The organism is Bacillus sp. BS98 (genome assembly GCF_008432245.1).
Lineage (GTDB): Bacteria > Bacillota > Bacilli > Bacillales > Bacillaceae_G > Bacillus_A > Bacillus_A toyonensis.
Genome location: NZ_CP043830.1, coordinates 597672 through 655342, shown reverse-complemented (window position 1 = coordinate 655342; position 57671 = coordinate 597672). Strand labels below are relative to the sequence as shown.

Here is a 57671-nt window from a genome sequence, read left to right as displayed (position 1 = left end):
TTCAAATATGGTGTTCAATTGCTAGGAACCCAAATTCTAAAAAAGGGTATACTACCCTATTTAGATGTCAGCTTTCGGGACCCAACAAACCCAACTGCTTTAGTAAAACTTATTGCAGTAGAGGGTGAAACATCCGAGATACTAGAAAAAAAGAAAGTAGGAAATTTACTAATTGGAGATTTTCTAAAGAAAAAAGTGAAAAGCTTAGAAGATATGAGTGTATTTCCAAAAGAAACTTTAGAAACAGCTGCTACAAAAATGTTAGATCCCGGTAAAGACTTTACCCTCCCTTCTATAAAAATAAAAGGAAAAGAAGTAATTACAAACGGGTTAGCTTTATTTAACAATGATAAACTAACTGGGCATTTACCTTTGAAACAATCTGTTTTATTCGTATTATTAACCAGAAAAATGGGAACAAGTGCCCGTATAACCCAAAAACTTACTAGCGATGAATCAGAGAAAACATCTGATTATTTAACAATGGAAATTAGCAATCGAAAGTTAAAACGAGACTTAAAAATAACAACAGATAAAAAAGGAAATGTTTATGCTCACATTAAGCTCCAACTAAAAGTAATAGCACTTGAAGCCCCAAGAGATAATATTTATAAAATGGGAGAACGAAAAAAACTAAATAAAGACTTATCGAAACAACTTACGAAAGAAGCGAAAAAAATAACAAACAAACTACAAAAAGCAAATTGTGATGCTTTCGGTATTGGAAGACATCTTATCGCATATCATCCTGACTTATGGAAGAAAAAAAATTGGAATAAAGATTATGCAAAAGTAAAATTCAAACCAGAAGTAGACGTAAATATTTTGTATAGTGGTGTCTTAAAATAAAAAGGTTGTATGCCGCATGGGCATACAACCTTTTATTTCGTATATCGATATATAATTGATTCATATGGTCTTAAGTTAAGTTTTGTAATATCCTTGCTGGAATCTTTATAATTCGACAGTAGTACTTCTTGTTTCATTCCATCTAATTGAACATGGGCTGGTACAGAATACGTTATTTCTTCTCCATAGAAGTTATTAATAATAAGTAATACTTCATTATTTACAGTACGTGTATATGCCCAAATCTTAGGGTGATTTTCATCTAAAATAGCATATTCTCCTTCTGTAATAACATCGTAAGTTTTTCTAAGTTCAATTAACTTTTTATAATGATAAAATACAGACTCCTTATCTTGTAATGCTTTCTCTACGTTTATTTCTTTAAAGGTTTCAGCTACTGAAATCCAAGGGGCACTTGTTGTAAAACCACTATTCACCTCTTCATTCCACTGCATCGGAGTACGAGAATTGTCACGCGATTTTTGTTTTAAAATCCCTATAATCTCTTCTTTTAATAAGCCTTCTTCCTGCTTTATATCATATATATTTAACGATTCCACATCACGATACTGCTCGATGGATTCGAATTTAGGATTCGTCATACCTATTTCTTCCCCTTGATAAATGTAAGGCGTTCCTTGCAGCATGTGCATAGCTGTCGCTAACATTTTCGCAGATTCATTTCGGTACTTCCCATCATCACCGAAGCGTGACACGATGCGAGGCTGGTCATGGTTACACCAGAATAATGCATTCCATCCCCCGCCCTTTTGCATTTCAATTTGCCAGTTAGACATAATTTCTTTTAATTTAATAAAATCAAAATCAGCTTTCGTCCACTTATCACCATTCGGATAATCTACTTTCAAATGATGGAAACTAAACGTCATACTCAGTTCATTGCGCTCAGGGTTTGAGTATTTAATGCAATTATCAATTGTCGTCGATGACATTTCTCCAACTGTAATTACCTCTTTCCCTTCAAATACATTTCGATTCATCTCTTGTAAATATTCATGAACACGCGGACCATCCGTATAATATTTACGTCCATCACTTGTCGCAGTACTTCCGTCATCGCTTAAGAAACGTTGGTCTTTTGAAATTAAGTTAATAACATCAAGGCGGAATCCAGTTACCCCTTTATCAAGCCAAAAGTGCATCATATCATAAACTTCTTCACGAAGCTTTTCATTTTCCCAATTTAAATCTGCTTGTGTCTCATCAAATAGATGTAAAAAATATTGCTTAGTCTTTTCATCGTACTTCCAAGCCGATCCACCAAACTTAGACTGCCAATTATTTTTTTCATCACGCCAAATGTAATAATTGCGATATGGACTATTTGTATCTTCTTTCGCTTCTTTAAACCACTTATGCTCCGTCGAACTATGGTTTACAACGATATCAAGCATAATTTCAATGTTACGTTCTTTTGCTTTTTCTAGAAGCTCTTCAAACTCTTCCATCGTTCCGTAAGATGGATCAATGCTATAATAATCACTTACATCGTACCCATTATCATTTTGTGGTGATTGGTATATCGGTGTTAACCAAATATAATCCACTCCGAGTTCTTTTAAATAATCTAGTTTCTCTGTAACTCCTTTTATATCACCGGTTTCTTTATTGTAATAACTATTAAAGCTCTTCGGATAAATTTGATAGACTACACTTTTATGCCAATCCTTCATGTTTAACTTCCTCCTACTTCTGTTTAACTCTTTTCGCAAATAACCATGTTAACGTAAATGGGATTACAACTGCGATAATCATTCCTACAATAAACATTGGAATCGATTTCGGAATGATCGAAATAAATGCTGGCAATCCGCCAATTCCGATAGCCGGTGCTAATACACCATTTAATGTAATGAATATTGCTGCCACAGCAGATCCTATAATTGCTGCATAAAACGGGAATTTATTTCGTAAGTTAACACCAAACATCGCTGGCTCTGTAATCCCAAAGTACGCGGAAATTGCTGATGTCGATGCCATACTTTTATCATTTTGATTTTTAGAAATCCAGAACATTGCAAGTGCCGCACTACCTTGCGCAATGTTAGAAAGAGCAATCATCGGCCAAATAAATGTACCGCCGTGCTGTGCAATTAATTGTAGATCAATTGCAATAAACATATGGTGCATACCTGTAATTACAAGCGGTGCATATAATGCTCCAAATAATACTGCTCCAACTACTGGTACTGTTTCATATACGCCTACTAATCCAGCTGTTAATAAATCTCCAATATGACGTGTAACTGGACCGATAATTCCTAATGCTAACACACCTGTTACAACGATTGTTGTAATTGGTACAACTAATAATTGAATTGCATTTGGTACATGTTTCTTTAAGAAAATCTCTACTTTACTCAATACAAATGCTGCTACTAACACCGGTAAAATTTGACCTTGATATCCTACCTTTTCAATTTGGAACAATCCTAAAATATTGAAGTACTCAATCTTTTGACCTTCTAAACCAGTCGCTGCTTTGCCATAATCCCAGGCGTTTAATAAGGCCGGATGCACAAGCATTAAGCCCATAACAATACCTAGTATTGGACTACCACCAAAACGCTTCGTTGCTGACCAACCGACAAGTGCTGGTAAGAATACGAATGCTGTATTGGCCATCATATTAATTAAATCCCAAAGCCCACCTAAATTCGGATAAACATCTAATAAATTTTTACCATCAAAAAATAAGTCCTTTGCCCCTAATAAATTGTTAATCCCCATTAGTAAACCAGCTGTGACGATTGCTGGTAATATCGGCATAAATACATCTGAAAATACTTTTACAAACTTTTGAGCTGGATTTAACTTTTGATTTCCAGAATCTTTCACGTCAGCCACTGTCGCTTCCTTCATACCTGCAAGCGTTATCAATTCAGCGTAAACACGATCTACATCCCCTGGACCAATTACAATTTGAAATATCCCAGCATTATGAAACGCTCCCTTTACTAATGAAACAGACTGTAATTTATCATTATCTATTTTACTTTCATCTTTTAAAGCGATACGGAGCCTCGTTACACAGTGCGCAGCTTGTTCAATATTGTCTTTCCCACCAATATACTGCAACACTTCCTCTGCTGTTTTACGATAGTCTTTCCCCATATTCCCGTCCCTCTTTTCTTTTTTTGATACCGTTTACACTTACATATTAACTCGTATATATAAGTTAGTCAACACTCGTATATACGAGTTGGTGGTTTTTTTTATAAAAAAAAGATGAAACGTTATTTCGTTTCACCTCTTTACTTTCTTCGCGCCACATCCGAAAAGTGAAAAATATCTAAGCGGTGACGTGATTCCGTATATTCGAACTGACTCCCATCATATAAATGAGTAAAGTTTTTCACAACGACAACATAATCTGTGCCATTTAAATCTAAATACTTTCGGTCATCATCTGTACACGGCTGCACTTCAATTACCCTCTGCGAATAACTAATATGTAGCCCTAATTCTTTCTCAATGTATTTATAAATTGATGCCGTTGCAATTTCTCTCGTTAATCCTGGAATAAACTCAGATACAAAATGATTTATATCTAAAATTACTTTTTCTCCATCAATATTTCGTACACGTTTAATATGATCTATTTCTGTTTTTTCTTTCACGTTTAATAATTTTGCAACCTCTTTTGTCGCTTCTTCTTTCTTCATTTCCACGACTTCTGTAATACAATGACGTCCTAGACGCTCATTTTCTTCTTGAAAACTTACAATGCCACCGAAGTTAAACTCAATATTTTTTCGCTTTAATACAAAAACACCTTTTCCATGAATTTTTTGCACATATCCACGCTCTTGCAATAAATCTACTGCTTTTCTTACAGTACCTCGGCTTGCCTCATACTGCTTCATTAATTCTGTTTCTGATGGGATTTTGCATCCCTCTTTTAAGTGCTTATTATCAATAGACTTACTGATTTCTATATAAATTTGCTCATACTTACTCGTCATCTACAATAGCCCCTTGTCACCTTCTAATTCTATATGTATTATACCATGCTACACTCTTCTGCCAATCTCTCACTTATTTTCCAGTACAAGAAAAATATAGGTAAATATTTAATCTCTAAAACGTATTTTTATAAAAGTTTTTATATTTTTCTTTTCATTCAAAAAAACATGTAGTATACTAACTTCAAAATCAGAGGAGAAAGGGAGCAAAGAACTATGCTTACTTATACAACAATTGTAGTTACATTTGCACAAAAACATCATCATCATACGTAACCCTTGAAACCTAGCGGAAAATTTACGCGTAGGTACAAGGGTTATTCCCGTTGTACCTACGCTTTGGCGAAGAGCCATGTAGGTATTTTTTATCTACATGGCTCTTTTTTTATTGCCAAAAAGCTAGTAAAAAATGATGTTTAAGCAAATCTTACTACAAAGGAGTTAACAAAAATGGAAACGAAAAAATGGGGATTATGGGTTTTAACAGCTTTTGTTATCGGGAATATGGTTGGCGGTGGCGTATTTATGCTCCCAGCAAATTTAGCACAAGTATCAGGTCCAATGGGTTCTACACTCGCATGGAGTATTACAGGACTTGGCGTATTTATGATTGCACTCGTATTTGGAAATTTAGCAATTCGAAAACCAGAATTAAAAGCAGGACCACAAAGTTACGCTCAAGCGATGTTTCCTTCAAAAAAAGCAGGTAAAGTTGCAGGGTATAGTATGGCGTGGGGATATTGGGCTGCGAACTGGGCTGCAACAGCATCTGTTATTATTTCCTTTGCTGGATATTTATCAACATTTTTTCCAGTTTTACAAAGTAAGCAAATTCTCTTTTCAATAAATGGATTTTCACTAGAACTAGGAAAAGGGTTAACTTTTCTAGTATGTAGCCTTATGTTATGGGGAATTCAATATATTCTTTCTCAAAATATTGATCGAGCTGGAAATATGAATCTTCTTGCTACCATTGCAAAAATTATCGGATTTACAATGTTTATTGTGATTACATTATTCATTTTCAACGCCTCTAATTTCGGAGACGGTCAAACATTTATGAATGAAGCTGGACAATCCATCTCGTTAGGTGGACAAATCAATTCAGCTGCTATTGCAACACTTTGGGCGTTTATCGGCATCGAATCAGCGGTTATGCTTTCTAACCGCGCAAAATCACAGCGTGATGTAAAAAAAGCTACAATTTTCGGCCTAATTATTGCTCTTATTATTTACATGTCAATTACTTTACTTACAATGGGAGCTCTCTCGCAAGAAGCTTTAAAAGAGTCTCAAAAACCATTAGTAGACGCATTAAATTTAGCAATCGGCAATAAAGGCGCATATATAATGGCGTTACTAGCACTTGTATCTTTATTTGGATCTACTGTTGGCTGGATTGTTGTTAGTTCAGAAGTACCTTACCAGGCTGCCAAAAATGGACTTTTCCCTAAGTTTTTCAGTAAAACAAATAAAAAGGGTAGTCCTTCAAAATCATTATTTATTACAAATGTGATGACACAAATCTTCTTATTCTCAACGATTTCTGGCACTGTTTCAGAAGCATATAATTTCGCTATCGTTGTAGCAACATTAGCTTATTTAATTCCATACCTTGTTTCTACTCTGTACCAATTTAAATTGGTTATTACAGGAGAAACATATGATATAATGCCAGGATCTCGAATAAAAGACGGGGTTATTACTACATTAGCATTTGTATACTCTATTTGGGTTATCAAAACGGGAACTGCTGATTTAAAAACGTTCTTCTTAGGAATTGGATTGTTTATATTAGGTCTTATTCTTTATCCCGTATTAATGAAAAACTCACAAAAAACGAATTAAAAAAAGAGAAGCTTTTAGCTTCTCTTTTCTATTAAAAATCCGTAATTAACTTTTCTTTTAACTCTCCTACGGATAAAGGTTTTGCATAATAAAATCCTTGTACATAGTCACAGCCCATGGATTGTAATAAACTTTCTTGTTCTACCGTTTCTACCCCTTCAGCAACTACTGCTAAATTTAAACTATGGGCAATTTCAATAACAGATTTTACAATCGTTCTTTCTGGCTGTGCATGATCATAATGAAATTCACGAATAAAATTACGATCAATTTTTACGATATCAAGTGGCAATTGTTTTAAATAATACAATGAGGAATAGCCAGTTCCAAAATCGTCTAAAGCAATTAATACGCCCATACTTCTTAATTCTTGTAATGTAGCGATAATATAATCAAAATGGCGAACAGCAATACTTTCCGTTATTTCTAAAATTAAACGATTCGGAGGAAAACCAGTTCTCCTTAAGATGCTACGTACAGACAAAATAAAACGCTTCTGCATTAATTGTTGTATGGATAAATTCACAGATAACCTTAATCCTTCTTGGTAATCCGGTAATGTTTTAAACAGGCGACACGATTTTTCTAATACCCAATCTCCTAATTTTATAATAAGTCCAGATTCTTCAGCTACTGGAATAAATTCGCTTGGTGAAATAGGCCCTTCTTCTGTCATACAGCGCACTAAAGCCTCAATGCCAGTATATTTCTTCGTTTTCAAATCAATGATAGGTTGTAATACTACATCTAATTCTTCATCACGAATTGCCTTTTGCAAAGCAAACTCGATTTTCATTCTACGATTTATTTTTGCACGTAACTCATCTGTAAAGAAACACGCCGCATTTCTTCCCTGTTCTTTCGCACTATACATAGCTAAATCCGAATTTTTCAATAGTGTTTCCACGTCTTGTCCATCTTGTGGATATGAACAAAGTCCTAGACTAGCTGAAATGTATACTTCATGACCTTCAAGCATAAATGGTGCCTGAAAACATGACAATACCGATGTCGCTAACTGCCGCATCTCATCTTGTGTATGTTCATTTGTTAACAGCACAAATTCGTCGCCACCTAGCCTAGCCAGAACATCTTTCTCTCCTAACACATAATGCAACCGTGAAGCAACTTCGCTTAAAAGTAAATCTCCTATCATATGACCTAACGTATCATTTACTAATTTAAAACGATCTAAGTCAAAGTATATTATGCCAAATTCCTTTTTCCCTGCAATCAGTTCATTAACAGTCGTTATTAGCTGTAATCGGTTCGGTAAACTCGTTAAAGCATCATGATATGCAAGTTCCCTATAACGGCTTTCACTCAATCGTAATCTCTGTTCTGCTTCTTTTCTACTACTAATGTCATTTCGGATCGCGATAAATTGATACGGCTCTCCTTTCTCGTTTAAAAATGGAACAATTGTGGTTTTAACCCAATAATATGTACCATCTTTTGCTTGATTTTGGATTTCACCTCTCCATACTTTCCCATTCAAAATACGCTTCCATAAGTTTTGAAAAAAAGTTTTCGGATGATATCCTGAATTTAAAATACGATGATCTTTTCCTATTAACTCTTCTCTTTTATATTTGGAGATTTCACAAAACTTATCATTTACATATGTAATAAGACCTTTTCGGTCTGTAATTGCAACAATTGAAGACTCATCTAATGCTAACTTTAAATCTCGCAATGAAGAGTCATATAATGCATGACCTCTTTGTTCTAGCATGCGCATCTCTCCTTGCTTCCTATCTAACTAAAACACAACTTGTTTCTTTTCATAGAAATAGAGATATTTCATTTTCTAATAATAACCCTTTACATACATCACATTTTGAATTATGCCGATTAAAATAACATAATATTATTTGTAAAAAAAAGCAATATAATACCGTTCCAATTATAATTAGTAGCTTCTCATCTCCCTAATTAGCTTGCCTTATTATACCGCATTCCTTTAACTTGCTCTATGCAACCCTTGTTCCTACTCATTCCACTCGCGTCTAACCTCTATGCTTTTTAATAGCAAAATAGACATTAGAACATACTATATAACTATTCACGAATAATAATATAAAAGTTTAAATTGGTATATATGTTTTTGAATTACAATAATAAAATATTAACATATTTTTACCTTTATTTTGGAAGTATTTCATAAATAAATATAGTATTAAACAAAAAAGAGGATAACCTCTTTTTTGTTTAATACTGATATGGTATTTGCTGATAACCTGGGTATGGAACTGGATATGGTGCTGGATATGTTACTGGGTACGGTGCTGGATAATAACCTCCACTTGCTGCACCCGTTAATGCACCTGCTGTAAGCCCACCTAACATACCTCCCGCAAAACTTCCTGGGAAAACTCCGCCTCCCCATGAGCCGCCTCCACCCCAGCCCCATCCACCACCGTGATGATGATGGTGATGATCATAATGGTTGTGTCCTCCATGATGATTATGTCCTCCATTATGATGGTGTCCTCCATGATGATTGCGATAATACACTCCGTTATTTTCTATATAATTCATTATTCACCTCTCCCTTTCAATTTCCTCACTTTAATATTGTATGAATAATACGGATCTTGTTGGTAATCTGGATAATAAGCATAATTCGAGTAATATGGATAACCAAATCCTCCAATTGGACGACCATACATTTTATTCATCCCTTTTGCTATATAAAGTGAAATTTTAATCGGCGCGGGCTTTGTCCCTCCCCCACTGATTATTAGCCCAAATCAATCGGGCATTTATGGACAATCATTTCCCGCCTAACTTCCTTGCACTCATCGAATTTTGAGATGGGATTTTTACTACCCAGCAAATAACGGGATAACAACGTAACAATATACTGTATGTAGGACAAATGCGGAAAGTATAGGACAAATGTCTATATTTTGTAAAAAAAACAAAACACTTTATAATAAGGATGTCAGATTATATCTTCTATTTAAGAAGTCTATATTTAAGAAAGATTAGAGGAATTATATAGAAATGAAGAAACCTATCGTTCAATTATTATTAATATTTACAATCGTATCTATCGTTCTTTTCCTATTAAATACATCGGTTATTTCGTTATATACGTTTGTCGGTGCTCTATGGTCCATCACAATCGTAGGAATTTCATTCGTTATTTTTATAGAAAATAGATCTCCCCAAAGTACTTTAGCTTGGTTTTTAGTATTAGCACTTCTTCCCGTTGTAGGTGTACTTTTATACTCTATTTTCGGGCGTAGCCGTTGGAGAAGAAAAAAACATCTCCATCGTTCAGAAGAACAAAGAAAATTATTCCGCGAAATATTAGAAGGAAGACGACTAGAATTATCACTCACAGTCCCATTACATGAACGTTCCATACATTTAACAGAAGTCGTACAAAAATTTGGAGGCGGGCCTGCCGCAGATAGAACAACGACAAAACTTTTAACAAACGGCGATCAAACCTTTTCAGAAATTTTGCAAGCAATCGAGAATGCAAAACATCACATACATATTCAATACTATATTTATAAATCTGATGAGATTGGTACAAAAGTACGAGATGCTTTAATACAAAAGGCAAACGAGGGTGTTATTGTACGCTTCCTTTATGATGGACTCGGAAGTAATACGTTAAGACGACGATTTTTACAACCTATGAAAAAAGCTGGAATTGAAATTGTCGAATTTGACCCTATTTTTTCAGCTTGGTTACTGGAGACAGTTAATTATCGTAATCATCGTAAAATCGTCATTGTAGATGGAGAAATTGGTTTTACCGGAGGGCTTAACGTAGGTGATGAATATCTTGGTCGCTCAAAAAAATTCCCTGTTTGGCGTGATAGTCATTTAAAAATAGAAGGAAAAGCATTGTATAAATTACAAGCCATCTTTCTAGAAGATTGGCTTTATGCGTCTAGTGGATTGAATACTTATTCTTGGGATCAATTTATGAATAGACAATACTTCCCAGGAAAAGAAATTCTGGATGCAACAGGTGCGGTGCAAATCGTAGCAAGTGGACCAAGCTCAGATGATAAAAGTATTCGTAATACATTACTAGCTGTTATGGGCTCAGCCAAAAAATCTATTTGGATCGCTACACCATACTTTATTCCGGATCAAGAAACTTTAACATTATTACGCTTAAGTGCAATATCTGGCATAGATGTACGCATTTTATATCCTGGTAAGAGTGATAGTATTATTAGCGATCAAGCATCTCAATCCTATTTCACTCCACTTTTAAAAGCCGGTGCTTCTATTTACAGTTATAAAGATGGATTTATGCACGCAAAGATTGTACTCGTTGACGATAAAATTGCAACAATCGGAACAGCAAATATGGATGTACGTAGCTTTGAATTAAATTATGAAATTATTAGCGTACTCTATGAATCAGAAACCGTTCATGATATTAAACGCGATTTTGAAGAAGACTTTAAACACTCTACTGAAATTAAATGGAACTCATTCCAAAAAAGAAGTATCAAAAAAAGAATATTAGAGTCCTTTATGCGACTGATTTCTCCTTTACTATAAGCAATCAATGTGATATTGATTGCTTTTTCTTTTATATTTCCCCCTTCTCCTTTTCTTTGCATACCATATTAAAACAAGTTATCATAAGATGTATTACTTTATGAAAATAATGTTAGGTGGGAAATACATGTTAGAACAATTTCATATACATTCTGATTTAAAACAGCAGCTTTCTACAATTCATGAAAAGAATAAACAAGAAGCTGGTGAAAATGCTCATTTAATCGGTACTAAAATATATAAAGCATCTGATAACAGCATTATCGAAGATGCTATTACGGCACTTCTTCTTGGCAAAAATATTCTATTAAAAGGACCAACTGGTAGTGGTAAAACGGTACTAGCGGAAACTCTTTCTTCTTTATTCCAAAAACCAATGCATAGCATTAACTGTTCTGTCGATTTAGATGTGGAAGGTATTTTAGGATACAACACATTACAAACGAAAGACGGAGCATCTGAAGTTACGTTCGTTAACGGTCCTCTTATGAAAGCAATGAAGAACGGTCACTTCCTATATATTGATGAAATCAATATGGCAAAACCTGAAACGTTACCACTTCTTCACGGTGCACTAGATTACCGTAAAATGATTACAAACCCATTTACACAAGAAGTTGTATACGGTGATGACGAATATCGCGTAATTGCTGCGATTAACGAAGGTTATGTTGGGACAAGTGAACTAAACGAAGCATTAAAAAACCGTTTTGTTATTATTGAAGTTCCTTATATTCAAGGTGACACATTAAAAGAACTATTACTATCTGAATCAAAATTAAATGATGTTGCAACAATTGAAAAGTTCGTTGCATTTGCAAGCGACCTTATGCCTTTAGCTCGTGATGGGCGTGTAAGTGAAGAAGCAGCAAGTATTCGTGGTATTATCGACGCATGCGATTTAGGTGTATATATTCCTGTTATGCGCGCTATTGAGCGAAGCATTATTGCGAAATTAAATGATGAAACAGAACAAATGACTGTCCGTGAATTAGCAGAAAGTTATTTCTTTGAGGGATAATTCATGAGACAAATTTTTAGTGACAAAAAAATTGATGCGTCGCTGTTTCTACAAATGGAAAACTTAATGTATGCCCTTCTAAAAGAAGACGATGCCTATCTTGAATATGGCTATAAAGCATACTACGACGAAATTGAAAAAAAGGTTGTCATTAGTCACTTTTGGGATGATCGAAAAGAAGAAGATACAGTAATCGGATTAAAAAGCGAAGTGTTCTTAAAAGCACTTGGTAATAAACATTACTCGGACATGGCTTTAATTCGTTCTTACGCGATTGAATTACAAGAATCGCCCCTAAAGAAGTTCTTAACACAATTATTTGTTCTATTAGAAGATTTACGTGTCGAGGAAATCGTAAAAAACTTACGACCTGGCACGAAACATATTTTTAAACGCCGAAAAGAAATGTACCGCAATTACTTCGGCTCACAAAATGAAATAAACCGCGTTCGTAACTATCACGGTGATCGTCTATTTTGTCTATGTTACCTTTCATTAACGAGCGATAAATATGAAATGTTTACTAATGAATATTTCGAGCAAATTGAAGTAATTTTGCATGAGACATTCCAAGCCCATAATACCGAAGATATTATGTATATCGTTGAGAAAATTCGCTACCGCTTAGAGGAGCTTCTTGAAAATGATATGCTTAACAATTATTTCGGACATGCTCCGCTTTATTTATCTGTCATTGCAGATGAAAAGAACTGCCGCGTTGAAGATTTAGCAAATGATGATACGCAGCTCATAGATGACGATGACAATAAAAACAAAATGGATGAAAGCTTCTCCACATGGCATCGTGAAAATAAAAATAACGAAAACGAGAACTTTTTACGCTTTGAATTAGAAAGCGGAACAAAAACAAACATGATGGGTGATACTGCTCGTGAATCAGAAGATGGCGATCAAGCACTTGGTTCTGTACAAGGTACTTCTCAAAAAAGTACACAATCCAACTTTGATGGTGCTGATACAGAAGAAGCAAGAGCTTCACACGCTTCTAGCCAAAGCGAGGGTGCATATGGTAAGTATAATGTAGGTGCCTCTCATACATTTAAAGAAGCTCGCAAATCAAATCCTGACGAGAAAAAAGATTACCAAGCTATCAAATCAGTCGTTAATAAAGATGTAAAAGAATTAAAGAAAATTATCGAAAAAACGATTGAAAATAAAACGAATGCAAATAGTGATAAATACTACGGAAGACTTCGGAAGAAATTCCTTCGTATTTATACTGAAAAGCAGCCGCGCATGTTTTATAAAAAAGGACAAGAATCGCAAGAGCTCGACGTTGCATTCCAACTATTAGTGGATTGTTCTGGTTCTATGTATAACAAAATGGAAGAAACGAAGAAGAGTGTTGTCTTATTCCATGAAGCGTTGAAATCTTTAAAGATCCCGCACGCTATTAGCGGATTTTGGGAAGATGCTTCTAGTGCTAAACCTGAAGATAAACCGAACGTTATCCATGAGGTTGTAAATTACAAAAACTCAACGTTACCAAACGTTGGTCCAGAAATTATGCAACTTCGTGAAGAAGAAGATAACCGCGACGGATATATTATTCGTATCGTTTCTGAAAAGCTTGCGAAAAGACCAGAAAAACATAAATTTCTATTAGTCTTCACAGACGGTGAACCTTCTGCCCTAGACTATCAACAAGACGGAATTTTAGATACGCATGAAGCTGTGAAACTCGCTCGTAAAAGTGGTATGGAAGTAATCGGTATCTTCATCGAAGAAGGCGAAGCGAAAGAAGCGACTTATCAATTAATGAAAAACATTTATAATCATCACTTCTTAGTTGCAAATCATGCTGAAGATTTAAGATTGAAGATTAAACCACTACTGAAAAAGCTATTACTGAAGACGATTGAATAGAAAAAAGGAGCCTTTTGGCTCCTTTTTTTCGTTCAATTACTTTGTTTCTGGTTGAAACTTGTATGGAATGGCTACTTCTAACAATGACTCGAATCCTCCATCGTAGAATGGGAATCGTTCATTTGCGATTGTTCGCTCCACCCACTCTATCGCAGAAATTTCTCCCTCATCTTCTGCATGTAGCTCGCCCGTTAGTACTTTCGCTCGAAATGTAAAAAGTAGTGCATGATTCCCGGATTCTTCAAAGAATTTTTCATTGATTGCAACAAGTCCACCTGCCATAGCAGTTAAACCTGTCTCTTCTTTTACTTCCTTTACTAGAGCTTCCTCTAACGTTTCACCCTTTTCAACAGCCCCGCCTGGCAATGACCAAACGTTTTGTTCTACATTATGTACCATTAATATTTTATCTGTTTCTTCGTCATGTATTAGTGCATATACGACATCAACTCTTTGCATGTTATTTTCCCCCTCTCAAAAAGAATGAAGAGCCGATTCCTAAGAATCGACCCTTCCTATTAATTCATCACTAACTCAGCTGTGAGCTTTTTTTTTAACTTAGCCAACATGTCCGTTGTCATTTTGTCTAAATCGTATTCTGCTTTAAAGCCCCACTCTTTCATTGCTGCTGTTGCATCAATAGAGTTTGGCCAGCTATCAGCGATTGTTTGACGAGCTGGATCTACTGCGTAATCCATTGTAAACGTCGGAATGTGTTTACGAATTGATGCTGCAATTTGCTCTGGCTCGAAGCTCATTGCTGTAATGTTGAACGCATTTCTATGCACTAGCTTACTTGAATCAGCTTCCATTAATGAAATGATCGCTTGTAAAGCATCTGGCATATACATCATATCCATGTACGTTCCTTCAGCAATGTATGAGGTGTATGCACCTTTTTTAATCGCCTCATAATAAATTTCAACTGCATAGTCAGTTGTTCCGCCTCCTGGAGGAGCTACGTAAGAAATTAAGCCTGGGAAACGTACACCGCGCGTATCAACGCCAAACTTTTGATGATAATAATCACATAGTAGTTCTCCTGCTACTTTGTTTACCCCATACATCGTAGTAGGACGCTGAATTGTATCTTGTGGCGTATTATCTTTCGGCGTTGATGGACCGAATGCACCGATAGAACTTGGCGTGAAAAACTTACAGTTTAATTCACGAGCTGCTTCTAATGCATTTACAAGTCCACCCATATTTAAATTCCAAGCAAATAACGGATTTTTTTCTGCTGTTGCTGAAAGTAAAGCTGCTAAATGAATAATTGTATCTACTTCATTACGCTTTGCAATATCATGTAGTTTTTGCCCATCTGTTACATCTAACGTTTCAAATGGACCAGACGTTACTACTTCACTATCTGTTTCACGAATATCTGTTGCAATAACGTTTGATGCGCCGTATACATCACGAAGTTTCATTACTAGTTCAGAACCAATTTGCCCTAAAGAACCGGTTACTAGAATTTTTTTCATTTTCCCCACTCCTCATTTGCAAGCTATTCAAAAGATGTCGTTACTTAAATGATGCCCATTTCTTTCCCTACTTTTTCATATTTAAGAATTGCTTCATCTAGCATTTCCTTCGTATGAGCTGCTGTAGGCATATTACGAACGCGTCCTGTTCCTTTAGCTACAGTTGGGAACACGATAGATTTTGCGTATACGCCTTCTTCATTTAGACGTCTACTAAATTCTTGTGTTAATACTTCATCACCAATAATACAAGGTGTAATTGGCGTTTCACTTTCTCCGATGTTAAAGCCAAGTTCTTTTAACCCTTGTTTTAAATAGCGACCATTTTCCCATAAACGATCGTGTAACTCTGTGCTTTCCATTAAGATTTCAATTGATCTCATGCAAGCTGCTGCATCAGCTGGTGTTAATGCTGTAGAGAATAAGAATGGACGTGAACGAACTTTTAACCAATCAATTAAGTTTTGTTTCCCTGCTACATATCCACCAATTACCCCAATTGCTTTTGATAATGTACCAATTTGGAAATCAACTCTATCAGAAAGACCGAAGTGCTTCACAGTACCTGCACCTTTTCCAAGTACCCCTGAACCATGTGCATCATCTACATATGTCATTAAATCTAGCTCTTCTGCAATCTCAACAATTTCTGGTAATTTTGCAATATCTCCATCCATTGAGAAAACACCGTCTGTAATAACCATTAATTTATTGTAAAGACCTGATTCTTTCGCCGCGATTGCTTTTTGGCGTAAATCTTCCATATCAGAATGTTTATAAACGATGATTTTCGCTCTTGATAGACGACTACCATCAATAATAGATGCATGATTTAATTCATCTGAAAGAATTGCATCATTTTTATCCATAACAGCTGAAATCGCTGCCATATTACAATTAAATCCTGATTGATAAGCAATTGCTGCTTCTGTATGTTTAAACTTTGCAATTGTTTCTTCTAATTTAATATGCAAATCTAAAGTACCGTTAATTGTACGAACAGCTCCTGCTCCAACACCGTACTTATGAATTGCACCAATCGCTGCTTCTTGTAAGCGATTATCAGTCGCTAATCCAAGATAGTTGTTTGAAGATAAGTTAATATATTCTTTGCCGCCAATTGTAATAATCGGTCCATTTGGACTTTCAAGCGGATCAATTACGTTATAAAGCCCCTTTGATTTTAAATCCTCTAAATTTTCTTCTAAAAATTTCGCAAGTGTTTTACTAGACATCGTGAAGCCTCCCATCGTTCATGTAAGCGGATTATTGTCTTAATAGTTCTAATAATCCCTCTACTAGCTTAACACGTTTTCAGAATTTATTATAGAAAAATAGTTTAAAGAAACCGCTTACAAATTTTAATTATATATGATTCATTACAAGAAATCTATCATTTACATTCCATATTTGATAGAATTAAAAAAATATTTAGGGAGGCTTCAAACATGGCATTTACAGAATCTGATGTATATAATAACGAAGCGTTTTTTGAGCAATATATGAAACGAAGATACCGCGAAAATAGCCCCAATGAATCCATTGAAAAGCCAGCATTCTTTCAACTCATTGGTGATGTAAAAGGAAAACAAATTCTCGATTTAGGTTGTGGCGATGCTAAGTTTGGCGAGGAATTATTAGAAAACGGATGCCACTCTTACACTGGCATTGAAGGCTCTCAGCTTATGTATGAAAAAGCTAAAAAACAACTAGAAAATAAAAATGGATCTGTTCATTTGATAAACCTCAAAGATTATACATACTCCCCATCCACTTTTGATTTAGTCACATCTAGACTCGCTTTACATTATATTGAACATCTTCATATCATTTTTCAAAATGTGTACAAAACTTTAAAAACAAATGGAACCTTCATCTTTAGCGTTCAACATCCTGTTATTACCTCTTCATTTGAAAGCTTGCAAACGAGTGGTAAAAGAACGAGCTGGTTCGTCGATGATTATTTTAAACTAGGCAAACGGGTTGAACCATGGATTGACCAAGAAGTTATTAAATATCATCGTACAACGGAAGAGTATTTCACATTATTACAGCAAGCCGGATTTACCATTATAAATCTAAAAGAAGCTACACCAAATCAAACCTATTTTCAAAGTGAAGAGGAATATGAACGACGTTTACGAATTCCCCTCTTTCTATTATTTTCTTGCAAAAAATAAAAAGACGATGAATCCCCATCGTCTTTTTTCGTTATCTCATTGCTTGAGCAACTTCTTTAACTAATCGTCTTCCTCTTCCGTGCGGGATACATAGTGGTGTTCCAAACAACGGATCCGTACTGATTTGACACTCCATACGGAATACATCCCGAACTAACTTCTGGTCAATAACTTCTTCTGGTTTACCTTGTGCATATATTCGTTTATCTTGAATAGCTACAATGTTGTCTGCATAACGGCATGCCAAATTCAAATCGTGTAATACCATAACAATTGTTCGTTGCTCTGTTTCATTTAATTCGAATAATAAATCTAGCACTTCAATTTGGTGAGTCATATCTAAATATGTAGTTGGCTCATCCAGTAAAATAATGTCTGTATCTTGTGCAAGCGTCATTGCAATCCAAGCACGTTGACGTTGCCCACCTGAAAGAGCATGCACATCCCGCTCAGCAAATTCTGTCATACCTGTTGCTGCAAGTGCCTTCTGTACCATTTCCTCGTCTTTTTCTGACCATTGCTTTAACCAAGTTTGATATGGATAACGTCCTTGCTTTACAAGTTGCAATACTGTAAGCCCTTCTGGTGCTTGGGGTCCTTGCGGTAAGATTGCCATTTGACGAGCAATTTGCTTCGTTTGCATACTTTGTAACGCTTGATTATCTAACAAAATATCACCATTTGTTGGCTTTAATAATCTAGCTAGTGAACGTAATAAAGTTGATTTTCCACAACCGTTAGAACCGATGAAGATTGTAATTTCACCTTTTGGAATTTCTAAATCCAACTCATCGATAATAATTGTTTCACCATAGGACAGCGTCAAACGTTTTGTCTCCAATGCTTTTTGCATATTCATCTCCCTTTATGAATTCCGACTTTTATAAAGTAAATAAATAAAATAAGGTGCACCAATTGCTGATGTAAATACCCCTGCTGGAATTTCAAGTGGTGTGAAAATTGTGCGCCCAATTAAATCCGCAGCGAGTACTAAAATTGCACCGACAATAGCTGCAACTGGGAGTAATGCACCGTATAAAGAACCAACTAATCTTCGCGAAATATGAGGTGCCATTAAACCAACAAACCCAATCCCTCCGGCAAAGGCAACCGCCCCACCAATTAAAGCTGTACTAAGTAATAACATAAATACACGCGACTTCGTTAAAGGAACACCAAGTCCTACCGCTATATCATCCCCTAGCTCTTGTGCATTTAAATGTCTAGCAGCGATAAAGGATATTACCGTTAAAATGAGAACCCAAGGCGCAAGTACCATCACATTTTGCCATGAAGAGCCGTAAACAGTACCTGTAATCCATACATTTGCTTGGCTCGCTTGATAAATTGGTGCTAATAACATAAATAACGTTGTTGCCGCTTTCGTTAACGCCCAAAATCCAACACCAATTAAAACAAGACTAATCGGTGATAAGCCATCATTTTTCCATGCAAATAAATATACAAAAAGCGCTACAATCGTCGCTCCAGCAAAAGCTGCGAGCGGCATATAATGAATGCTTACTGTTAGCGCATTGTTTTTATCACTAAATATAGCTAAAAAGAGTACAACTGCTACGCTTGCACCACCTGTAATTCCAATGATATCAGGGGAAGCAAGCGGATTTCTAACGAGCCCTTGTAAAATACAACCTGCTACAGCAAGTGCAATTCCTACAAGGATCGCAATTAAAATACGCGGCATACGAAACTTATTTACAACCATATTTGACATCGCATCGCCATTTCCAGTAATCGCTTGCCATACGTCATAAGGAGCAACCTTCATATCTCCCATACCTGCACTTGCAAAAAATAATCCTATTAAAATTACTAATAAACTCACCAAGACGAGACTAGCTCGTTTATACATTAAAAACGAGAATCCATCTTTTCCTATACGAAACGGGATATACTTCTTCATTTGCTAAGCCCTCTCTTACGTGCAATATAAATAAAGAATGGGGCCCCGATAAATGCTGTCATAACCCCTACTGGTACTTCTTGTGGCATAATGACATATCTTGCGGCTATATCCGCTAAGATTAATAGTATTGCACCTAACAATCCGCTATATGGCACTCTCCATCTGTGGTCAACTCCAACAAGAAATCTGGCAAAATGCGGAGTTACAATTCCTATAAATCCTATTGGGCCAGCAACCGCAACTGAACCACCCGACAACAATACAATAATGAGTAGTACGAATGATTTCATTAAAATTGTTCGTTGTCCGAGACCTTTTGCAACATCTTCTCCCATCATCAATGTATTTACTTTTCCTGCCATCATAAGAGATGCAATCCATCCTACTAATAAATACGGGAATACAGATAGTAAAATTTCTATTTTTCTTCCTTGTACAGATCCGGCAAGCCAAAACAATACTTCTTCCATTGCCTTTTCATTTAAAACAAGCAACCCTTGTGTTAATGATGAAAATAAAGCACTTATCGCGACACCTGCTAATGTTAACTTAAGAGGAGTCGTCCCTTCTTTTCCTAAAGAACTAGAAGCAAATACAAGTACAGCTGCAATTGCCGCTCCTAAAAAGGCAATCCACGTGAAAGCCGATAATGACGTCACAGAAAAGATAACAATTGCTACAACTATGAAGAACGCAGCGCCTGAATTTAATCCAATAAAATCTGGTGAAGCAAGTGGATTCTTAGTTAAAGTTTGCATAAGACAGCCTGCAATGGCTAAACTAGCACCAACACTAGCTGCAATTAACGCCCTAGGCAGACGTACATTTTGAATAATAATATGTTCATTGGAACCATTAAAATGGAAAAAAGCATCCAATGCTAGTTTCCAACTCGTATTTGTATATCCAAAAATAATACTTCCCCAAATACAAATAACGACTGCAATGATTCCAACAAATAATCCAATCCATTTTGCTCGATTTGTTTTTAATAACATGCAGCGTTTCCCCTTCAATGTATAATGATACGTTGTTAGTGTATTTCAACTTAATTCTCATTGTCAACGGAAATGAGAATTATTTTCATCCATATGTATTGACAATCAAAAGATAAAGGCTTAATATCATGCTTGCTATTGAAAAATATTCTCAACATGTAGGGGGTACATAATGAATTTCATGCGGAAGAAATCGTTTACATTATTTGTATTTTTACTAGCATTTTCAATGCTTTTAAGTGCTTGTGGAAAATCAAATAACAAAGAAGAATCTACAAAAGAAGATAATAAAAAAGAAGTGGTTACTGTAGAACATGCAATGGGTAAAACAGAAGTTCCCGCTAATCCAAAACGTGTAGTTATCTTAACAAATGAAGGAACTGAAGCTTTACTTGAATTAGGTGTGAAACCAGTTGGTGCTGTAAAGTCTTGGACTGGTGACCCATGGTATCCACATATTAAGGATAAAATGAAAGATGTAAAAGTTGTTGGTGATGAAGGACAAGTTAACGTTGAAACAATTGCTTCTTTAAAACCAGACTTAATTATTGGTAACAAAATGCGCCACGAAAAAGTGTACGAACAACTAAAAGCAATTGCACCTACTGTGTTCTCAGAAACATTACGTGGTGAATGGAAAGATAACTTCAAATTTTATGCAAAAGCATTAAATAAAGAAAAAGAAGGCCAAAAGGTTTTAGCTGATTACGAAACACGTATGAAAGATTTAAAAGGCAAACTTGGTGATAAAGTAAATCAAGAAATTTCTATGGTACGCTTTATGCCTGGTGATGTTCGTATTTATCACGGTGATACATTCTCTGGTGTTATTTTAAAAGAACTTGGATTTAAACGTCCTGGTGATCAAAATAAAGATGATTTTGCAGAGCGTAACGTATCTAAAGAACGTATTTCGGCAATGGATGGCGATGTATTATTCTACTTCACATTCGATAAAGGCAATGAGAAAAAAGGTTCTGAACTAGAAAAAGAATATATAAACGATCCTCTATTTAAAAACTTAAATGCAGTAAAGAACGGAAAAGCATACAAAGTTGACGATGTTATTTGGAATACAGCTGGCGGTGTAATGGCTGCTAACTTGCTACTAGACGACATTGAAAAACGCTTCGTTAAATAAATTTATTCTAACCAGCTCCCCTCTTTTATGGAGCTGGTTTTTTCATTTCACTGAAGTGTCACATTATTTCATTTTGTATTTTTATTCCCAATATGTTATATTATAAAAGTAAATAGAATATATTTTCTCTATATCAGAATAAATATTTTAATCTAAATTTTCTGATTAATCACTATTTTAAATTCGTTTAGAATTCAATTACTACATTTGAAAACGCTTATTATCGAGTTTTCAGGGCAAAATACAATAACGGTTGAAGAAAATAGAACTTTTTCAGAAATTTTCTTTCTATTTCCATATAATTCTATTGACTTCTAAATATTTTGTAAATTAAAATGATTACATAAATATCCGTTATACAGGATTAGGGGGAAACAAAAATGGATGCAGCTTTAAAATTAGACAAAGCTGGAGAGCAACAATCACCAAAAAAACATCCACCAGGGTTATACTTGTTGTTCTTTACAGAAGCATGGGAAAGATTTAGTTATTACGGAATGCGTGGCTTATTAGTTCTTTATTTAACAACGAGCTTAGTAAGCGGCGGTTTAGGCTTTGATAAAGCAGTTGCAGTTCAAATTTACGGTATTTTCACAATGCTTGTATATTTCACACCTATTATTGGTGGCTGGTTAACTGACCATTTCATTACGAAACGACACGCCATTACTATTGGCGGTATCATTATGGCGATTGGTAACTTCGTACTATTTTCAATGAATACGAAAACTGGACTATTTTTAGGATTAGGATTATTAGTTATCGGTAACGGATTCTTCAAACCAAATATTTCGACTTTATTAGGTCAATTATATAGCGACAACGATTCTCGTCGTGATAGTGCCTTCACTATCTTCTACATGGGAATCAACTTAGGAGCTCTTATCGCTCCATTCATTTGCGGTTACTTCGCAGATTACAGATACGGTTTCTTAACAGCTTGTATCGGTATGATTATTGGGCAGATTGCATTTAACTTATTAGCACCTCGTTACTTAGGATCAGCTGGAACAACAGTTGTGGGGAAAAAATCTAAAGAACACAATGCAAAAGCTGTTGAGAAAAAACCTTTAACACCACAAGAGAAAAAACGTACTGTTGCAATTTTAATTTTAACTTGTTTCGTTGTATTCTTCTGGGCAGGATTTGAACAAGCTGGTAGTTCTTTAACACTTTACACAGATAAGTTCGTAGATCGTACAATTGGTGGATTTACAATTCCAACACCTTGGTTCCAATCTGTAAACCCATTATTCATTATCTTATTAGCATTACCAGTTTCTGCATTATGGATTAAACTTTCAAAAACAAAAAATGGTGATTTAAAAATCCCTACAAAAATGGCTTTTGGTATGATTTTACTAGGAGTCGGGTACTTAGTTTTAACTTTAGCTGTTCTAAAAACTGGTAGCGATGAAGGTAACATTACAATGAAAGCAAACTTACTATTCATTGTATTCACTTACATGTTCCACACAATCGGTGAACTATTCTTATCACCAATTGGATTATCTATGGTAAGTGCAATCGCTCCTGTTAAATTAGCATCATTATTAATGGGTGTATGGTTAGCTGGTACTGGCTTTGCAAACTTATTAGCAGGACAATTAGCTGCTTTCACTCAATCTTTAGGATATTTAGAAGTATTTGCAAGCATCGGTGTTATCGTAATCGTACTAGGATTAGTACTTCTTATGTTCTCTAAGAAAATTGCACATATGATGGAATAACAAAAAGACGCTTCTAAAATTAGAAGCGTCTTTTTTATTATTTCTCCTCTAAAGCCGTCACGTCCACATGAACGCTCTCACCAGGATTAGATACGTCATACACTTGGGCACTCCCCTTCTGCTCATCACAGCTCTCAATCCATACTGGTACGCCCTCATATGTAACGTCAATTTTACTTGAAGAAGATAAGATTTGTTTCACACGTTGCACATCCATACTACTATCCCTCCTTTTGCTTACTACACTCCTTTCTATTTTTTCTTTTCCTTTTAGAATATATTCCGTAAGGCAGCATGTTGATTGATAGTCATTTCTTCCTCACTTGTTAATATTTACTCTCTCGCTACCTTTCTGACAAATAAAAAAAGACGTATATTCCACACGTCTTTTTCCATAATATTCAAATTTTAAGAAAATAATGTTTTTACTACTGCACTTACTTTATCATTATGGATTTGATAATACACTTCTAATCCTCGTCTCTCAAAGCGCACTACCTTATTTTGCTTTAACTTCGTTAAATGTTGTGAAACCGTTGATTGCGGAATTTCTAATACTTCCTGTAGTTGTGTTACATTACACGTTCCACGTTGCATTAGTTCCATTACTAGGCGTAGACGCAACGGATGCGCTAACGCTCTTAACATTTGTACATCTTCTTCTGAAATACGACATTCGAATTGATTTTGGCTCATAAAGTTCCCCTCATTTTCGTTTTTATTTTCTTTTTATTTATTTATATATCTGTTCTTATATTTCCTGTTACGACATAACTTTATCAACCTATAACGCTGAAAATTTTTTCCACCTTTATCAGCATAGAATTCAGGAAAAAATCCTTACTGATTTTGAATATTATACTATATGATATAACGAAAAAGCAAAACAAAGGGCTACAAATACTTTGCTTGCAAACGTTGTTTTATCAGGCTTTTTGTTATATTTTCACCTCATTGAAACGCAAAGTAATGATATTGTAAAATACCGTCTATAATTGATAAACTTCCGTAAAGTAGTTGGAGTATACTTAACCTCTTTGTTACACTAAAAGGAATTTTCAGTAAAAAGAGATGCTCTAGTATTAAGAATTTGCTTCTTATTTTTTATTCATATTACATTTGGCTGGAATGTTATTCAAAACCTCATAATGAAATAAACCACTCCTTCCCCAACTAGATCAAACAGGACAGATAAGTGCAATATATCAAACTTTATATTCGATACAAAAGACGGCATCTACTATACACCTATTGGGACAATGACATATGAACAAAATACTCACTGAATAAAGTTTCACTTTAAAAAGCGCACTCAAATACATTTAAGTGCGCTTTTTGTCTACTTTATGAACAAAGCTTTCTTTTAACACTATTATGGAATAATTATACTTTTTTACGTTGACAATAGTGTTGAAGGAGAATATACTAAGCATGTAAGTTGATTGTGAATTGTTTCACAAATAATGTGAATTTCTTCACATATAATAGATAGGAGTTGTCATTATTATGAGTACTTGGACACAAATTTATGACCCATTAAACAACATTTGGTTATCTGCACTAATCGCAGCACTTCCAATTTTTTGCTTCATTATTTGTTTAGTGGGATTCAAAATGAAAGGTTACATGGCTGGGCTTTACAGTGTAATTGTTGCTATTATTCTTGCTATATTTGTTTATAAAATGCCTACAACTGCAGCAGTAGCATCTGCCGGATTTGGTGTTTTATCTGGATTTTATCCAATTTGTACTATCGTTATCGCAGCTATCTTCCTTTACAAATTAACTGTTAAAACAGAACAATTCAATGTCATTCGTGATAGCATTTCAAGTATTACAAATGATCAACGTTTACAAGTATTATTAATCGCTTATTCTTTCGGCGCTTTCTTAGAAGGCGCAGCTGGTTTCGGTGTTCCGGTTGCTATTACAGCTGCATTACTTGTAGGTATGGGCTTTAATCCATTAAAAGCAGCGGGCATTTGCTTAGTAGCTAATATCGCTGGTGGTGCTATGGGGGCTATGGGTATTCCAGTTACAGTACCTGCACAATTAACTGGAATAGATGCATTAACTGTCGGTCGTCAAGCAGTTTACATTTTGCCATTCATTAGCATTGTTTTACCGTTCTTACTTGTTTCAATGGTAGATGGATTTAAAGGCATTAAAGAAACTTGGCAAGGTATTCTTGTAAGTGGTGTTTCTTTCGCAATTACTCAGTTCGTTGTAACTTACTTCTTAGGCGCTGAACTTACTAATATTTTCGCAGCAGTCATAAGTATGGTCGCTCTTGCATTATTCTTACGTGTTTGGCAACCAAAATCTTCTGCTAAAGAAGAAAAACAAGAAGAAAAAGAATCTCATACATTCAATCAAATTTTATATGCTTGGTCTCCATTCGTATTCTTAACTGCATTTGTAACAATCTTTAATTTAAAACCAATTAAAGCTTTATTTGCTCCGGATGGTCCATTAGCAAACTTAGTATTTAACATTCAATTCCCTGGTCTTCATAATCAAGTTATAAAAACTGCACCAATCACAAAAGCTGATATACCTTTCGCAGCGATTTTCAAACTAGATGTATTCTCTTCTACAACTACTGCGATTGTATTAGCAATTATCGTTTCACTTATCGTTTACCGTGTAAACGGCAAAATGATTAAAGAATTAATGATTGAAACAATAAAAGAATTAAAGGTTCCAGTATATACAATTTGTAGCGTTATCGCTTTAGCTTACGTAGAGAACTACTCTGGTATGTCATCTACACTTGGACTTGCATTCTCTTCTACTGGAAATGTATTCCCTATTCTTTCTCCAATCTTAGGATGGATTGGCGTATTCATTACTGGTTCAGTAGTATCTAGTGGTTCACTATTCGCACCACTTCAAGCAGTAACTGCCGATCAATTAAACATCGTCCCATCTACTCTCGTTTCATTAAACGTAGTTGGTGGCACAATAGCAAAAATGGTTTCACCACAATCCATAGCAGTTGCTTGTGCGGCAGTTGGACTAGTTGGTAAAGAATCTGCTCTATTTAAAACAGTGATGAAATATAGTTTAATCTTCTTAGCTATTATTAGCTTACTTCAATTAAATGCTGTATTTAATATCTTTTAAAAATAAAACACCGATCCAAATAGATCGGTGTTTTTTCACATTACATCTTCTTATTCTTTAATAAAGAAGCACCAGCAATTTCAGGATGCGTCATTTCGAATGGATCTAAAATAATATCCAATTCTTCTTCTGTCAGTACACCATGTTCTAAGCATAACTCCCTAACAGATTTCCCTGTTTCAATCGCTTCGCGAGCAATGCGAGATGCTGCTTCATAACCAATGTGCGGGTTAACTGCTGTAATAATTCCAACACTTTTCTCAACATATTGCTTCAGCAATTCTTCATTTGCTGTAATTCCTTTAATACAGTATTCTCGGAATACACGGAATCCGTTATTCATAATACTAATAGATTGAATTAAATTAAATACAAGCACAGGCTCCATTACGTTTAATTCTAATTGTCCTGCTTCTGAAGCCAAGCAAATTGTATGATCATTACCAATTACTTGGAAAGCAACTTGATTAATTACTTCTGCCATAACTGGATTTACTTTACCTGGCATAATAGATGAACCTGGTTGGCGTGCAGGCAATTGAATCTCTGCTAATCCGACACGTGGCCCAGACGCCATAATACGAAGATCGTTTGCAATTTTAGACATATTCATCATACATACTTTTAATGCTGCAGATACTTCTGTGTATGCGTCTGTGTTTTGCGTTGCATCAACTAAATGCTCTGCGCCGACAAGTGGGAATCCGCTAAATGTTCGTAAATGTTTTACCACATGTTCAATGTACGTAGGATTTGCATTTAATCCCGTACCAACAGCTGTCGCCCCCATATTCACTTCATATAAATGTTGACGAGACTGTTTAATTCTTTTTATATCACGCGCAAGCACGCGGCTATACGCTTCAAATTCTTGTCCAAGGCGAATTGGCACTGCATCTTGTAAATGTGTACGTCCCATTTTAATGACGTGATCGAACTCTTTTGCCTTTGTACGGAAAGCAGCATGAAGTTCTTCCATTGTAATAAGAAGCTCTTCTAACATCATAAGAGTTGCAATATGAATTCCCGTTGGAAACGCATCATTTGTTGACTGAGCCATGTTCACATGCGTGTTTGGGCTAATTTTCGCATACTCACCTTTTTCGTATCCCATACGTTCTAATGCTCTATTCGCAATTACTTCATTTGTATTCATATTAATGGAAGTTCCAGCACCGCCTTGAATTGGATCCACAATAAATTGATCATGGAACTTTCCATCAACAATTTCTTGTGCTGCTTCCGCAATTTCTTGCCCAATATCTTTAGCTAAATAACCGGTATCCATATTCGCAAGTGCCGCCGCCTTTTTCACAATTGCCATTGCCGTAATGAGTGACGGATGAATGCGATATCCTGTAATTGGAAAGTTTTCTACGGCACGTAATGTTTGTACACCATAATAAGCTACACTTGGTACTTCCTTTTCACCTAAAAAATCTTTTTCTATACGTATATCCTTCGTTGCTATCATTTGCATCACCTATACTTTTTTCATTCTAAATCCTTATCTGAAAAATCCGCCATCTCAAAATACGAGTATTATTCAGAAGAATTTTTCAGTATCCACCTTCACTATATAGCACCTCTTTTGAAAGCGCAAACATTTAATTTTCTATATATCCTTTTTATTAAAGTTTATAGAAAATCATTCTTCTACTTTCTTTATCTCCACTCGTTTAATTTGATGCATATCCTTTTCAAGGACTTTAAAATAAAAGCCATGTTTCTCAATAACATCCCCTTCAGCAACGACTTGTTTTTGTACCATGATCCAACCACCAATTGTATCTACATCATCAGCAACCAAATGTATGCCAAATAAATCATTTACTTCACTAATAAGCACTTTTCCCTCTACAATTTTACATCCTTCGCTTATGTGTTCAATAGGCGGGTGTTCATCTTCATCGTATTCATCTCGAATTTCTCCAACAATTTCTTCTAAAATATCTTCTAGCGTGACAATGCCTGCTGTACCACCATATTCATCATATAATACAGCTAACGGAATTCGTCTTCTTTGCATTTGTAATAGCAAATCATGAATTGGGATATTTTCTAATACTTCAATAACTGGCCTTGTATATGGTGTAATCGAGCACTCTTCCTCTCGATTACCATCCATATAACGAATAAATAAATCTTTTACATTAACCATTCCGATAATCTCATCTTTATCTTCACCAAATACAGGATATCTCGTATATTTTTCTTGCGCAATTACTGTAATATGTGTTTCAAACGGCTCGTCCTCATATAATCCTACAACTTCCGTACGAGGTACCATAATTTCCTTTGCTACTCTATTATCGAATTCAAAAATATTATTTACGTATTTAAATTCCCTTTGATTAATCTCTCCGCTCTCATAACTCTCCGATAAGATTAACCTTAATTCTTCTTCTGAATGAGCTACTTCATGTTCAGAAGCTGGATGTAACCCAAATAAACCTGTTACAAGCCTTGCTGAACCATTTAAAGCCCAAATAAACGGATACATAACTCGGTAAAAATAAATTAGTGGCTTTGATAATAATAAGCTAACTTGCTCTGACCTTTGTATAGCTAATGTTTTTGGGGCAAGTTCCCCAATAACAACATGTAAAAATGTAATCACTGCAAAGGCAATAATAAATGAAATTGTACTAGCAATGGCAGGAGATAATTGTAATTTTAAGAACAATGGCTCGAGTAAATGTTTTATAGTTGGCTCTCCTAACCACCCGAGCCCTAACGCAGTAATCGTAATACCTAACTGACATGCTGATAAATACTCATCTAAATTTGCAGTTACTTTTTTAGCAGCCAATGCACCTCGTCGTTTTTCAGTAACGAGTTGATCAATGCGACTGCTACGCACCTTAATAATTGCAAACTCAACAGCCACAAAAAAAGCTGTTAATGCAATAAGAATGGCTACCATCAATAATTTTAAAATATCCACATATGTCCTTTAGCTTTCTTAGCTAAAGTTACACCTCCTTTTAAAAAGAAGTTTCACTTTAGTTTCTTCAATTATTAGAAAGCAACCCTATATAAAATTCACCAATTTTCAAACCTCATACAATTCTAAAGGTAAACCGTCAGGATCTTGGAAAAAGACGAATTTCTTCCCCGTTATTTCATCAATACGTATCGATTCCGTCTCAACACCACATTGATTTAAATGCGTCACAGCTTCTTCTATATTTATAACTGCAAATGCTAAATGTCTAAGTCCAGCTGCTTCTGGAAAACTTGGGCGCTCAGGCGGACTTGGAAATGAAAATAATTCTATTTGATACTCTTCTCCTACACATAAATCCAACTTATAAGAATCGCGTTCCTTTCTATATACTTCATTTATCACTTTAAAACCTAATATTCTAGTATAAAAATTTTTTGACACTTCATAATTCGAACAAATAATTGCAACGTGATGCACTTTACATATATTCATGATTTCTCTATTCCTTTCTTTACCAAAGATGCATATTCTCCCTTGAAATGAAAAACATATATAGCAGAACATCTCTTTTAGGGGGCTTACTATGAAATTTATCACTTTTTTTGTCGGACTTATCGTCGTTTTCTTCCTTGCTTATATTGCTAGCAATAATAAGAAACACATTAAATTCAAACCTATTTTCATCATGCTTATTATACAGTTAATTTTAACCTATTTATTATTAAATACAGAAATTGGTCTCATACTTATTCGGTTCATTTCCAGCCTTTTCACAAAGCTACTCGAGTATGCTGCTGATGGTATAAACTTTGTGTTTGGCGGTCTTGCAAATAAAGGTGAGATGTCATTTTTCCTTACTGTATTATTACCGATTGTCTTTATTTCCGTCTTAATTGGTATATTACAACATTTCAAAATACTACCATTTTTTATTCATTGGATTGGTTTCTTTCTTAGCAAGATAAATGGTCTTGGGAAATTAGAATCTTACAATGCCATCGCTTCCGCTATTGTCGGCCAATCAGAAGTGTTTATTACGGTAAAAAAGCAATTAGCACAAATTCCAAAACACCGTCTTTATACACTTTGTGCATCAGCCATGTCAACAGTATCTATGTCTATCGTAGGTGCCTATATGACGATGATTGAACCTAAATATGTAGTAACCGCACTCGTTCTCAATTTATTTAGCGGTTTTATTATCATACTCATCATTAACCCTTACGACGTTAAAGATGAAGAAGATATTTTGGAAATAAAAGGTGAAAAGCAAAGTTTCTTTGAAATGCTTGGCGAATATATTCTTGATGGTTTCCGAGTAGCCATTGTCGTTGGCGCCATGCTCATCGGATTCGTAGCATTGATTAGCTGCATTAATGACCTATTCCTCATTATATTCGGCATCACTTTTCAGCAATTAATCGGCTACGTATTTGCACCTATTGCATTTCTTATCGGTGTACCAAGTTCTGAAATTGTCGCAGCTGGTAGCATTATGGCAACGAAGCTTGTAACGAATGAATTTGTAGCAATGATGGATCTTAGTAAAATTTCCAATAGCCTTTCTCCCCGTACAGTTGGTATCATTTCTGTTTTCCTCGTTTCTTTTGCCAACTTTTCTTCTATTGGAATTATTTCCGGTGCAGTAAAAGGGTTAAACGAAGACCAAGGAAATGTTGTGGCAAGGTTTGGGCTTAAATTACTATATGGAGCTACTCTCGTTAGTATTTTATCTGCAATTATCGTAAGTATTATGTTGTAATTAGGTAAAATTTTATCATTTTCTTATCCCTATCTTTTGTATACAATAACGAATAGGTGTCTTATAAAGTGAAACTTTACTCAGAGGGGACTATCCCCCTCTGAGTATTAGCCTTCACCAATCGGGCTTTTACGGGCAGTTAACTCCCACCTAACTTCCTTGCATTCGCTGGACTTTGAGGTGGGAGTTTTACTGCCCGTTAATGCGGGATAAATAATCAAGACATCTATTTTTTATACATGTACAATCGCTTTTATTTAGCGTAAAATATTTTTTATGTGTTTTAATACACCTAGATGTATACACTTTGATAGTTTTAAAGGAGAAAAAATGATGAAATCCGACACAAACAACAATATGCGAGCCAAAAAAGGACGCTCAAAGAAAAAACGCCTACTTTGGTTCCTTCTTATTCCATTACTAATTGTAGCACTTGGAGCAGGAGGTTACTCCTTCCATATATACAGTAAAGCAAAATCCATTTTAAATAACGCTTATTCTGAACTAGGTCGAGGAGATAAATCCAACAAACGTGAAAAAGCAGTTAAACCTATGACTGATAACATTTCCGTACTTATTATGGGTGTTGATGAAAGTGATATTAGAGAAAAAAATTATGGAAAAGCAACTCGTACGGATGCGCTATTACTTGCAACAATTAATAAAAACGATAAATCCGTTAAACTTGTAAGCATTCCACGTGACTCACGCGTCTACATTAAGTCACGTGATAAATACGATAAAATTACACATGCACACGTATTCGGCGGTGTAGACAGCACGATTGATACAGTAGAGAACTTTTTAGACGTTCCTGTTGACTACTACGTAAAATTTAACTTTAAATCCTTTATCAAAATCGTTGATTCCCTTGGCGGTATTACTGTCGATGTTCCTGTTGAGTTTACAGAACAAAATAGTAAAGACGAAGCAAATGCAATTCATCTTAAAAAAGGACGTCAACATTTAAACGGAGAAGAGGCACTTGCACTAGCTAGAACTCGTCACATCGATAGCGATTATATGCGTGGTCAACGACAACAACTTGTTTTAGAAGCTATTGCCGAAAAAGCACTATCTCTTAATTCCATTAATAAAATCGGTGGCCTACTAGATGCTGTCGATAATGATTTAAAAACAAATTTAACTTTTGATGATATGATGACAATTGCAAAAAATTCAATGGATTCAAGTTTAAAAATGGACAAATTTCAAGTGGAAGGTACAGATAAATATATAGATGGTATTTATTATTACGTTCCAAACGAAAAAAGCGTCAATAATATATCGACAACACTTCAAGAACATCTCGGTGTTACGAATAAAAATGAGCATAAAAAATTATAATAAAAAGGCTGCTAGATTTTTCTAGACAGCCTTTTTATTATAATTTTCAACAAATTTTTCATGCATATTGTGACAAAAAGAGACAATTATTACAACAGTGTAACATTTTTTATAAAAACATTACACACGCAGTGGAAATAATAGTATACTAGAACTTACATACTGTTATTTTCATCATTTTTATACAAAAAATGTAATACATATATTTATACACAAATTTCTGGGGGGAAATAAATGAAGCTAAGTAAAATACTGATCGGTTCTGCAATTGCAGGGGGCATATTACTTTGTGTAGGCGGTATTGGTGGATATCAATATGTATCCAAATTAAATAATCAATTAAATAACACCGCATTACCAAATACTAAGTTTGAAGGTATTTCTCTTGCTGGAAAAAATAAAGCAGATATTCAAGCAATTATTAATCAAAAAATAAATGAATTAGATCAAAAATCTCTTACCTACATATTCCAAGATGATAAACAAACTTACATATGGAAAGATTTAGGTGTAAATTATAAAGAGAAAGATATTGTAAACAAAATCTTTAAAGAACAAGAAGGAAACGTAATGAGTCGTTACAAAATGCGGAAGCAAGCTGAAAACGATGAATTAAAACGTGACTATAAATTAACACCACAATTAAATACAACAGCTTATGAAACCTTTATAAAAGATAAATATAATGAAACATTAAAAAATCCTGTTAATGCAGAATTAAGTATTGAAGGCTCTACTGTAAATGTTAGCCAAAGTCAAAACGGAGAAAAAATTGATAAAGGCAAACTACGCGATTTAACAAACGAAGCTATTACTACTGGTAAATCAGATGTTACATTACCGGTTACATTAATAAAACCAGAACGTTCTACAGAAGATATACAGAAAATGGGAATTAAAGAAGTCATTGCTGAGTACTCTACTCCAATGGCTGGCCGTAATGGTAATCAATCCTTTAACGTAAATAAATCAGCTAATACTTTAAGTGGAGTTATTGTAGCACCTGATGAAACGTTTAGTTTTAATGGCCGTGTTGGTGTAACTGATGCTGCACATGGTTATAAATCTGCCGCAGTATATTCACAAGGTAAAGTTATACAAAGTGCAGGCGGAGGCGTTTGCCAAGTCAGTAGTACTTTATATAGCGCAGCTTTAAGGGCAGATTTAGGAATTGTTTCTCGAAGTAATCATTCTATGCCCGTAAATTATTTACCACTTGGGCAAGATGCAGCAGTGGCAGACTATGGTCCGGATTTAAAATTTAAAAACAATACAGGTAATCATATTTATATTCAAGCATTTTCAAATGGAGGGAGTATTACTACACGCATTTTCGGTACAAATACTGGTAAAAATGTTGAAGTTTCTTCTCAAGTAATTAGTAGAACTAATGATAAAATAACAGCGGTTACGTATAAAAAAGTAACACAAAACGGCGAAGTACTATCAAATGGACAAATTTCAAAAAGCGTATATAAAAGTGCCCCAAAACAATGAGATACTATCAAACGGACAAATTTCAAAAAACATAAAGAAAAAGGCGTGATCTACTCACGCCTTTTTCTTTTGCAGTAATAGTAAAAAAGTTTCAAGATGATCCTTCGTTTCTTCTAAAGACCATATACGATTCCCTTGCTTCGCAGCCAGTACGCACGCTTCTTCCCACGCGTTCTTGTTCTTCATATATACTAATTCATCGCGTAATTTCAAAACAATTTCTTCATCTTCTTGCTCTATAAACTCTGCCATCACGCTTACTATTTCATCCTCATGAATACTTAACGTACAGTATGATTTAAGAAAGTATTGTAATGTCGTATACATATGTACTCCCCCTTCTTATTTGTCAGATGGATAAGAAGTAATAATCTTATATCCTAAATCTCCTGACTTATCTCTCGCTAAAACAGTAACAGTTTTTACTAACTTATCTTTTATATTCATATTTTTCTTTATTACCGTTTTCCCGACCGGGAATGAATGAGTTGTATTTAATACGAGACGAGCCTCTTTAGAATTTTTTAACCAATCTTGAATTTCTTTATCATGTTGCTTCAAACTATCTTTTACAGCTTTCGTCGCTGTTTCTTTATCATAATATGTACTTGCCGCTGATACTTTATCTGTCTTCAAACGATTCTTCAAATCCTCTTCTGATTTACCTACATGCCTTTCAATCGTATGACCATTTTTAGGCGGCCCTTCCATTTCATCTAAAATATTATCACTAATTTTTTCTACTGACGTACCTTGATTCCCTGTTTGTTTCTCAGTTTTTTGTTCTTTTCCTGCACATCCACTTAAGATCAGCATCAATGCCAGTAAACTACTGAAGAAAAGACTACTTATTCGTTTCATCATATCACCTCTTCCATGATTATTATCGTAACTTCACTAAAAGTCAATTTCACAACGAAAAAACACATACATTTTTTAAACCCTTCAGCTATTTTGCTATGTTTACCACTCTATCTTCATCAAACCACTATTTTTCACCTACTTTAAAATATACCCCTGTGATTTTCTAATTATTTCCCGAATTAAAATACCATTTAAAACACTACATAAACCCTTTAAAAACAAGGTTTATGTAGTGTTTTTCAACAAATTAAAATATACCCCCTTTTTTGTATACCCAATACCTATATACCGTATACAAATGCCGTTCTGTCAACGTTTTCTACATTATGTAAATTTCTCCTTGCCTATCCATTCGAAATATGGTGTAATGCAAAAAAAGATAAAGGATTTTATAATATGGCAGAAACGATTCAAAATTTCCTAACAGAATACTATTCAATCGCAATTCCACTTAGTATCTTAATCAATATCATCATCAGTCTTTTAGGTTTTATCCCTAGCATCTTTTTAACCGCCATTAATATACAGCTATTTGGCGTTACAAATGGCACACTCATTTCGATCGCAGGCGAAGCATTAGGCTCTATTATCTCGTTTTATATTTATCGCATAGGCCTTCAAAAGTTCACTCACGATAAAGTAAATAAGTATCCAAAGGTAGAGCGTCTTCTTTATGTAGAAGGTAGAGAGGCCTTTCTACTCGTTCTATCGTTTCGATTGATACCTTTCATCCCATCAAGTATCGTGACTTTATTTGCAGCTCTAGGGAAAATGTCATTACTCTCCTTCAGTATTGCCAGTACAATAGGTAAAATACCGGCCTTATTGATTGAAGTATATTCGGCATATCATGTTATGAACGGAACAAATGAAGCGAAGTGGATTGTAACAATCGCAGGTTGCATTGGATTGTTCTATTTGTGGAAAAAATGGAGAAAAAAATAAAGAAGGAGCCTATGCTCCTTCTTTATTTTTGAAGTATTTTATTAATATCTATCCCTTAAATCCTTAGTTTACACCAACAGCACTAAATGATTGCTTCACTGCATTTACTTCTGCAGAGCTAGCACCATATAAATCCGCTGCAGCTTGTACTGCACCAGCACGAGCTTGACTAAATGTAGTAGATTGCGTGAAATACTGTGTATTTGCACGGTAGTAAATCGCACCTAATTTATCTTTACCAATACCAGTTACAGTTACACCAGAATGCGTACCGCCATTTGCTAATAAATAAGCTTGCTTGTTAATAATACCACTGTTCGTATGAACCCCACCGTTATCACTAGTACCAGTGTAACGCTTAGAATAATGGTCTGGGTCACCATATTTCGCTGGATCACTCATAGAGCGAAGTGCATCTCCTGCTTTACCAGGCGTGTAAATATCTTCACCAATTTCCCAATCTGGATTACGATTATCATAGTATTCTACTAAAGTACCAAAGATATCAGAAATTGCTTCATTTAGCGCTCCTGATTCATTTTGATAAATTAAATCCGAGCTATTTTCCGTAACAGCATGCGTTAATTCGTGACCAATTACATCAATTCCACCAGATAATGAAGTGAATGTTACACCATCACCATCTCCGTATACCATTTGTGAACCGTTCCAGAATGCATTATTATACTTACTTCCGTAATGAACTGTTGATTTTAATGGTGCTCCTGCATCATTAATAGAGTTTCTATTAAATGTAGCTTTATAATAATCATATGTTCTACCAGCATAGAAATGAGCATCTACTGCTGCTGCATCATACGCTGCATTGAAAACATTATCTGTATCTGCCCATAATGTTCCCGGTAATGTTGAACGGTTTTTCGCATCATATGTGAAAATTGTTGCCCCGCGCGTATTATCTTGCAAGTAGTAAGATGACCCAGATAACGTTGTATTAAGCGATTTCGTATCTCCTAATACACCTTTACCAGTTCCCACTTTATTCGTTCCTGTTACTGGCTTTGCAGCAGCTTTTGCTTCCTGTTTAGGAGCATCTTGCTTAACTGGTGACTTATCTTCATTTGTTACATGATCAAGTTTATTATATTTATTTAACACTTTACCGCTGTCTGCTTCAATGAAATAGTAGTAGTTTCCTGGGCTTGGATCTAAGAAGTTTAGATTTACAACGTATGCATATGTTGTTTCTTCACCGTTTTGATATACATATAAGTCCGCTTTTGGTTCTACCTCATATTTCGGTGTTACACCTAAATCTTGCTGCGCGATTGCAATCGCTTTTGCGCCTTCAATCTTATTTTTATTTTTCAACTTTTCTTTCTTGTCTAAATCAGGTGCAACTGTTCCAGACAATACTTTTAAAGAACCATCTTTACTTACGTGAGCTACTTGAGTAGAACCCCATACAGGTACTCCTTCGTAAACTTGTTGCATACGTACTACTGTTGAATCAGTTACAGCATCTTTTTTCACTTGTTTCACTTTGAAAGAATCTTGCGCACTCTTTTCCCCTAGCTTATAATCACCTTTTGCTGCATTTAAATAATCAAACACAACAGATTCCGCTTTCTTGCCAGTTGCTCCAGTTAGATCACCAGAAATAAACTCAGGCGACTTCACTGTCTCATTGTACTTCTTCGTAGAGAGCACATTTTTTGAATCTGCAAACGCAGAGCCTGTCCCTCCAAATGTAGTAACTGCCATTCCTGCCGCTAACACTAACGCTAAACTTTTCTTTTTCATGAACCTTCCCCCTAATAAAAATTTTTTTGAAAAAGAGTAGTTTCATATTAGCATTATGTTTCCACTATTAATATACTAAAAATTCAAATAATTATTTTCTCAAGTTTTGTAGAATTTTGAGGAACAAATATTGAAAAAACCCTTTCCGTTAGGAAAGGGTTTTTTTTATAAATTAATTTGTTCAACTGTTTTAGCTTCTTGCCCTAGAGTATCCGGCTTCCAAGCATACTGAATATCCAATACTACAGCTGCAATTGCCATAACCACAAATGTTCCTACAATTAACTTTTTCATACTATCCCTCCTCTTTATTCTTCTAATAAAGTAATTGCTAATTTATAATAGCGATTACTTTCTTTAAAATCTGAGCATTCTTCTAAGTATTCAGCTAGTTCTAAGTATACTTTCTTTAAATCTTTTATATTTTCCTCTGTTTTAAAGAAAGGAACTACTTCTGTTTCTAGAAATTTTTTATAGAGGTCTCTTTCTTCAAAATATTTATATCTTAAATTTAACAATAAATATAACATCCCTTTGTATCTCTCATCTTTCCTTGCAGCAAGGATACCTTTTTCAATCCATTCAGCCGCTTCCTCAAGTTCTCCTAATTGAATACACTGCAACGAGAGCTCATACATGGCATCAATATAATTCATATCCTCTTCTTTTTTATATTTTAAGCATTCTATATAATACTCTTTCGCCTTGGCATAATTTTTTTGTCGGTAGTACAGATAACCAATATTATTTAAAGCAATAGAAAGAATATTATCTTTATCAGCAAAAGAAGTTGCTTCTCTTATGATATGATTATAGATTTCCCTAGCTTCATTATATTGTTTTTTTCTAGTATAACTAAACGCAATTAAAAACTTACAATTAATTATATTTCTAAATTTATATTCGCTTTTAAAACCTTCTAATGCCACATTAGCAAAGTATAATGTCATATGATCTATTTCCATCTGACTATATGTCAATGCTAAATTATAATATATTCCTGTTTCATAATATCCTAACTCTTTCGCCATCGATTCTGTTTTTAACAAATACTCTAACGCTTGCGTATATTTGTACTGCACAGAATATAATAATGCCTTATTATACGTATATAACATCTTCTGAAAAGGCGAGTATTTCTTATACACTTTCTTCAATCCGTCCAATTCTTCTTCAACAGCAGGGAGATCCCGCTTCATCATTAAATAACGTGTATACAGCAGTTTATAATAATTTATAATTTCAAAATCCAAAACATGCTTCATTTCACCTTGCAACTCTTCATATATGCGTTCTACTTGTTGCTTATCCAAATGAACTAGTGCATTCAACCATTCATCCAGCTTCCCCTTCACATCTTCTTCTACATCTCTTAAATCCGTTACAGCAATCTCTAATCTTGCGCAGAGCAATTGTAGAATTTCTTCTGATGCTTCGATCTTTCCATTTTCGATCTTACTTAAGTATGAGACAGAACAAATGCCCTGACATAATTCTTCTTGTGTCATTTTTTGCTGTAGCCGTTTATAAAAGACTTGTTTGCCTATTTTTTCTAATGTTTGTTGCATTGTCCTCCTCCATTCTCATTACCCCCATTACTCTAATAATACATAAAATTTAAAGAAATATAAATTGATAAATGTTAATTTTCTAAAAAATATGCATTATTTCATTTTTTTCTCTCTTGACTTCACATCAATATCTCTTCTTTGCTACGAACGTCGTAAAATTGGTATACTATAACCAAATTACGGAGGTGTTTTCGCAATGAATTATTATAAAGACGATAGTTATGCCTTACATACAGATTTATATCAAATCAACATGGCTTATACATATTGGAAAGATGGTATTCATAATCGCCGTTCTGTTTTTGATTTATATTTTCGAAAGCTTCCATTTGAGAATGGCTACGCTGTTTTTGCTGGTCTTGAAAAAATTGTAGAGTACATAGAAAATTTCAGTTTTACCGAGAGCGATATCGCTTATTTAGCAGAATTACAATTTGAAGAAGAATTCCTTCATTATTTACAAAATATGAAATTCACTGGGGTCATTCGTGGTATGCAAGAAGGTGAAGTTGTATTCAATAACGAGCCTTTATTACGTGTTGATGCACCACTCGGTGAAGCACAAATTATTGAAACTGCCCTTTTAAACATTGTGAATTACCAAACATTAATTGCAACAAAAGCTGCTCGTATGAAGCATGCTGCAAATAACGATGAACTTTTAGAGTTTGGCACAAGACGTGCTCATGAATTTGATGCTGCCCTTTGGGGAACACGCGCTGCCTTTATTGGCGGTTTCTCATCTACAAGCAACGTTCGTGCTGGAAAACGCTTCGGGATACCTGTAGCCGGCACACATGCTCACTCTTTCGTTCAAGCGTATCGCGATGAATATGTCGCGTTTAAAAAATACGCTGAAACTCATAAAAAATGTGTCTTTCTCGTCGATACATATGACACATTAAAATCTGGTGTTCCAAATGCGATTCGTGTTGCAAAAGAATTTGGAGATCGTATTGATTTCTATGGCATTCGTCTTGATAGTGGTGATATGGCTTATTTGTCTAAAAAGGCAAGAATATTACTAGATGAGGCTGGGTTTACAAATACAAAAATTATCGCTTCTAGCGATTTAGATGAATACACAATTATGCACCTTAAATCTCAAGGTGCAAAAATTGACGTATGGGGTGTTGGAACAAAATTAATTACATCCTTTGAACAACCAGCATTAGGGGCTGTTTACAAACTAGTTGCGATTGAAGATACTGACGGGAAATTAAATGACACGATTAAAATTTCATCTAACCCTGAAAAGATTACAACTCCAGGGCTTAAACGAATTTATCGTATAGTCAACAGGGTTAATAATCATGCTGAAGGCGATTATATTGCGTTAGATTCTGAAGAGCCTGAAAAAGAAGAACGCTTAAAAATGTTCCACCCTGTTCACACATATATAAGTAAATTCGTAACAAACTTTGAAGCACGTGAACTGCATAAAGACATTTTCGTTAACGGTGAAAGAACATACGAACTACCAAGTATATTAGATATTCAAAAGTATAACGAACAGAGTCTCGCTCTATTTTGGGAAGAATACATGCGAACTTTAAACCCCGAAGAGTATCCTGTCGATTTAAGCCAAGAGTGCTGGGATCATAAAATGAATTATATTCAAACTGTTCGTGAACAAGTTGAAAAAAACATACAAAAATAAACAGAGAAGTTTCCTCCTTCTCTGTTTTTTCAATACTATATGGATATTTGTAAAAAATATATTAAAATAACAAGGTGAATATTTTTCATTTGTAAAATTTAATATCGCGTTATTAAAAACTAAAATAATATTTGATATTATTTTATTGAGTCACTTTCAACAAAATAACCGATAAAAAAGAGGACGCAATTGCGCCCTCTTTTTATAAATCTTTCACTCGTAGTACACGCATTGCATTTAATACTGCAATTAACGTCACACCCACATCTGAGAAAACAGCTTCCCACATTGTCGCTATACCAAAAGCACCAAGTAATAAAACTAATCCTTTTACACCTAATGCAAATATAATATTTTGCCATACAATACTTCTTGTGCGTTTTGCAATTTTAACAGCTGTTGCAATTTTTGAAGGTTCATCAGTCATTATAACGATATCTGCAGCTTCAATCGCTGCATCCGATCCTAAGCCACCCATAGCAATACCAACGTCCGCTCGTGCTAATACTGGCGTGTCGTTAATACCATCACCAACGAAAGCAACTTTTTCTTTTCCACGCTTAGCCGCATCAATTTTTTCAATCTCTTCTACTTTTTGTTGTGGTAGTAGTTCTGCGTGAACTTCATCTAAACCTAATTCTTTTCCAACAGCTTCACCAACTGCTTTTGCATCCCCAGTTAACATCACTGTCTTCTTGATACCTAGTTCTTTTAACTTTTGAATCGCTTGTTTTGAATCCTCTTTTACCTCATCTGAGATAACAATATAACCTGCGTATTTACCATCTACAGCAACGTGAACTAATGTACCTACTGTTTCTGGTTGCTTAAATTCAATATTTTCTTTTCTCATTAATTTAGCATTACCTGCGAAAATTTCTTTTCCTTGTACTTTTACAACTGTACCATGACCAGAAATTTCACTATAGTCTTCAATAGCATTTTCATCGATTGATTTTCCATATGCATTTCGAATAGATTGTGCAATTGGATGATTTGAATATACTTCTGCAAACGCTGCATACTCTAACAGTTCTTCACTAGTAGTACCTTCACTTGGCGCCATTTTTGTAACTTTAAAGACACCTTTTGTTAATGTACCTGTTTTATCAAAGACGATATATTTCACATCATTCAATGCTTCTAAATAGTTACTTCCTTTTACTAAAATCCCACTTTTGGATGCACCACCGATACCTCCAAAGAATCCAAGAGGAATGGATACGACTAACGCACATGGACAAGAGATAACTAAGAATACTAACGCTCTATAAATCCACTCGGAGAATGTAGCACCTTCTAAAATAAGCGGTGGAATAAACGCCATGATCGCTGCTGTAATAACTACAACAGGAGTATAGTAGCGCGCAAATTTCGTAATAAAGTTTTCTGTCGGTGCTTTTTTACTACTTGCATTTTGAACTAAATCTAAAATTTTTGATACAGTAGATTCACCAAATTCTTTTGTAACTTCAATTGTTAATACACCATTTTGGTTTACAAAACCACTTAATACGTCATTACCAACTTCTACTTCACGCGGTACAGATTCACCTGTAAGTGCTGAAGTATCCATCATTGATGTTCCCTCGACTACTTTTCCGTCTAATGGTACTTTCTCACCCGGTTTTACAATAATATAATCGCCGATTTGTACATCTTCCGGTGATACTTGTTTCGTTTCATTTCCAACCTTTACATTCGCATAATCAGGACGAATATCCATTAATGAAGTAATTGATTTTCGAGAGCGATTTACTGCAATACTTTGGAATAGTTCCCCTACTTGATAAAATAGCATTACCGCAACAGCTTCTGAATATTGTTGAATTGCAAAAGCTCCTACAGTTGCAATTGCCATTAAAAAGTTTTCATCGAATACTTGGCCGCGAGTTATATTTCTTACCGCTCTCCAAACGATATCTCCACCTATTAATAAATACGCAAGGACGAATAACGGAATTGTTATCATTTGTGGTAAATCAGCTAAGGCAGCAATTCCTGTCAAAATTCCACCGACTACTAATCGCCCTATCATCTTTTTCACATTTGCTTCACCATGATCGTGACTATGCCCTTGGTCATGGCCGCTCTTTTCTTCACGAACAACTTTCACATCTGGTTCTAACTTTTGAACGACATTCTTTATATCTTCTACAGTCGATTCTAACTCTCTTTTATTCGCAACTTCTACTCTTAATTTCTTTGATACGAAATCAACAGTTGCTTCTGAAACTGTCGGCATTTCCTTAATTTTATTTTCAATCTTCATTGCACAGTTCGCGCAATCTAAACCTTCTAATATAAAAACTTCTTTTGCAGCTTTATTTTTTTGCTCTTCTTGCACTTTAATATGTGGTTCTAACTTTGTAACAAGCTGTTTTGCTTCTGTCACAACTTCATTTTCTTTATTTTGTGCTGTTTCTAAAACCATCGTCTTTGTTGCGAAGTTTACAGAGCAAGAATTTACTCCTTCTATATTCCCAACGCCTTTTTCAATTTTCATTGCACAGTTCGCACAATCTAAACCTTCTAACATCAGTTTCTTTTTCACTAATGCTTCTGCCATCGTTCTCCCTCCTCGCGTTTTTATTCTTCCTCGTTTACGTGTTCAAACGCTTGCTCGAAGATATGAATTACGTGCTGGTCAGCTAACGAATAATAAACGACCTTTCCTTCTTTACGATTCTTTACAAGTTTCGCTTGCTTTAACACACGTAGCTGATGTGAAATAGACGATTGTGTCATTCCTAATAAATAAGCTAAATCACAAACGCACATTTCAGCTTCAAATAATGCATGTAATATTCTCGTACGCGTACGGTCACCTAATACTTTAAATAGTTCTGCTACTTTACTTAAACTTTCATCAGTCGGAATTGTTTGCTTCACTTGATCCACGACTTCCTCATGAATTACCGTTTGAGAACAAGTTTCCTGCGGTGTTTCTACTTTATTTTCAGCCATTATAGCTCACCTCTTTAATTGAACATATGAACAACTGTTCATATATCTTATACTTTTATTATATGAGCGCCTACTCATATGTGTCAATAAAATCCGAAAGATTTTTTTGACAATTCCATTCATATTTCAACATATACATATCAATATTCTCCGCACCTATCATACTCTTCATACAAAAAGGATGCACGAAAACTATCGTGCATCCTTCTCTTATTTCCCCTACATTAGCTACCCGTAAAAGCCCGATTGTTGAAGGCTAATAATCAGCAGGCGATGAAGAACCCCCACTGATTAAAATTTCACTGCATCCACAATTAACGAAGCAAATTCTAATGTACCAGCTTGATTTCTATGATCAAAACGTTTCGAGCGATAAATAAAACCAGCTTTCTCATTCCAATCATTATAATGAAACTTACCATTCTCATCACAGTATTCTAAAATCCTAACTTGAAAACCTGCCGATTCAAACATGGACGTGATTGTTTTATAGTTATGAACGATTTTATGACTTGCTGCTGGATGATCTAATGGCCCTGGTCCACCTACTTGTACACCTTGCTGATATTCTTCATCTGGGAAAAATGCATCTGGCACTGCACAACGAATATATCCATCCTCCGTTAAAAACTCATAACAAATTTTTGCAGCTTCGATTCCTTCTTCGTACGATAAATGCTCCCATACATGTTCCGCTAAAATTGCTGATAAAGAATTAGGTTGAAATTTATCAAGCCAAGTTTCTCTTCGCAATAAATTAAATTCTTCTTCATTCGTATGTAACCAACCAGGGTTATTATTATACCCCTCTGCTCCAACAACCACTTTCGTTTCTAGCATTCCTCTTCCTCCCCTTTTTTCATATTCCGACATAAAAATTCGACAATTTAACATTTATTTCCTTCCTTATCCAAAAGAAAAAGCCTTGTGCGCTCCCTAGACGCACAAGGCTTACTATTTTATATCCCTTTAATTAGCTTGATCTAAATTATCCTGCGAACTTCCATCGTCTTTTAAATGACTATGTTTTTTCGAATAAACAAAGTATACAACTACTCCAATTGCTAACCAAATACCGAAGTATATCCATGTTGTTAATGGTAAATTTACCATTAAGAATAGACAACATGCAATTGAAATAATCGGTAAGATCGGTACAAGTGGTACCATAAATCCACGTTGTAATTTCGGATGCGTTTTACGAAGAATGATAACAGTTACACCAACCATGGCGAATGTTAATAACGCTCCAATATTCGCTAAATTCGACAATTCTTTTAAATCGATAAATCCAGCAATTAAAGCACTACCAATTCCTGTTAACCAAACTGAAAATGTTGGCGCTTCAGTCTTCTTGTTAATTTTCGCAAAAGATTTTGGTAATAAACCGTCACGGCTCATTGCGAAGAATACACGTGTTGTCGCATAAATGTAAGCGAAAATTACAGCCATAATACCGATTACAGCTCCAATAGCAATTACACCAGCCACTTTATCTTGTCCTACAACTTCTAACACATATGCCATAGCTTCAGGTACATCTAATTCCTTATAAGAAACCATACCTGTCATAACGAGACAAACTACAACATAAATGATTGTACAAATAACTAACGAGGCAATAATACCAATTGGTAGATCACGTTGCGGATTTTTTACTTCTTCAGCAGAAGTTGCTAATGCATCAAATCCTAAGAAAGCAAAGAATACTGCTGCTCCCCCTGCGAACACTCCACTTAAACCGTAAGGTGCAAATGGTATCCAGTTTTCTGGTTTCACATAGAATACACCAACTGCAATGAATAAAACAACAATACCAATTTTAATTAATACCATTATGTTATTCACACGCTTACTTTCTTTTGTACCTCGTGATAATAACCAAGTTATCACTAACGTAACGATAACTGCCGGTAAGTTTACCATACCACCTTGCGCTGGAATCGTTAGCAATGCTTTTGGGATTTCAAGTCCCAATCCACTCACTAAATTATTGAAATAACCCGTCCATCCGCCAGCTACTGCGGCAGTCGTTACGACATATACGGATAACAATGTCCATCCCATTAAATGAGCAACAAACTCACCAATTGTTGCATACGAATATGTGTACACACTACCTGAAACAGGGAGTGTAGATGCAACTTCCGCATAACATAAAGCTGCAAATCCACAAACAATTGCTGCAATCATAAATGAAAAAATAACTGCTGGACCAGCATCTCTTGCTGCTACTAATCCAGTTAATACTAGAACTCCTGTACCAATTATCGCACCAATTCCTAGCATTGTTAGGTCGAATGCCCCTAGCGTTTTCGTTAAAGTTTTACTTTTACTTTCCCCTAACAATTGCGTAACGGATTTCTTTTTAAATAGGTTGGCCACGATGAATGCCCCCTTTTGCCAAGAAGAGCTAAGAGGTATTATCTCTTAGCTCTTATCATGTTGTTTTATATATTGTTCGATTTTGTTTTGTATAATGCTTCTATTAGCAAGATACTGTTTCTGCTTCTAATAATTCTTTAGCACCTTTGTACTCTACACCGTGAGCTTCTGCAACAGCTTCAAATGTTACATAGCCATCTAATGTGTTAATACCTTTTAATAATGCAGTGTTGCCTAGGCAAGCAGCTTTGTAGCCTTTGTTAGCAATTTGTACTGCATATGGTACTGTTACGTTTGTTAATGCAAGAGTTGATGTACGTGGAACCGCACCTGGCATGTTTGCAACTGCATAATGAACAACACCGTGTTTTTCGTAAGTTGGGTTATCATGAGTTGTAATACGGTCAGTTGTTTCGAAAATACCACCTTGGTCAATCGCGATATCTACAACAACAGAACCTGGTTCCATTGATTTAATCATTTCTTCTGTTACAAGTTTTGGCGCTTTTGCACCTGGGATTAATACTGCACCAATTACAAGATCAGACTCTTTTACAGCTTCTGCAATATTGTAAGGATTAGACATTAAAGTTTTTACTTGGTTTCCGAAAATGTCATCTAATTGACGAAGACGTTCTGCACTTAAGTCGATGATTGTTACATCCGCACCTAGTCCAACTGCAATTTTAGCAGCATTTGTACCAGCTTGTCCACCACCGATAATTGTTACTTTACCACGTTTAACCCCTGGAACACCTGCAAGTAAGATACCTTTACCGCCTTTGTTTTTCTCAAGGAACTGTGCACCAATTTGTGCAGCCATACGACCAGCTACTTCACTCATAGGTGCAAGTAATGGTAATGAACGGTTTTCTAATTGTACTGTTTCGTACGCAATAGCTACTACTTTCTTCTCGATTAAAGCTTTTGTTAATTCTGGTTCTGGAGCTAAGTGTAAGTATGTGAATAAGATTAAACCTTCACTGAAGTGTTTGTATTCGCTTTCAATTGGTTCCTTAACTTTCATAACCATTTCCATGTTCCAAGCTTCTTCAGCTGTATCAACAATTTTTGCTCCCGCTTCAACATACTGAGCATCTGTGAAACCAGATCCTAAACCTGCACCCTTTTGAATAAATACTTCGTGATTGTTACGAATTAAATGTACAACACCAGCTGGTGTCATTGCCACACGGTTTTCGTTGTTTTTAATTTCTGCTGGTACCCCAATACGCATAATGAAATGCCCCCTTATAATTAACAGAAAAAAGAAAGTCTTTTTTCTTTTTGTAATAATTAATAACTTATGTCCTTATTCTAGCATAACTTAAAAGTTATGAAAACGCTAACATATCATTTTTCTAAAGTTTATATATTTAGAATAGTGTAAATATATAAAACATTGATTCTATTAGGAAGTTCGTTCTATTTCATTATCTATTACTCTATTTTTATTATATCCCTTCAAAATAAGCAGTAATCATTTATTATTTGACAATAATATAACAATGTAAAAACTCCAAATGAAGACGTATACATATACAGTTATTACTTTACACAATACTTTAGAAATATATTCTTTTTACAAAAAAACAGCTGCTGGCATTTAGCCAGCAGCTGGATAACTTATAAATAACTTTGAAAACAAATCATCTGTTGTTTCAGTAATTTTATCAAACAGATCACTTTCTTCCGCTTCTTGCTCTTTTAACTCCTTAATTGTTTCACGTGCATCTTTAGGATAATCGGTAATGATACCATCTACGTTTAACTTATAATATGCCTTTAAACTCTCCATATCATTTACTGTCCATACGTAAATTGGCTTATTTAACTTCCTTGCTTCTTTTACTAATTTCTTATTTAACATGTATTCTTCTGCTACATAAAAGTCAGCTTTTACATTCTTTAAGTTAGCTCTACTTGCATACAGTATATATCCTACTTTTATATCTGAATTTGCACGCTTAAACTCTTTAATGAGTGGATAGTGTAACGTTTGAATTACACATTGCTTCTCAAATTCATTATCTTTAATCGCTTTTAATACTTTATTTACAAAGTCTTTTTCGCCCCCATGAAGCTTCACTTCAATATTGAGTTTGATTTTCCCCTTTGCAAGCTTAATGATTTCATCAAGTGTACTTATTTGTCCTGAAAATCCATCTTGACTAAGAGTAAGCTGTCTTAATTCATCCATCGTTAAATCTGACACATGCACATTGGCATTTGCAAGACGTTTTAACTTCAAGTCATGTATAACCGCTAGCTCACCGTCTTTCGTTTGTAATACATCTATTTCAGCGTAGTCTGCTTTTGCATCAATAGCACCTTGCACAGCTTCTTTCGTATTTTCTACCCCTTTTGATATATATCCGCGGTGCGCCATAATAATCGGTTCTTTATACGAATTTGAAATAAACGTTACAATGAAGGCAACGACCATTCCGGCCGTAATAATCCCTACAATATATACACTAATAAATTTCCAGCGATGTTTTTGAAAGAAACATTTATCTGCTTTCGTTTTCGAATAATCTAATCCTTCTTCTAATAACACATCTTCAACCGGAACCTTTTGTAAGTACAATCTTGTTATAGCCATAATATAAAATGGTGTCACAATAAAGCTAAATAAATACAATGTACTTGTTAGGAATACAGAAATCGTTGATTCGGCTAATAACGCAAATGTTCCTTCCGGGTTTGTAAATTCATACACACCCCATAGGCACAATAAATATATTCCAAAAAACAAAATATAAACAATCCCTATTGAAATGAAAAATCCTACTAAAAAGAATAGTACTTTAAAAAAGCTTTCTTTTACTAAAGCTGCACTTTTGCGTGCTGCTGTACGAAACGGCTTTTGTTCTAAAACGACAATAGGTAGAACGAAAATCCAGCGAAGGTTCAAATACGCAACTACGGCAAAGAACGTGTAATAACCTACTTGTCCCATCGTCGTCTTAAACAGTTCTCCTGTAATAAAATTAGGAATTTGAATTTGCGGAATTAATGCCGTTTCGTATCCCATATTTAAAAGAGGTAATAATACGACAGCATATAAAATAAATCCTGGTAAGCAATATGTGAAAAGCGTAGGTAAGTACGTTACGGTTTTATATAAAATCGGGCGTAATTTCACCTTTTGTCTTTTATGAGCGAAATACGAAATAATAATAAGCACCGCAAATTCCGTAAAGATAAGAAACAGTGCTAACAAGGATAAAATTACGATTGCCAAAATGCCGTATGGTGTTTTCAAAAATGCTAATAATTCATCATTTGTCGCATTTGCGTAACCACCAAAATACAATAATTTATTAAAAATGATCCCAAACAGTGGAACAAACACAATCGCTGCTAACAATTTATAAGCAAGTTGAAAGGTTAATACATTCCAAAAAGCAAATTTTACTGTTTGAAAGGAATGGCTCATTACTCCTGGTATAGATAGTCTTTTACGGTGTTGCATATATTCCTCCACATTCTAAAACGATATTTGAGATGGATTCCACATTTCCATTTCTAATCCATCTTTTTAATAATAATATATTCCGCTTAACATGAACACTCTTATACATACAATGAAAAAAGTGATGGCTATTTCCCATCACTTTTTCATCTACTCTATTTTTTCTCTAATCCTTGCCCAAATGCTTTCAAAAAGCTAAAACCGAATGTAATTGCTCTATTGATATCTGGATCTTTTAATACTTTAAAGAAATCCATCACTTTTGTTTTTTTACCACTATTTAATTCATCTGTTGCAAATTGCAATCCAGTAACTAAACTCGATGTGATTTGTTTTGTTACCTCTGGGTCAACTGAAGATAAAGCCTCTCCTGCCCCCATCATATTGTTCAGTGCATTTTTCACTGGTTCACGATTTAATTGCTCAACAGCAATTTTCGAAACATCTTCTTTCGCAGCAAGTAAACTAATTGCCGCATCTAAAATACCAGCTTTCTGTAATTGCGCTAGTAATTGCATCGTTTCCTCGACTGCTTCACGGTTATTCGCTAACTCCGTGAACAGTTCCTCTGCTAATTGCTGTTTCTTCTCTTCTTCTGTTACAACTTTCTTTTTAATTAACGTAATTTCTTTTGCCACTATCTCCGCCCCCTAGTCCACAAGTGATACGTATTGTTTTCTTTGCCACTTTTGCTGAATTTCAACACCATTTTGTGGATGGCGTTTTTTATCTCGCGGGTTTGAAGATGGTAATGGACGATTTCCTTTTTCACGTAATACGCGCAGTTTCACCATCGTTTGTTTATAAGCTGGTGTACACGTATAAATGTCTGTCGCTGTTCCTGTTAAAATATTAATAGCCTCTTCATTTACTGTCGCATGCATTGGTAAATATAACTCATTTCCCGTTACACGGTCTGTAACAAGTGCTTGTACTTTAATCTTTCCGAACGGCGATGATAATTCTACAAGACCACCATCTTTCACATTACGCTCTTTAGCAAGTTCAGGTGAAATTTCAACGAATACTTCAGATACTTTAGATAAAATACCAGCCGACTTATTCGTCATATTCCCTTCATGGAAATGCTCTAGCATACGACCATTATTTAATAGTAAATCATACTCATCCGGCGCCACAACTGGTGGTACCCATTCATCTAATGATAAACGAGCAAGTTTATCTGGGAAGTTAAATCCATCTACATATAATAGCGGTGTATCGCTACCATCATGGCTACCCCAACATAAACTATTCCATCCTTCTAAACGATCATATGTTGCCTGAGAATATAACGGTGCAAGCGATGCTATTTCATCCATAATCTCACTTGGGTTTTCATAATTCCAATCTCCGCCTAGTGCACGAGCTACTTTTTGTAAAATCCACCAGTCTGGTTTTGAATCACCAAGCGGCTTCAATACTTCATATAATCTTTGAATACGACGTTCTGTATTCGTAAACGTCCCTTCTTTTTCTAAGCTCGGTGCTGCCGGTAAAATAACATCAGCAAAACGAGCTGTTTTTGATAAGAACATATCTTGAACAACAAGGAAATCTAAATTCGCTAAAATATGTTGCACATGGTTCGCATTTGAATCTACTAAAGCCATTTCTTCACCCATAACATACATACCGCGCAGTTTTCCTTCTTCCGCCGCAAGTAACATTGCAATATTATTTAATCCTGGCTCTTTCGGAATCGTCGTACCGTACGCTTTTTCAAATTTAGCACGGAGCGTATCATCAGATACCGCTTGATAACCTGGAAGCCAATTCGGTAAGGTCGCCATATCACAAGCGCCTTGTACGTTATTATGTCCTCTTAATGGGTATGCACCTGCACCGGGACGACGGTAGTTACCCGTAACAAGTAATAAATTTGAAATTGCAGCTGAAGTTGTACTACCTCCTGTATTTTGAGTTACCCCCATTCCCCAAAGTACACAAGTACCATCTGCTTCATATACCATACGAGCCATTTCTTTCAGGTTCTCTTTAGAAATACCCGTAATTTCTTCTGTGTAATCAAGCGAATACTTTTCTAACATTTTGCTATATTCATCAAAGTTCTTTACATTTTCAGCTAAGAACTTTTTATCATGCCAATCTTGATCGATAATATATTTCGTAATACCAGCAAGCCATACATAATCAGTTCCTTGACTCGGATGAACAAATATATCCGCACGCTCAGCCATTTCATGTTTACGAAGGTCTGCTACAATTAATTTTTGTTCGTGTAATTTATGAGCACGTTTCACACGCGTCGCAAGTACAGGATGTCCCTCTGTCGGATTCGCACCAACGATAATAACAAGACCTGCTTCAGCGATATCTTTCACTGTTCCAGCATCCCCGCCCATACCGACAGTTTTAAATAAGCCGTCTGTTGCTGGAGATTGACAATAACGGGAACAGTTATCTACATTATTTGTTCCATATATTTGACGAGCTAGTTTTTGCATAAGATAATTCTCTTCATTCGTTACTTTCGAAGAAGAAATAAACCCAAATGCATCGCTGCCGTATTCTGATTTAATATGCTGCATGTTAGATGCAACAACTTCAAGAGCCTCTTCCCAAGAAGCTTCAACAAACATATCTCCTTGGCGAATTAATGGCTTTGTAATGCGATCTTCACTATTTACAAAGTCCCATCCAAATTTGCCTTTTACACATGTAGAGATACCATTAACCGGTGCATCTGAAACAGGTTGTACTTTTAAAATGTGACGGTCTTTCGTCCACACTTCAAACGAGCAACCTACACCGCAAAATGTACAAACTGTTTTCGTTTTTTTAACCTTCGTCTTGCGCATCGCAGATTCCACTTCTGAAACTGCTAAAATACTGCTATATCCTGGCTCTACATCTTTTACAAAATCAATCATCGGATCTAACACATCTGGTTTTAATCCTGTCATAAACCCAGCTTCACCTAGCATTGTTTTTTCCATTAACGCATTACATGGACAAACTGTTACACATTGCCCACAACTCACACAAGACGAGTCATTTATACTTACACCATTGTCCCAAATAACACGCGGGCGGTCTAAATTCCAATCAATCGATATAGTTTCATTGACTTGTAGGTTTTGACATACTTCTACACACTGTCCACAAGCAATACATTGATTTGGATCATACCGGTAAAACGGATGTGACATGTCCACTTCACACGCACTTACTTTCGGTTCATACGGGTATTTCTGTTCTTCAATTTCCATCATATGCACTGTATTATGCACTTTACAGTTACCATTATTGTTATCACAAACAGTACAATACAATAAATGGTTCTCTAATATTCGATCCATCGCCTCAGTCTGCGCCTCTTTTGCGCGCTGCGACTGTCTTTCAATATGCATACCGTTCTCTATTTGCGTTGAACAAGCACGCATTAACTTCCCATCTACTTCTACAATACATGTATCACAAGTTTGAATTGGATCTACTTCTGGTACATGACAAATTTGAGGATGTTCCAAGTTACTCTCGTTAAATAATTGTAGTATCGTCTTTTCACCTGATGCAGCAAATTCTTTACCATCAACGGTTACACGGACTGTCTGTTCTGCCATAGTTTCCCCACTCCTTACAACCAACTGTACAACACGTTTATGAATCCGTTTTCAAAAACGAGTTACTGTACATATTTTTGAAACGCTCTGCTGAAATTCTTTTCTTATGAAGTCGATTCTTGATGTTATAAGGTATAACTACGAAAGCTTGAAAATGTCACTATTCTACAGTTCTATTATATCGTACATATACAATAATAACCAAAATAATCTGTGATTTCCCTGCTAATAGGTGTTTTTATTTTTTCAATGTTTTATGATAAATGTGGGAGAAAAATACATATAAAAGGGGAATTTAATATGGAGTTTACACAAGAGACATATACGATTGTACGCTATCAATCTGGCTCATTTTCAAAACAAGTTGATGAGATTGTTACAGAATCTCCTATTACTATTAAATTAAATGGTGAAGAATACGTAACAGTTGTATGCACACCAAATTATATTGAAGATATGGTAGTTGGTTTTTTAATTTCTGAAGGAATTATTTCTTCCTATAAAGATGTTGAAGAAATATGGGTTCAAAAAGAGAACGGAATTGTCCATGTAAAATCATCAAAAGTGAATCCACTCTATCAAACTTTATATAATAAACGATACATCACCTCTTGCTGCGGAAAAGGTAGACAAGGTTTTATTTTCGTAAACGACGCCGCAAAAGCAAAAGATTTACATGATATACATGTAAAAATTACTCCTGAAGAATGCTTTTACTTAATGAATGCCTTACAACAATCTTCCACTACATTTCGCCAAACCGGCGGTGTTCACAATACTGCGCTATGTGATCGAAACAATATCCTTATATCAAGAATGGATATCGGAAGACATAACGCATTAGATAAAATATACGGCTATTGTTTACGTAATGATATATCTGTTAAAGGAAAAATTATCGCATTTAGCGGACGTATTTCATCTGAAATTTTACTCAAAGTTTCAAAAATCGGCTGTGAAATTGTTCTATCTAAATCCGCTCCAACAAAACTAGCCTTGCAACTTGCTCATGACTTAGGCATTACAGTCGTAGGATTTATTAGAAATGACTCTTGTAATATTTACACACATCCAAAACGAATTGATGGCTATCAATTGAATGTTTAAAAAATAACTCCTCGATCGAGGAGTTATTTTAGTTATAAAAATGTAATATATTAAATACTTGAATAGTTAATAAAGTTAATATATAATTTCATTACACAATTAAATCAAAACATTGTAGCATATATCTTTTCATTCTTTTACAAATTAAAAGAGACTGCTAAAAAACGCATACTCAATCTTATAAAAGTAATGGATTTATTTGAAATCCACCAAGGAGGTTACAACTATGGAAATTCGCTTATTAACAACAGAGGACGCAGAAATATATTTAAAAGTTTGTATGGAAGGTTTAACGAAGAACCCGGAAGCTTTTAGCTCTTCTTATGAAGATGTTCTTAAACATGAAAATCCTGTAGCTGCTATGGCAAAAAGATTAAGCAATCCGGATAAGTATACTCTAGGTGTCTTCAACGATAACGATTTGATTGGTATTGCTACTTTAGAAACAAAACCATTCATTAAACAAGAACATAAAGCAAAAATCGGCTCCGTTTTTGTTTCCCCAAAAGCACGTGGCCTTGGGGCAGGACGAGCTCTAATTAAAGCAATTATTGAAAATGCCGATAAATTACATGTAGAACAACTTATGCTCGATGTTGTAGTTGGTAACGATGCCGCAAAAAAACTATATGAGTCATTAGGTTTCCAAACTTACGGCGTGCAAGAACGTTCATTAAAGCACAACGGTCAATATTGGGACGAAGAACATATGGTTTTATTCTTAAATGATTAATACTTCAACATAAAGTGAAACTTTAATTGGTGGGGGTTTTGTCTATCCCCACTGATTATTAATCCACAAATAGCGAGATATTTTTCCAAAAGCATCTTCTTATTAAGAAAGATGCTTTTTTCATTACAACAATGTAATCTTCATGTCACCTTTATCGATCGTACCAATCCTTTCCATTCATTATACTAAAAATATAAAATGAACGAACAGCATTCAATTGATATGTAGAGGAGAATGTGACATGAAACAAAAAAAACGAGCTATCTTTTTAATATGTGCTACAGCAATGGTAACTTCTGGATTAGCAATTTTACCTTGGTTTATTATATAAAAATATGCCTCTTGATAAAGTAGAACTTTAATCCAGGAGGTCATTCCCCCACTAGTTATTACTCCACACCAATCGGATAAAATAAAAAAAGCTGATTGCTTGTTAACAAGTAATCAGCTTTTATATATTATAAAATTCCCAAAATTTTATTTACGCAACTTATAATAATAATCATAGATACGGCAACACACATTACAACCGTATTACGATCTTGCTTTTCTTTTTTTGAAATTTCTTCTTTTGGATTCATGTGTATTATCTCCTTTTAAAAAAAGTGTGAGATAGGAAATTTTTCTTATCCGATGCGAGGTGAATACGAAAACCCTCTCTATCTCACATACACAATAGAATGGAATTGTCATTTTATAAATAAAATGACATGACGTTATGTCGCAACATAGGGTATTTGTGTCGCTACGTTTTCTATTATAAATAATAGTTGTGCAAAACTAGTGCATTTTTTATGTCAATTGCCCTGAGCGAAAAAATCAGCCATCCATTCAATCACATAAAAAGAGTTTTTTATTATTTTCATGTAAACTATACAAGTAGAATGAATAGTTTGGGGTGCACAAGATTATGGTAAAAATTTTATTAGTAGACGATGAAGAACGTATGTTACGATTGCTAGATCTTTTCTTAAGCCCTCGCGGCTATTTTTGTATGAAAGCTAAATCTGGCCTTGAAGCGCTGGAATTAATCGAGCAAAAAAAATTCGATATTATTTTATTAGATGTTATGATGCCAAATATGGATGGATGGGATACTTGCTATCAAATCCGTCAAATTTCCAACGTTCCAATCATTATGCTAACAGCTCGTAATCAAAATTACGATATGGTTAAAGGCCTTACTATGGGAGCAGACGACTATATCACAAAACCATTTGATGAGCATGTATTAGTCGCACGAATTGAAGCTATATTACGCCGGACAAAGAAAGATGGCTTTGTTAGCTTCAATGGTATTGAGTGGGATAAAACGAAACATACCGTCACAGTGTATGACGAAAAAATCTCACTAACTCCTATCGAATTTTCATTACTTGGACTGTTTTTACAAAATACAAACCGTGCTTACAGCCGAGATGATTTAATCGAAAAAATTTGGGGCTATGAAACAGACATCGAATATAGAACGATTGATTCGCATATTCGCAATATCCGCGATAAATTACGTAAAAAAGGATTTCCAGTCGAGGATTATTTAGAAACCGTTTATAAAGTCGGATATAAATGGAAAAACGAATAATTACTTAGGTCAGTGGAAATATCATACCACTGACCCTTTATTATGAATAAGGTATGGTGGGAAAATGAGTAAACTTTCACTTAAAATTGGGACATACTTTTTAATATTAGCTTTATGTATTGAAACAATTGCTTTCGTATCCTTTTACAAAAGTATTTCAAAAATGCGGATTACAGAGGAAACAGGCGCTCTATTAGAAAAAGGCAATCGGTATCGTGACAAAATTGTAAACCGCGCAAAATGGAATGAATATTCTAAACAAAAACCAAACACTGAACGACCTAAACGCCCTTGGTATCAAGAGTTCACTATCGAGCATGCAGCTGAAGAATTAATTGGCTCAGAATTAATTGCTAACACCGATACCACTATCATTATAACTGACAAGAACGGCAAAATCATTTCCACCTCAGAACCCATAACAAAAGAAATGCAAAAACAACTTATTTGCAAAACGAAAAATATCCCCCAAAACGGGGTGATCGTAGAAAAAAACTGGAAAAAATCGAAATTCATCTCAACAGTAAGCCCACTTGAAATAACTGGATTTCAAGGTAACTTACATATGTTATTAAAGACATCTTTTTTAGAAAATATGTTAATTAAACTCATGGACCAATTTCTTATCATCAGTATTTTAACAATTATTTTAACAACGATTTCTGTTTTTGTTTTTTCTCGAGTTATTACAGAGCCGCTTATAAAAATGAAAAGAGCGACCGAAAAAATTTCAAAATTAAATAAGCCAATTCAATT

49 protein-coding genes (2 of these 49 cut by a window edge) are annotated in these 57671 nt (G+C 35.0%); 18 read left to right on the top strand and 31 right to left on the bottom strand.

Going from position 1 to position 57671, the window contains the following annotated elements; genetic code table 11:
• Positions 1–849: the 3' portion of a spore germination protein GerKC gene (gene gerKC / locus F0362_RS03310; protein ID WP_149889646.1), read on the top strand. The gene continues 276 nt to the left of window position 1, outside the view; only the last 849 of its 1125 coding nucleotides appear in the window; its start codon lies off the left edge, out of view; it ends in the stop codon at positions 847–849.
• Between the two features lie 32 nt (positions 850–881).
• Here the strand turns inward: gerKC and treC are convergent, their stop codons facing one another.
• The 3 genes from treC to treR all read right to left on the bottom strand — a co-directional run bounded on the left by treC (position 882) and on the right by treR (position 4835).
• A complete protein-coding gene (gene treC / locus F0362_RS03305) occupies positions 882–2543 on the bottom strand; it encodes an alpha,alpha-phosphotrehalase (RefSeq protein WP_000656129.1) in 1662 nt (553 codons plus the stop codon).
• 13 nt (positions 2544–2556) lie between these two features.
• Complete coding sequence (gene treP / locus F0362_RS03300; protein WP_000513928.1) at positions 2557–3984, bottom strand: PTS system trehalose-specific EIIBC component; 1428 nt, start codon at positions 3982–3984, stop codon at positions 2557–2559.
• Positions 3985–4124: 140 nt separating this feature from the next.
• Positions 4125–4835: a trehalose operon repressor gene (treR, locus tag F0362_RS03295; RefSeq protein WP_000202241.1), complete on the bottom strand. Its 711-nt coding sequence runs from the start codon at positions 4833–4835 to the stop codon at positions 4125–4127.
• A 450-nt stretch (positions 4836–5285) separates the two neighbouring features.
• Here treR and F0362_RS03290 point away from each other — a divergent pair, with 450 nt between their 5' ends.
• On the top strand, positions 5286–6683 hold the full coding sequence (locus F0362_RS03290; protein WP_000448439.1) for an amino acid permease: 1398 nt from the start codon (positions 5286–5288) through the stop codon (positions 6681–6683).
• Between the two features lie 31 nt (positions 6684–6714).
• Here F0362_RS03290 and F0362_RS03285 read toward each other — a convergent pair whose 3' ends face one another.
• The 3 genes from F0362_RS03285 to F0362_RS31220 form a co-directional block, all read right to left on the bottom strand.
• Entirely contained in the window at positions 6715–8418 is a 1704-nt protein-coding gene (locus F0362_RS03285) for a putative bifunctional diguanylate cyclase/phosphodiesterase (protein WP_000893352.1), read from the bottom strand.
• A gap of 476 nt (positions 8419–8894) precedes the next feature.
• Positions 8895–9224 carry a hypothetical protein gene (locus tag F0362_RS03280; RefSeq protein WP_001106413.1) on the bottom strand — a complete coding sequence of 110 codons (330 nt, stop codon included), beginning with the start codon at positions 9222–9224 and terminating at the stop codon, positions 8895–8897.
• Entirely contained in the window at positions 9224–9355 is a 132-nt protein-coding gene (locus F0362_RS31220) for a hypothetical protein (protein ID WP_000274356.1), read from the bottom strand. Before F0362_RS31220 ends, F0362_RS03280 begins: the two co-directional genes overlap by 1 nt.
• 337 nt (positions 9356–9692) lie before the next feature.
• Between F0362_RS31220 and F0362_RS03275 the strand changes: the two genes are divergently transcribed.
• The 3 genes from F0362_RS03275 (at position 9693) to F0362_RS03265 (ending at position 14130) form a co-directional block, all read left to right on the top strand.
• Positions 9693–11222: a cardiolipin synthase gene (locus F0362_RS03275; RefSeq protein WP_000743022.1), complete on the top strand. Its 1530-nt coding sequence runs from the start codon at positions 9693–9695 to the stop codon at positions 11220–11222.
• A gap of 127 nt (positions 11223–11349) precedes the next feature.
• A complete protein-coding gene (locus F0362_RS03270; protein WP_000892990.1) occupies positions 11350–12243 on the top strand; it encodes an ATP-binding protein in 894 nt (297 codons plus the stop codon).
• Between the two features lie 3 nt (positions 12244–12246).
• Positions 12247–14130, top strand: coding sequence for a vWA domain-containing protein (locus F0362_RS03265; RefSeq protein ID WP_001248838.1), 1884 nt, complete (start codon positions 12247–12249; stop codon positions 14128–14130).
• Between the two features lie 36 nt (positions 14131–14166).
• Here F0362_RS03265 and F0362_RS03260 read toward each other — a convergent pair whose 3' ends face one another.
• Genes F0362_RS03260 through F0362_RS03250 form a run of 3 tightly spaced genes read right to left on the bottom strand, consistent with a single transcriptional unit; the run spans position 14167 to position 16849 of the window.
• Positions 14167–14589 carry an NUDIX hydrolase gene (locus F0362_RS03260; RefSeq protein ID WP_001189948.1) on the bottom strand — a complete coding sequence of 141 codons (423 nt, stop codon included), beginning with the start codon at positions 14587–14589 and terminating at the stop codon, positions 14167–14169.
• Between the two features lie 59 nt (positions 14590–14648).
• On the bottom strand, positions 14649–15614 hold the full coding sequence (locus tag F0362_RS03255) for an L-threonine 3-dehydrogenase (RefSeq protein WP_000723133.1): 966 nt from the start codon (positions 15612–15614) through the stop codon (positions 14649–14651).
• A 44-nt stretch (positions 15615–15658) separates the two neighbouring features.
• Complete coding sequence (locus F0362_RS03250) at positions 15659–16849, bottom strand: glycine C-acetyltransferase (RefSeq protein ID WP_000095899.1); 1191 nt, start codon at positions 16847–16849, stop codon at positions 15659–15661.
• A 213-nt stretch (positions 16850–17062) separates the two neighbouring features.
• Between F0362_RS03250 and F0362_RS03245 the strand changes: the two genes are divergently transcribed.
• Complete coding sequence (locus F0362_RS03245; protein WP_000885937.1) at positions 17063–17794, top strand: class I SAM-dependent methyltransferase; 732 nt, start codon at positions 17063–17065, stop codon at positions 17792–17794.
• 31 nt (positions 17795–17825) lie between these two features.
• Here F0362_RS03245 and F0362_RS03240 read toward each other — a convergent pair whose 3' ends face one another.
• From F0362_RS03240 to F0362_RS03230, 3 genes are read right to left on the bottom strand one after another with little or no spacing between them, the layout of a single operon-like run.
• Positions 17826–18647 (bottom strand): ABC transporter ATP-binding protein, encoded by an 822-nt coding sequence (locus tag F0362_RS03240; protein ID WP_001167946.1) that lies wholly within the window; start codon positions 18645–18647, stop codon positions 17826–17828.
• A gap of 12 nt (positions 18648–18659) precedes the next feature.
• Positions 18660–19718 carry a FecCD family ABC transporter permease gene (locus tag F0362_RS03235; protein WP_000760042.1) on the bottom strand — a complete coding sequence of 353 codons (1059 nt, stop codon included), beginning with the start codon at positions 19716–19718 and terminating at the stop codon, positions 18660–18662.
• On the bottom strand, positions 19715–20719 hold the full coding sequence (locus tag F0362_RS03230; protein ID WP_000925227.1) for a FecCD family ABC transporter permease: 1005 nt from the start codon (positions 20717–20719) through the stop codon (positions 19715–19717). The genes F0362_RS03235 and F0362_RS03230 overlap by 4 nt, the downstream gene beginning before the upstream one ends.
• A gap of 172 nt (positions 20720–20891) precedes the next feature.
• Between F0362_RS03230 and F0362_RS03225 the strand changes: the two genes are divergently transcribed.
• Positions 20892–21860 carry an ABC transporter substrate-binding protein gene (locus tag F0362_RS03225; RefSeq protein ID WP_001010250.1) on the top strand — a complete coding sequence of 323 codons (969 nt, stop codon included), beginning with the start codon at positions 20892–20894 and terminating at the stop codon, positions 21858–21860.
• A 380-nt stretch (positions 21861–22240) separates the two neighbouring features.
• Positions 22241–23590, top strand: a complete 1350-nt coding sequence (locus F0362_RS03220; RefSeq protein ID WP_000338301.1) for a peptide MFS transporter — start codon at positions 22241–22243, stop codon at positions 23588–23590.
• Between the two features lie 37 nt (positions 23591–23627).
• On the opposite strand, the gene F0362_RS03215 is transcribed toward F0362_RS03220, so the two are convergent.
• Together F0362_RS03215 and F0362_RS03210 are read right to left on the bottom strand one after the other, a co-directional pair.
• A complete protein-coding gene (locus F0362_RS03215; RefSeq protein WP_000383122.1) occupies positions 23628–23807 on the bottom strand; it encodes an acid-soluble spore protein H in 180 nt (59 codons plus the stop codon).
• A gap of 191 nt (positions 23808–23998) precedes the next feature.
• Entirely contained in the window at positions 23999–24286 is a 288-nt protein-coding gene (locus F0362_RS03210; RefSeq protein WP_000081428.1) for an ArsR/SmtB family transcription factor, read from the bottom strand.
• An 810-nt stretch (positions 24287–25096) separates the two neighbouring features.
• Between F0362_RS03210 and F0362_RS03205 the strand changes: the two genes are divergently transcribed.
• Positions 25097–26716 (top strand): L-lactate permease, encoded by a 1620-nt coding sequence (locus F0362_RS03205; protein ID WP_000109129.1) that lies wholly within the window; start codon positions 25097–25099, stop codon positions 26714–26716.
• Between the two features lie 40 nt (positions 26717–26756).
• On the opposite strand, the gene aspA is transcribed toward F0362_RS03205, so the two are convergent.
• The 3 genes from aspA to F0362_RS03190 form a co-directional block, all read right to left on the bottom strand.
• The gene (aspA, locus tag F0362_RS03200; RefSeq protein ID WP_000562163.1) at positions 26757–28190 is read right to left on the bottom strand and encodes an aspartate ammonia-lyase; all 1434 of its coding nucleotides are present in this window, start codon (positions 28188–28190) and stop codon (positions 26757–26759) included.
• A 174-nt stretch (positions 28191–28364) separates the two neighbouring features.
• Entirely contained in the window at positions 28365–29663 is a 1299-nt protein-coding gene (locus tag F0362_RS03195; RefSeq protein ID WP_000353290.1) for a hemolysin family protein, read from the bottom strand.
• 108 nt (positions 29664–29771) lie between these two features.
• A complete protein-coding gene (locus F0362_RS03190; RefSeq protein WP_001017661.1) occupies positions 29772–30158 on the bottom strand; it encodes an SMU1112c/YaeR family gloxylase I-like metalloprotein in 387 nt (128 codons plus the stop codon).
• Between the two features lie 91 nt (positions 30159–30249).
• Here F0362_RS03190 and F0362_RS03185 point away from each other — a divergent pair, with 91 nt between their 5' ends.
• The 3 genes from F0362_RS03185 (at position 30250) to F0362_RS03175 (ending at position 34272) form a co-directional block, all read left to right on the top strand.
• On the top strand, positions 30250–31428 hold the full coding sequence (locus tag F0362_RS03185) for a NupC/NupG family nucleoside CNT transporter (RefSeq protein ID WP_000668851.1): 1179 nt from the start codon (positions 30250–30252) through the stop codon (positions 31426–31428).
• A gap of 330 nt (positions 31429–31758) precedes the next feature.
• A complete protein-coding gene (locus F0362_RS03180; RefSeq protein WP_002105716.1) occupies positions 31759–32775 on the top strand; it encodes an LCP family protein in 1017 nt (338 codons plus the stop codon).
• Positions 32776–33009: 234 nt separating this feature from the next.
• A complete protein-coding gene (locus F0362_RS03175) occupies positions 33010–34272 on the top strand; it encodes a VanW family protein (protein WP_149889645.1) in 1263 nt (420 codons plus the stop codon).
• Positions 34273–34326: 54 nt separating this feature from the next.
• On the opposite strand, the gene F0362_RS03170 is transcribed toward F0362_RS03175, so the two are convergent.
• Entirely contained in the window at positions 34327–34599 is a 273-nt protein-coding gene (locus F0362_RS03170) for a hypothetical protein (RefSeq protein ID WP_000288801.1), read from the bottom strand.
• 15 nt (positions 34600–34614) lie between these two features.
• On the bottom strand, positions 34615–35133 hold the full coding sequence (locus F0362_RS03165; protein WP_142336052.1) for an RNase A-like domain-containing lipoprotein: 519 nt from the start codon (positions 35131–35133) through the stop codon (positions 34615–34617).
• A gap of 399 nt (positions 35134–35532) precedes the next feature.
• Between F0362_RS03165 and F0362_RS03160 the strand changes: the two genes are divergently transcribed.
• Positions 35533–36081, top strand: coding sequence for a TVP38/TMEM64 family protein (locus F0362_RS03160; protein ID WP_149889644.1), 549 nt, complete (start codon positions 35533–35535; stop codon positions 36079–36081).
• A 63-nt stretch (positions 36082–36144) separates the two neighbouring features.
• On the opposite strand, the gene F0362_RS03155 is transcribed toward F0362_RS03160, so the two are convergent.
• The 3 genes from F0362_RS03155 to F0362_RS03145 form a co-directional block, all read right to left on the bottom strand.
• Positions 36145–37845 (bottom strand): M4 family metallopeptidase, encoded by a 1701-nt coding sequence (locus F0362_RS03155; protein ID WP_000730355.1) that lies wholly within the window; start codon positions 37843–37845, stop codon positions 36145–36147.
• 165 nt (positions 37846–38010) lie between these two features.
• Positions 38011–38139, bottom strand: a complete 129-nt coding sequence (locus tag F0362_RS03150) for an NprX family peptide pheromone (RefSeq protein WP_149889643.1) — start codon at positions 38137–38139, stop codon at positions 38011–38013.
• 14 nt (positions 38140–38153) lie between these two features.
• Complete coding sequence (locus F0362_RS03145) at positions 38154–39413, bottom strand: helix-turn-helix transcriptional regulator (RefSeq protein WP_149889642.1); 1260 nt, start codon at positions 39411–39413, stop codon at positions 38154–38156.
• Between the two features lie 199 nt (positions 39414–39612).
• Here F0362_RS03145 and F0362_RS03140 point away from each other — a divergent pair, with 199 nt between their 5' ends.
• Positions 39613–41076: a nicotinate phosphoribosyltransferase gene (locus F0362_RS03140; RefSeq protein ID WP_001110354.1), complete on the top strand. Its 1464-nt coding sequence runs from the start codon at positions 39613–39615 to the stop codon at positions 41074–41076.
• 202 nt (positions 41077–41278) lie between these two features.
• Here F0362_RS03140 and F0362_RS03135 read toward each other — a convergent pair whose 3' ends face one another.
• The 8 genes from F0362_RS03135 to fdhF form a co-directional block, all read right to left on the bottom strand.
• Positions 41279–43645: a heavy metal translocating P-type ATPase gene (locus F0362_RS03135; RefSeq protein ID WP_149889641.1), complete on the bottom strand. Its 2367-nt coding sequence runs from the start codon at positions 43643–43645 to the stop codon at positions 41279–41281.
• A gap of 20 nt (positions 43646–43665) precedes the next feature.
• Positions 43666–44043, bottom strand: a complete 378-nt coding sequence (locus F0362_RS03130; protein WP_000829679.1) for an ArsR/SmtB family transcription factor — start codon at positions 44041–44043, stop codon at positions 43666–43668.
• 291 nt (positions 44044–44334) lie between these two features.
• The gene (locus tag F0362_RS03125) at positions 44335–44883 is read right to left on the bottom strand and encodes a class I SAM-dependent methyltransferase (RefSeq protein ID WP_149889640.1); all 549 of its coding nucleotides are present in this window, start codon (positions 44881–44883) and stop codon (positions 44335–44337) included.
• A gap of 129 nt (positions 44884–45012) precedes the next feature.
• Positions 45013–46428: an amino acid permease gene (locus F0362_RS03120; RefSeq protein ID WP_001284896.1), complete on the bottom strand. Its 1416-nt coding sequence runs from the start codon at positions 46426–46428 to the stop codon at positions 45013–45015.
• A gap of 103 nt (positions 46429–46531) precedes the next feature.
• Entirely contained in the window at positions 46532–47665 is a 1134-nt protein-coding gene (gene ald, locus F0362_RS03115; RefSeq protein ID WP_001219740.1) for an alanine dehydrogenase, read from the bottom strand.
• A 369-nt stretch (positions 47666–48034) separates the two neighbouring features.
• Entirely contained in the window at positions 48035–49906 is a 1872-nt protein-coding gene (locus F0362_RS03110; protein WP_001164747.1) for a glycerophosphoryl diester phosphodiesterase membrane domain-containing protein, read from the bottom strand.
• Between the two features lie 155 nt (positions 49907–50061).
• Positions 50062–50544, bottom strand: a complete 483-nt coding sequence (locus tag F0362_RS03105; protein WP_001040512.1) for a helical membrane plugin domain-containing protein — start codon at positions 50542–50544, stop codon at positions 50062–50064.
• 12 nt (positions 50545–50556) lie between these two features.
• Complete coding sequence (fdhF, locus tag F0362_RS03100) at positions 50557–53493, bottom strand: formate dehydrogenase subunit alpha (RefSeq protein ID WP_000840631.1); 2937 nt, start codon at positions 53491–53493, stop codon at positions 50557–50559.
• Between the two features lie 300 nt (positions 53494–53793).
• Here fdhF and fdhD point away from each other — a divergent pair, with 300 nt between their 5' ends.
• Complete coding sequence (gene fdhD, locus F0362_RS03095) at positions 53794–54600, top strand: formate dehydrogenase accessory sulfurtransferase FdhD (protein ID WP_000397291.1); 807 nt, start codon at positions 53794–53796, stop codon at positions 54598–54600.
• Positions 54601–54826: 226 nt separating this feature from the next.
• Entirely contained in the window at positions 54827–55333 is a 507-nt protein-coding gene (locus F0362_RS03090; RefSeq protein WP_000405887.1) for a GNAT family N-acetyltransferase, read from the top strand.
• A 458-nt stretch (positions 55334–55791) separates the two neighbouring features.
• On the opposite strand, the gene F0362_RS31215 is transcribed toward F0362_RS03090, so the two are convergent.
• Positions 55792–55914 (bottom strand): hypothetical protein, encoded by a 123-nt coding sequence (locus F0362_RS31215; RefSeq protein ID WP_001068390.1) that lies wholly within the window; start codon positions 55912–55914, stop codon positions 55792–55794.
• 329 nt (positions 55915–56243) lie between these two features.
• On the opposite strand from F0362_RS31215, the gene F0362_RS03085 reads away from it, so the two are divergent.
• On the top strand, positions 56244–56915 hold the full coding sequence (locus F0362_RS03085) for a response regulator transcription factor (protein WP_000238940.1): 672 nt from the start codon (positions 56244–56246) through the stop codon (positions 56913–56915).
• Between the two features lie 64 nt (positions 56916–56979).
• Positions 56980–57671, top strand: the 5' portion of a protein-coding gene (locus tag F0362_RS03080) for a HAMP domain-containing sensor histidine kinase (protein WP_149889639.1). Its footprint extends 754 nt past the window's final position; 692 of the gene's 1446 nt are visible here — the first part of the coding sequence; the start codon lies at positions 56980–56982; its stop codon lies beyond the right edge, outside the window.

Coding starts and splice junctions, on each gene's coding strand:
- treP (WP_000513928.1), bottom strand. CDS start 3,984: ATGGGGAAAGACTATCGTAAAACAGCAGAGGAAGTGTTGCAGTATATT.
- F0362_RS03130 (WP_000829679.1), bottom strand. CDS start 44,043: ATGGCTGAAAATAAAGTAGAAACACCGCAGGAAACTTGTTCTCAAACG.
- F0362_RS03190 (WP_001017661.1), bottom strand. CDS start 30,158: ATGAATATATGTAAAGTGCATCACGTTGCAATTATTTGTTCGAATTAT.
- F0362_RS03250 (WP_000095899.1), bottom strand. CDS start 16,849: ATGTCTAGTAAAACACTTGCGAAATTTTTAGAAGAAAATTTAGAGGAT.
- F0362_RS03175 (WP_149889645.1), top strand. CDS start 33,010: ATGAAGCTAAGTAAAATACTGATCGGTTCTGCAATTGCAGGGGGCATA.
- F0362_RS03230 (WP_000925227.1), bottom strand. CDS start 20,719: ATGTTATTAAAAACAAATCGAGCAAAATGGATTGGATTATTTGTTGGA.
- F0362_RS03150 (WP_149889643.1), bottom strand. CDS start 38,139: ATGAAAAAGTTAATTGTAGGAACATTTGTGGTTATGGCAATTGCAGCT.
- F0362_RS03240 (WP_001167946.1), bottom strand. CDS start 18,647: ATGCAAAAAGCATTGGAGACAAAACGTTTGACGCTGTCCTATGGTGAA.
- aspA (WP_000562163.1), bottom strand. CDS start 28,190: ATGATAGCAACGAAGGATATACGTATAGAAAAAGATTTTTTAGGTGAA.
- F0362_RS03235 (WP_000760042.1), bottom strand. CDS start 19,718: ATGAAGAAGTATATCCCGTTTCGTATAGGAAAAGATGGATTCTCGTTT.
- F0362_RS03165 (WP_142336052.1), bottom strand. CDS start 35,133: ATGAAACGAATAAGTAGTCTTTTCTTCAGTAGTTTACTGGCATTGATG.
- F0362_RS03180 (WP_002105716.1), top strand. CDS start 31,759: ATGATGAAATCCGACACAAACAACAATATGCGAGCCAAAAAAGGACGC.
- treR (WP_000202241.1), bottom strand. CDS start 4,835: ATGACGAGTAAGTATGAGCAAATTTATATAGAAATCAGTAAGTCTATT.
- F0362_RS03290 (WP_000448439.1), top strand. CDS start 5,286: ATGGAAACGAAAAAATGGGGATTATGGGTTTTAACAGCTTTTGTTATC.
- F0362_RS03280 (WP_001106413.1), bottom strand. CDS start 9,224: ATGAATTATATAGAAAATAACGGAGTGTATTATCGCAATCATCATGGA.
- F0362_RS03160 (WP_149889644.1), top strand. CDS start 35,533: ATGGCAGAAACGATTCAAAATTTCCTAACAGAATACTATTCAATCGCA.
- F0362_RS03215 (WP_000383122.1), bottom strand. CDS start 23,807: ATGGATGTGCAACGTGTGAAACAAATCTTATCTTCTTCAAGTAAAATT.
- F0362_RS03255 (WP_000723133.1), bottom strand. CDS start 15,614: ATGAAAAAAATTCTAGTAACCGGTTCTTTAGGGCAAATTGGTTCTGAA.
- F0362_RS03170 (WP_000288801.1), bottom strand. CDS start 34,599: ATGTATACGACATTACAATACTTTCTTAAATCATACTGTACGTTAAGT.
- F0362_RS03140 (WP_001110354.1), top strand. CDS start 39,613: ATGAATTATTATAAAGACGATAGTTATGCCTTACATACAGATTTATAT.
- F0362_RS03110 (WP_001164747.1), bottom strand. CDS start 49,906: ATGCAACACCGTAAAAGACTATCTATACCAGGAGTAATGAGCCATTCC.
- F0362_RS03135 (WP_149889641.1), bottom strand. CDS start 43,645: ATGGCAGAAGCATTAGTGAAAAAGAAACTGATGTTAGAAGGTTTAGAT.
- F0362_RS03245 (WP_000885937.1), top strand. CDS start 17,063: ATGGCATTTACAGAATCTGATGTATATAATAACGAAGCGTTTTTTGAG.
- F0362_RS03270 (WP_000892990.1), top strand. CDS start 11,350: ATGTTAGAACAATTTCATATACATTCTGATTTAAAACAGCAGCTTTCT.
- F0362_RS31215 (WP_001068390.1), bottom strand. CDS start 55,914: ATGAATCCAAAAGAAGAAATTTCAAAAAAAGAAAAGCAAGATCGTAAT.
- F0362_RS03220 (WP_000338301.1), top strand. CDS start 22,241: ATGGATGCAGCTTTAAAATTAGACAAAGCTGGAGAGCAACAATCACCA.
- F0362_RS03265 (WP_001248838.1), top strand. CDS start 12,247: ATGAGACAAATTTTTAGTGACAAAAAAATTGATGCGTCGCTGTTTCTA.
- fdhF (WP_000840631.1), bottom strand. CDS start 53,493: ATGGCAGAACAGACAGTCCGTGTAACCGTTGATGGTAAAGAATTTGCT.
- F0362_RS03205 (WP_000109129.1), top strand. CDS start 25,097: ATGAGTACTTGGACACAAATTTATGACCCATTAAACAACATTTGGTTA.
- ald (WP_001219740.1), bottom strand. CDS start 47,665: ATGCGTATTGGGGTACCAGCAGAAATTAAAAACAACGAAAACCGTGTG.
- F0362_RS03225 (WP_001010250.1), top strand. CDS start 20,892: ATGAATTTCATGCGGAAGAAATCGTTTACATTATTTGTATTTTTACTA.
- F0362_RS03155 (WP_000730355.1), bottom strand. CDS start 37,845: ATGAAAAAGAAAAGTTTAGCGTTAGTGTTAGCGGCAGGAATGGCAGTT.
- F0362_RS03185 (WP_000668851.1), top strand. CDS start 30,250: ATGAAATTTATCACTTTTTTTGTCGGACTTATCGTCGTTTTCTTCCTT.
- F0362_RS03275 (WP_000743022.1), top strand. CDS start 9,693: ATGAAGAAACCTATCGTTCAATTATTATTAATATTTACAATCGTATCT.
- F0362_RS03145 (WP_149889642.1), bottom strand. CDS start 39,413: ATGCAACAAACATTAGAAAAAATAGGCAAACAAGTCTTTTATAAACGG.
- F0362_RS03090 (WP_000405887.1), top strand. CDS start 54,827: ATGGAAATTCGCTTATTAACAACAGAGGACGCAGAAATATATTTAAAA.
- F0362_RS03085 (WP_000238940.1), top strand. CDS start 56,244: ATGGTAAAAATTTTATTAGTAGACGATGAAGAACGTATGTTACGATTG.
- F0362_RS03285 (WP_000893352.1), bottom strand. CDS start 8,418: ATGCTAGAACAAAGAGGTCATGCATTATATGACTCTTCATTGCGAGAT.
- treC (WP_000656129.1), bottom strand. CDS start 2,543: ATGAAGGATTGGCATAAAAGTGTAGTCTATCAAATTTATCCGAAGAGC.
- F0362_RS03210 (WP_000081428.1), bottom strand. CDS start 24,286: ATGAGCCAAAATCAATTCGAATGTCGTATTTCAGAAGAAGATGTACAA.
- F0362_RS31220 (WP_000274356.1), bottom strand. CDS start 9,355: ATGTATGGTCGTCCAATTGGAGGATTTGGTTATCCATATTACTCGAAT.
- F0362_RS03260 (WP_001189948.1), bottom strand. CDS start 14,589: ATGCAAAGAGTTGATGTCGTATATGCACTAATACATGACGAAGAAACA.
- F0362_RS03125 (WP_149889640.1), bottom strand. CDS start 44,883: ATGCTAGAAACGAAAGTGGTTGTTGGAGCAGAGGGGTATAATAATAAC.
- fdhD (WP_000397291.1), top strand. CDS start 53,794: ATGGAGTTTACACAAGAGACATATACGATTGTACGCTATCAATCTGGC.